The 56,107-nt window shown below is 68.2% G+C and carries 50 protein-coding genes, 1 tRNA gene, 3 rRNA genes and 1 pseudogene (2 of these 55 running past the window's edge); 32 read left to right on the top strand and 23 right to left on the bottom strand.

Features of this window, described 5'->3' with window-relative positions; translation table 11 throughout:
• The 3 genes from MUN76_RS06295 to rrf form a co-directional block, all read left to right on the top strand.
• Positions 1-1,056, top strand: a 16S ribosomal RNA gene (locus MUN76_RS06295); it begins 467 nt to the left of the window's first position.
• A 476-nt stretch (positions 1,057-1,532) separates the two neighbouring features.
• Positions 1,533-4,635: ribosomal RNA gene (locus MUN76_RS06290) — 23S ribosomal RNA — on the top strand.
• Positions 4,636-4,781: 146 nt separating this feature from the next.
• Positions 4,782-4,898, top strand: a 5S ribosomal RNA gene (rrf, locus tag MUN76_RS06285).
• The 16S, 23S and 5S rRNA genes sit together here, the layout of an rRNA operon.
• A 140-nt stretch (positions 4,899-5,038) precedes the next feature.
• On the opposite strand, the gene MUN76_RS06280 is transcribed toward rrf, so the two are convergent.
• Positions 5,039-6,226: a hypothetical protein gene (locus MUN76_RS06280; RefSeq protein WP_244688128.1), complete on the bottom strand. Its 1,188-nt coding sequence runs from the start codon at positions 6,224-6,226 to the stop codon at positions 5,039-5,041.
• Here MUN76_RS06280 and MUN76_RS06275 point away from each other — a divergent pair.
• The 11 genes from MUN76_RS06275 to MUN76_RS06225 all read left to right on the top strand — a co-directional run bounded on the left by MUN76_RS06275 (position 6,215) and on the right by MUN76_RS06225 (position 17,298).
• Positions 6,215-7,126, top strand: coding sequence for a hypothetical protein (locus MUN76_RS06275; protein ID WP_244688126.1), 912 nt, complete (start codon positions 6,215-6,217; stop codon positions 7,124-7,126). The two genes, MUN76_RS06280 and MUN76_RS06275, sit on opposite strands and share 12 nt — an antisense overlap.
• Complete coding sequence (locus MUN76_RS06270; protein ID WP_244688124.1) at positions 7,126-8,157, top strand: HAD-IIA family hydrolase; 1,032 nt, start codon at positions 7,126-7,128, stop codon at positions 8,155-8,157. Before MUN76_RS06275 ends, MUN76_RS06270 begins: the two co-directional genes overlap by 1 nt.
• Before the next feature lie 59 nt (positions 8,158-8,216).
• On the top strand, positions 8,217-8,396 hold the full coding sequence (locus MUN76_RS06265) for a hypothetical protein (RefSeq protein WP_244688122.1): 180 nt from the start codon (positions 8,217-8,219) through the stop codon (positions 8,394-8,396).
• Complete coding sequence (locus MUN76_RS06260; protein ID WP_283248140.1) at positions 8,386-9,321, top strand: TlyA family RNA methyltransferase; 936 nt, start codon at positions 8,386-8,388, stop codon at positions 9,319-9,321. Before MUN76_RS06265 ends, MUN76_RS06260 begins: the two co-directional genes overlap by 11 nt.
• Entirely contained in the window at positions 9,318-10,250 is a 933-nt protein-coding gene (locus MUN76_RS06255) for an NAD kinase (RefSeq protein WP_244688120.1), read from the top strand. The genes MUN76_RS06260 and MUN76_RS06255 overlap by 4 nt, the downstream gene beginning before the upstream one ends.
• Positions 10,247-11,932, top strand: a complete 1,686-nt coding sequence (gene recN, locus MUN76_RS06250; protein ID WP_244688118.1) for a DNA repair protein RecN — start codon at positions 10,247-10,249, stop codon at positions 11,930-11,932. Before MUN76_RS06255 ends, recN begins: the two co-directional genes overlap by 4 nt.
• 75 nt (positions 11,933-12,007) lie before the next feature.
• A complete protein-coding gene (locus MUN76_RS06245) occupies positions 12,008-13,264 on the top strand; it encodes an AI-2E family transporter (protein WP_244688116.1) in 1,257 nt (418 codons plus the stop codon).
• A 51-nt stretch (positions 13,265-13,315) separates the two neighbouring features.
• Positions 13,316-15,025, top strand: coding sequence for a CTP synthase (gene pyrG / locus MUN76_RS06240; RefSeq protein ID WP_283248139.1), 1,710 nt, complete (start codon positions 13,316-13,318; stop codon positions 15,023-15,025).
• The gene (locus tag MUN76_RS06235; protein ID WP_244688115.1) at positions 14,991-15,698 is read left to right on the top strand and encodes an NUDIX domain-containing protein; all 708 of its coding nucleotides are present in this window, start codon (positions 14,991-14,993) and stop codon (positions 15,696-15,698) included. Before pyrG ends, MUN76_RS06235 begins: the two co-directional genes overlap by 35 nt.
• Positions 15,698-16,651 carry a site-specific tyrosine recombinase XerD gene (locus tag MUN76_RS06230; RefSeq protein WP_244688113.1) on the top strand — a complete coding sequence of 318 codons (954 nt, stop codon included), beginning with the start codon at positions 15,698-15,700 and terminating at the stop codon, positions 16,649-16,651. Before MUN76_RS06235 ends, MUN76_RS06230 begins: the two co-directional genes overlap by 1 nt.
• Positions 16,652-16,782: 131 nt before the next feature.
• Positions 16,783-17,298: a septum formation family protein gene (locus MUN76_RS06225; RefSeq protein ID WP_244688111.1), complete on the top strand. Its 516-nt coding sequence runs from the start codon at positions 16,783-16,785 to the stop codon at positions 17,296-17,298.
• Here the strand turns inward: MUN76_RS06225 and MUN76_RS06220 are convergent.
• A complete protein-coding gene (locus MUN76_RS06220; RefSeq protein WP_244688109.1) occupies positions 17,181-18,383 on the bottom strand; it encodes a DMT family transporter in 1,203 nt (400 codons plus the stop codon). The two genes, MUN76_RS06225 and MUN76_RS06220, sit on opposite strands and share 118 nt — an antisense overlap.
• Positions 18,384-18,455: 72 nt before the next feature.
• On the opposite strand from MUN76_RS06220, the gene MUN76_RS06215 reads away from it, so the two are divergent.
• From MUN76_RS06215 to der, 8 genes and pseudogenes are all read left to right on the top strand, one after another.
• Positions 18,456-19,376, top strand: coding sequence for a LysR family transcriptional regulator (locus MUN76_RS06215; protein WP_244688107.1), 921 nt, complete (start codon positions 18,456-18,458; stop codon positions 19,374-19,376).
• Positions 19,377-19,413: 37 nt separating this feature from the next.
• Entirely contained in the window at positions 19,414-20,265 is an 852-nt protein-coding gene (locus MUN76_RS06210) for a ParA family protein (protein WP_244688105.1), read from the top strand.
• A gap of 8 nt (positions 20,266-20,273) precedes the next feature.
• Positions 20,274-21,134 carry a segregation and condensation protein A gene (locus MUN76_RS06205; protein WP_244688103.1) on the top strand — a complete coding sequence of 287 codons (861 nt, stop codon included), beginning with the start codon at positions 20,274-20,276 and terminating at the stop codon, positions 21,132-21,134.
• Positions 21,127-21,885 (top strand): SMC-Scp complex subunit ScpB, encoded by a 759-nt coding sequence (gene scpB, locus MUN76_RS06200; protein ID WP_244688101.1) that lies wholly within the window; start codon positions 21,127-21,129, stop codon positions 21,883-21,885. Before MUN76_RS06205 ends, scpB begins: the two co-directional genes overlap by 8 nt.
• Before the next feature lie 46 nt (positions 21,886-21,931).
• A pseudogene (locus MUN76_RS06195) lies at positions 21,932-22,735 on the top strand (pseudouridine synthase); the annotation flags it as partial.
• A gap of 347 nt (positions 22,736-23,082) precedes the next feature.
• Complete coding sequence (locus MUN76_RS06190) at positions 23,083-24,213, top strand: prephenate dehydrogenase (protein ID WP_244688099.1); 1,131 nt, start codon at positions 23,083-23,085, stop codon at positions 24,211-24,213.
• Positions 24,210-24,995: a (d)CMP kinase gene (cmk, locus tag MUN76_RS06185; protein ID WP_244688097.1), complete on the top strand. Its 786-nt coding sequence runs from the start codon at positions 24,210-24,212 to the stop codon at positions 24,993-24,995. The genes MUN76_RS06190 and cmk overlap by 4 nt, the downstream gene beginning before the upstream one ends.
• Positions 24,995-26,584: a ribosome biogenesis GTPase Der gene (gene der / locus MUN76_RS06180; protein WP_429953248.1), complete on the top strand. Its 1,590-nt coding sequence runs from the start codon at positions 24,995-24,997 to the stop codon at positions 26,582-26,584. Before cmk ends, der begins: the two co-directional genes overlap by 1 nt.
• A 502-nt stretch (positions 26,585-27,086) precedes the next feature.
• Here der and MUN76_RS06175 read toward each other — a convergent pair.
• Positions 27,087-27,503 (bottom strand): MmcQ/YjbR family DNA-binding protein, encoded by a 417-nt coding sequence (locus MUN76_RS06175; protein WP_244688095.1) that lies wholly within the window; start codon positions 27,501-27,503, stop codon positions 27,087-27,089.
• A 91-nt stretch (positions 27,504-27,594) separates the two neighbouring features.
• On the opposite strand from MUN76_RS06175, the gene MUN76_RS06170 reads away from it, so the two are divergent.
• Positions 27,595-28,530 (top strand): DUF817 domain-containing protein, encoded by a 936-nt coding sequence (locus MUN76_RS06170; RefSeq protein ID WP_244688093.1) that lies wholly within the window; start codon positions 27,595-27,597, stop codon positions 28,528-28,530.
• A gap of 160 nt (positions 28,531-28,690) precedes the next feature.
• Here MUN76_RS06170 and MUN76_RS06165 read toward each other — a convergent pair whose 3' ends face one another.
• The 3 genes from MUN76_RS06165 to MUN76_RS06155 all read right to left on the bottom strand — a co-directional run bounded on the left by MUN76_RS06165 (position 28,691) and on the right by MUN76_RS06155 (position 31,629).
• Positions 28,691-29,167 carry a DUF4190 domain-containing protein gene (locus tag MUN76_RS06165; RefSeq protein ID WP_244688091.1) on the bottom strand — a complete coding sequence of 159 codons (477 nt, stop codon included), beginning with the start codon at positions 29,165-29,167 and terminating at the stop codon, positions 28,691-28,693.
• A gap of 149 nt (positions 29,168-29,316) precedes the next feature.
• Positions 29,317-30,936, bottom strand: a complete 1,620-nt coding sequence (locus MUN76_RS06160) for an MFS transporter (RefSeq protein WP_244688089.1) — start codon at positions 30,934-30,936, stop codon at positions 29,317-29,319.
• A gap of 120 nt (positions 30,937-31,056) precedes the next feature.
• A complete protein-coding gene (locus MUN76_RS06155) occupies positions 31,057-31,629 on the bottom strand; it encodes a TetR/AcrR family transcriptional regulator (protein WP_244688087.1) in 573 nt (190 codons plus the stop codon).
• A 252-nt stretch (positions 31,630-31,881) separates the two neighbouring features.
• Between MUN76_RS06155 and rraA the strand changes: the two genes are divergently transcribed.
• On the top strand, positions 31,882-32,355 hold the full coding sequence (gene rraA, locus MUN76_RS06150) for a ribonuclease E activity regulator RraA (protein ID WP_244688085.1): 474 nt from the start codon (positions 31,882-31,884) through the stop codon (positions 32,353-32,355).
• A 33-nt stretch (positions 32,356-32,388) separates the two neighbouring features.
• The gene (locus MUN76_RS06145) at positions 32,389-33,105 is read left to right on the top strand and encodes a lysoplasmalogenase family protein (RefSeq protein WP_244688083.1); all 717 of its coding nucleotides are present in this window, start codon (positions 32,389-32,391) and stop codon (positions 33,103-33,105) included.
• On the opposite strand, the gene MUN76_RS06140 is transcribed toward MUN76_RS06145, so the two are convergent.
• Together MUN76_RS06140 and MUN76_RS06135 are read right to left on the bottom strand one after the other, a co-directional pair.
• Entirely contained in the window at positions 33,035-33,967 is a 933-nt protein-coding gene (locus MUN76_RS06140) for an NUDIX domain-containing protein (RefSeq protein ID WP_244688081.1), read from the bottom strand. The genes MUN76_RS06145 and MUN76_RS06140 overlap by 71 nt on opposite strands.
• A 149-nt stretch (positions 33,968-34,116) precedes the next feature.
• Entirely contained in the window at positions 34,117-34,476 is a 360-nt protein-coding gene (locus tag MUN76_RS06135) for a zinc ribbon domain-containing protein YjdM (protein WP_244688079.1), read from the bottom strand.
• A 239-nt stretch (positions 34,477-34,715) separates the two neighbouring features.
• Between MUN76_RS06135 and MUN76_RS06130 the strand changes: the two genes are divergently transcribed.
• A tRNA-Pro gene (locus tag MUN76_RS06130) sits at positions 34,716-34,789 on the top strand.
• Between the two features lie 231 nt (positions 34,790-35,020).
• Here the strand turns inward: MUN76_RS06130 and MUN76_RS06125 are convergent.
• The 8 genes from MUN76_RS06125 to MUN76_RS06090 form a co-directional block, all read right to left on the bottom strand.
• Positions 35,021-36,220 carry a tyrosine-type recombinase/integrase gene (locus MUN76_RS06125; protein ID WP_244688078.1) on the bottom strand — a complete coding sequence of 400 codons (1,200 nt, stop codon included), beginning with the start codon at positions 36,218-36,220 and terminating at the stop codon, positions 35,021-35,023.
• Positions 36,213-36,413, bottom strand: a complete 201-nt coding sequence (locus tag MUN76_RS06120) for a helix-turn-helix transcriptional regulator (RefSeq protein ID WP_244688076.1) — start codon at positions 36,411-36,413, stop codon at positions 36,213-36,215. The genes MUN76_RS06125 and MUN76_RS06120 overlap by 8 nt, the downstream gene beginning before the upstream one ends.
• The gene (locus MUN76_RS06115) at positions 36,388-37,002 is read right to left on the bottom strand and encodes a DUF4913 domain-containing protein (RefSeq protein ID WP_244688684.1); all 615 of its coding nucleotides are present in this window, start codon (positions 37,000-37,002) and stop codon (positions 36,388-36,390) included. The genes MUN76_RS06120 and MUN76_RS06115 overlap by 26 nt, the downstream gene beginning before the upstream one ends.
• Before the next feature lie 5 nt (positions 37,003-37,007).
• On the bottom strand, positions 37,008-37,463 hold the full coding sequence (locus MUN76_RS06110) for a hypothetical protein (protein WP_244688074.1): 456 nt from the start codon (positions 37,461-37,463) through the stop codon (positions 37,008-37,010).
• 41 nt (positions 37,464-37,504) lie between these two features.
• On the bottom strand, positions 37,505-39,337 hold the full coding sequence (locus tag MUN76_RS06105) for a type IV secretory system conjugative DNA transfer family protein (RefSeq protein ID WP_244688072.1): 1,833 nt from the start codon (positions 39,335-39,337) through the stop codon (positions 37,505-37,507).
• Complete coding sequence (locus tag MUN76_RS06100; RefSeq protein WP_244688070.1) at positions 39,334-39,867, bottom strand: hypothetical protein; 534 nt, start codon at positions 39,865-39,867, stop codon at positions 39,334-39,336. Before MUN76_RS06100 ends, MUN76_RS06105 begins: the two co-directional genes overlap by 4 nt.
• A gap of 120 nt (positions 39,868-39,987) precedes the next feature.
• On the bottom strand, positions 39,988-40,995 hold the full coding sequence (dprA, locus tag MUN76_RS06095) for a DNA-processing protein DprA (RefSeq protein ID WP_244688068.1): 1,008 nt from the start codon (positions 40,993-40,995) through the stop codon (positions 39,988-39,990).
• 118 nt (positions 40,996-41,113) lie between these two features.
• On the bottom strand, positions 41,114-43,753 hold the full coding sequence (locus tag MUN76_RS06090; RefSeq protein ID WP_244688066.1) for a hypothetical protein: 2,640 nt from the start codon (positions 43,751-43,753) through the stop codon (positions 41,114-41,116).
• A gap of 242 nt (positions 43,754-43,995) precedes the next feature.
• Here MUN76_RS06090 and MUN76_RS06085 point away from each other — a divergent pair, with 242 nt between their 5' ends.
• The 4 genes from MUN76_RS06085 to MUN76_RS06070 all read left to right on the top strand — a co-directional run bounded on the left by MUN76_RS06085 (position 43,996) and on the right by MUN76_RS06070 (position 47,092).
• Positions 43,996-44,184 carry a KOW motif-containing protein gene (locus tag MUN76_RS06085; protein WP_244688065.1) on the top strand — a complete coding sequence of 63 codons (189 nt, stop codon included), beginning with the start codon at positions 43,996-43,998 and terminating at the stop codon, positions 44,182-44,184.
• Positions 44,185-44,575: 391 nt separating this feature from the next.
• On the top strand, positions 44,576-45,667 hold the full coding sequence (gene arsB, locus MUN76_RS06080) for an ACR3 family arsenite efflux transporter (protein ID WP_283248134.1): 1,092 nt from the start codon (positions 44,576-44,578) through the stop codon (positions 45,665-45,667).
• Positions 45,664-46,662, top strand: coding sequence for a metalloregulator ArsR/SmtB family transcription factor (locus MUN76_RS06075; RefSeq protein WP_244688063.1), 999 nt, complete (start codon positions 45,664-45,666; stop codon positions 46,660-46,662). The genes arsB and MUN76_RS06075 overlap by 4 nt, the downstream gene beginning before the upstream one ends.
• A gap of 25 nt (positions 46,663-46,687) precedes the next feature.
• A complete protein-coding gene (locus MUN76_RS06070) occupies positions 46,688-47,092 on the top strand; it encodes an arsenate reductase ArsC (protein WP_244688061.1) in 405 nt (134 codons plus the stop codon).
• Positions 47,093-47,156: 64 nt separating this feature from the next.
• Here the strand turns inward: MUN76_RS06070 and MUN76_RS06065 are convergent, their stop codons facing one another.
• Complete coding sequence (locus MUN76_RS06065) at positions 47,157-48,479, bottom strand: NAD(P)-binding domain-containing protein (protein ID WP_244688059.1); 1,323 nt, start codon at positions 48,477-48,479, stop codon at positions 47,157-47,159.
• A gap of 87 nt (positions 48,480-48,566) precedes the next feature.
• Here MUN76_RS06065 and MUN76_RS06060 point away from each other — a divergent pair, with 87 nt between their 5' ends.
• A complete protein-coding gene (locus tag MUN76_RS06060; protein WP_244688057.1) occupies positions 48,567-48,914 on the top strand; it encodes an ArsR/SmtB family transcription factor in 348 nt (115 codons plus the stop codon).
• 138 nt (positions 48,915-49,052) lie between these two features.
• On the opposite strand, the gene MUN76_RS06055 is transcribed toward MUN76_RS06060, so the two are convergent.
• The 5 genes from MUN76_RS06055 to MUN76_RS06035 are packed head-to-tail and all read right to left on the bottom strand — an operon-like array spanning position 49,053 to position 54,539.
• Positions 49,053-50,537 (bottom strand): ATP-binding protein, encoded by a 1,485-nt coding sequence (locus tag MUN76_RS06055; protein WP_244688055.1) that lies wholly within the window; start codon positions 50,535-50,537, stop codon positions 49,053-49,055.
• Positions 50,534-51,388 carry a hypothetical protein gene (locus MUN76_RS06050; protein WP_244688054.1) on the bottom strand — a complete coding sequence of 285 codons (855 nt, stop codon included), beginning with the start codon at positions 51,386-51,388 and terminating at the stop codon, positions 50,534-50,536. The genes MUN76_RS06055 and MUN76_RS06050 overlap by 4 nt, the downstream gene beginning before the upstream one ends.
• A 59-nt stretch (positions 51,389-51,447) precedes the next feature.
• Entirely contained in the window at positions 51,448-52,908 is a 1,461-nt protein-coding gene (locus tag MUN76_RS06045) for an SCO6880 family protein (protein ID WP_244688052.1), read from the bottom strand.
• A 3-nt stretch (positions 52,909-52,911) separates the two neighbouring features.
• Complete coding sequence (locus MUN76_RS06040) at positions 52,912-54,249, bottom strand: TrbL/VirB6 family protein (protein WP_244688050.1); 1,338 nt, start codon at positions 54,247-54,249, stop codon at positions 52,912-52,914.
• Between the two features lie 17 nt (positions 54,250-54,266).
• Positions 54,267-54,539 carry a DUF6112 family protein gene (locus tag MUN76_RS06035; RefSeq protein ID WP_053385960.1) on the bottom strand — a complete coding sequence of 91 codons (273 nt, stop codon included), beginning with the start codon at positions 54,537-54,539 and terminating at the stop codon, positions 54,267-54,269.
• A gap of 99 nt (positions 54,540-54,638) precedes the next feature.
• On the opposite strand from MUN76_RS06035, the gene MUN76_RS06030 reads away from it, so the two are divergent.
• Positions 54,639-55,988, top strand: a complete 1,350-nt coding sequence (locus tag MUN76_RS06030) for a hypothetical protein (protein ID WP_244688048.1) — start codon at positions 54,639-54,641, stop codon at positions 55,986-55,988.
• 29 nt (positions 55,989-56,017) lie between these two features.
• Here MUN76_RS06030 and MUN76_RS06025 read toward each other — a convergent pair whose 3' ends face one another.
• Positions 56,018-56,107 carry the final stretch of a DUF6112 family protein gene (locus MUN76_RS06025; protein WP_244688046.1) on the bottom strand. The gene runs 177 nt beyond the window's last position, so the window shows 90 of its 267 coding nt (coding positions 178-267); the start codon falls outside the window, past its right edge; it ends in the stop codon at positions 56,018-56,020.

The following is a 56,107-nucleotide window of genomic DNA, read 5'->3' as shown; positions in this document are numbered from 1 at the left end:
GCAGAAAAAGCACCGGCTAACTACGTGCCAGCAGCCGCGGTAATACGTAGGGTGCAAGCGTTGTCCGGAATTATTGGGCGTAAAGAGCTCGTAGGCGGCTTGTCGCGTCTGCTGTGAAAACTGGAGGCTCAACCTCCAGCCTGCAGTGGGTACGGGCAAGCTAGAGTGCGGTAGGGGAGATTGGAATTCCTGGTGTAGCGGTGGAATGCGCAGATATCAGGAGGAACACCGATGGCGAAGGCAGATCTCTGGGCCGTTACTGACGCTGAGGAGCGAAAGCATGGGGAGCGAACAGGATTAGATACCCTGGTAGTCCATGCCGTAAACGTTGGGAACTAGATGTAGGGCCTGTTCCACGGGTTCTGTGTCGTAGCTAACGCATTAAGTTCCCCGCCTGGGGAGTACGGCCGCAAGGCTAAAACTCAAAGGAATTGACGGGGGCCCGCACAAGCGGCGGAGCATGCGGATTAATTCGATGCAACGCGAAGAACCTTACCAAGGCTTGACATATAGAAGAACGGGCGAGAGATCGTCAACTCTTTGGACACTTCTATACAGGTGGTGCATGGTTGTCGTCAGCTCGTGTCGTGAGATGTTCGGTTAAGTCCGGCAACGAGCGCAACCCTCGTCCTATGTTGCCAGCACGTTATGGTGGGAACTCATGGGATACTGCCGTGGTCAACACGGAGGAAGGTGGGGATGACGTCAAATCATCATGCCCCTTATGTCTTGGGCTTCACGCATGCTACAATGGCCGATACAAAGGGCTGCGATACCGCGAGGTGGAGCGAATCCCAAAAAGTCGGTCTCAGTTCGGATTGGGGTCTGCAACTCGACCCCATGAAGTCGGAGTCGCTAGTAATCGCAGATCAGCAACGCTGCGGTGAATACGTTCCCGGGCCTTGTACACACCGCCCGTCAAGTCATGAAAGTCGGTAACACCCGAAGCCGGTGGCCTAACCCTTGTGGAGGGAGCCGTCGAAGGTGGGACTGGTAATTAGGACTAAGTCGTAACAAGGTAGCCGTACCGGAAGGTGCGGCTGGATCACCTCCTTTCTAAGGAGCACTCGCCCCCTTGTGGGGTGCAGATTGTTCAGATCATCACCGAATGTGTGGTGCTGGACGCTCATGGGTGGAACATTTGGCAAGCAAACTACAGTTTGATCGTGTGGGTTTCAGTACGCTGCTTCTTTCGGGGAGTGGTTGGAACGAGCCGGCGTGATTGGGGTGTGGTGAACCTAGTGCATACTATTGGGTCCTGAAGGCCCAGCCACCATGGTGGTGACGGTGTCCCGGTTTTCTGGGGTGTTGTTGCTGTTGTGGGGACTGTTTCTTCTGACCCTCGGCCAGGAAACGTGTTGTTTCTGGTGGGGGGATCGACCGTACGTTGAGAACTACACAGTGGACGCGAGCATCTTTCAAGACAAGATGATCTGCTTTCTTTCGGGAGGGCAGTGTTTGTCTTGTCTTGAGATACTTAATAATTTCATTGGTCACACACTTTCGGGTGTGTGTTTCTGATACTTATGTGATTTCAAGTTTATAAGAGCAAACGGTGGATGCCTTGGCATCTGGAGCCGAAGAAGGACGTAGTAATCTGCGATAAGCCTCGGGGAGCCGATAAACGGGCTGTGATTCGAGGATTTCCGAATGGGGAAACCCCGCCAGGGCGCGTGCGTACCTGGTGACTCCCGCCTGAATATATAGGGCGGGTAGAGGGAACGGGGGGAAGTGAAACATCTCAGTACCCCCAGGAAGAGAAAACAACATGTGATTCCGGTAGTAGTGGCGAGCGAACCCGGATGAGGCTAAACCAGTCATGTGTGATACCCGGCAGGGGTTGCATGGTTGGGGTTGTGGGACATGCCTGGAAGATCTGCCGGTCTTTCGACGTGAATGTGTAGCTATAGGAGAACCGCTTGGAACGGCGGACCGGAGTGGGTGAGAGTCCCGTATCCGAAATGGTGGCACTGCGTGGTGTGGATCCCAAGTAGCACGGGGCCCGAGAAATCCCGTGTGAATCTGTCAGGACCACCTGATAAGCCTAAATACTCCCAGATGACCGATAGCGGACTAGTACCGTGAGGGAAAGGTGAAAAGTACCCCGGGAGGGGAGTGAAATAGTACCTGAAACCGTTTGCTTACAATCCGTCGGAGCCAGCTTGTACTGGTGACGGCGTGCCTTTTGAAGAATGAGCCTGCGAGTTAGCGATATGTGGCGAGGTTAACCCGTGTGGGGTAGCCGTAGCGAAAGCGAGTCTGAATAGGGCGATTCAGTCGCATGTCCTAGACCCGAAGCGAAGTGATCTATCCATGGCCAGGTTGAAGCGCGTGTAAGAGCGCGTGGAGGACCGAACCCACTTAGGTTGAAAACTGAGGGGATGAGCTGTGGATAGGGGTGAAAGGCCAATCAAACTTCGTGATAGCTGGTTCTCTCCGAAATGCATTTAGGTGCAGCGTTGCGTGTTTCTTGCCGGAGGTAGAGCTACTGGATGGCCGATGGGCCCTACAAGGTTACTGACGTCAGCTAAACTCCGAATGCCGGTAAGTGAGAGCGCAGCAGTGAGACAGTGGGGGATAAGCTTCATTGTCGAGAGGGAAACAACCCAGATCACCAACTAAGGTCCCAAAGCGCGTGCTAAGTGGAAAAGGATGTGGAGTTGCTGTGACAACCAGGAGGTTGGCTTAGAAGCAGCCACCCTTGAAAGAGTGCGTAATAGCTCACTGGTCAAGTGATTCCGCGCCGACAATGTAACGGGGCTCAAGCACGCCACCGAAGTTGTGGCATTCATATAACAGGTAGGCCTTCGTGGTCCAGCCGTATGGATGGGTAGGAGAGCGTCGTGTGGCGAGTGAAGCGGCGGTGTGAACCAGTCGTGGATGCCACACGAGTGAGAATGCAGGCATGAGTAGCGAAAGACGGGTGAGAAACCCGTCCTCCGGAAGACCAAGGGTTCCAGGGTCAAGCTAATCTTCCCTGGGTAAGTCGGGACCTAAGGCGAGGCCGACAGGCGTAGTCGATGGACAACGGGTTGATATTCCCGTACCGGCGGTAAACCGTCAAAGACCTAACCAGTAGTGCTAAGCAATCCAATACTCCGCGGATCCTTCGGGTGATGTGGGGTGGCGGCTGCGAACCCGAACTGGGGTGGTGAGCGTGAGGTGTGACGCAGGAAGGTAGCCTGTGCCGGGCGATGGTTGTCCCGGTGTAAGTGCGTAGCCCGTCTCTTAATAATAGTTTGAGGCTTTGGGTGAGACACGATGCGGACCCGTATGGGGAAGCAGGTGATCCTATGCTGCCAAGAAAAGCATCGACGTGAGGTTTGCTGTTGCCCGTACCCCAAACCGACTCAGGTGGTCAGGTAGAGAATACTCAGGAGATCGAGATAATCATGGTGAAGGAACTCGGCAAAATGCCCCGTAACTTCGGGAGAAGGGGGGCCATCCACTTATACGGATTTACTCCGGAAAGGGTGTGGTGGCCGCAGAGACCAGTGGGAAGCGACTGTTTACTAAAAACACAGGTCCGTGCTAACACGCAAGTGGACGTATACGGACTGACGCCTGCCCGGTGCTGGAAGGTTAAGAGGAGAGGTTAGACCTTTGGGTCGAAGCTTTGAATTTAAGCCCCAGTAAACGGCGGTGGTAACTATAACCATCCTAAGGTAGCGAAATTCCTTGTCGGGTAAGTTCCGACCTGCACGAATGGCGTAACGACTTCCCAGCTGTCTCCACCGTGAACTCGGCGAAATTGCAGTACGAGTAAAGATGCTCGTTACGCGCAGAAGGACGGAAAGACCCCGTGACCTTTACTACAGCTTGGTATTGGTGTTCGGTGTGGCTTGTGTAGGATAGGTGGGAGACTGTGAAGCTTGGACGCTAGTTCAGGTGGAGTCATTGTTGAAATACCACTCTGGTCATATTGGATATCTAACTACGGACCCTGATCGGGTTCTGGGACAGTGCCTGGTGGGTAGTTTAACTGGGGCGGTTGCCTCCCAAAAAGTAACGGAGGCGCCCAAAGGTTCCCTCAACCTGGTTGGCAATCAGGTGGCGAGTGTAAGTGCACAAGGGAGCTTGACTGTGAGACTGACAGGTCGAGCAGGGACGAAAGTCGGGACTAGTGATCCGGCAGTGGCTTGTGGAAGCGCTGTCGCTCAACGGATAAAAGGTACCTCGGGGATAACAGGCTGATCTTGCCCAAGAGTCCATATCGACGGCATGGTTTGGCACCTCGATGTCGGCTCGTCGCATCCTGGGGCTGGAGTTGGTCCCAAGGGTTGGGCTGTTCGCCCATTAAAGCGGTACGCGAGCTGGGTTTAGAACGTCGTGAGACAGTTCGGTCCCTATCCTCTGCGCGCGTTGGAAATTTGAGAGGATCTGACCCTAGTACGAGAGGACCGGGTTGGACGAACCTCTGGTGTGCCAGTTGTTCTGCCAAGGGCATGGCTGGTTGGCTACGTTCGGGATGGATAACCGCTGAAAGCATCTAAGCGGGAAGCCGGCCTCGAGATGAGATTTCCTTACGACTTGATCGTGTGAGGCTCCCAGTAGATTACTGGGTTGATAGGCCAGATGTGGAAGCACAGCAATGTGTGGAGCTGACTGGTACTAATAAGCCAAAGACTTGACTTCACCACACCCCCCTCGGGTGGTGTGGAACATAAGACAAATTGTTGTGTAACGATGAAACGCGTCCACTTTGTGGTTCTTGACGTACGGCTGACCGCCGCACGGACGGAACATTCGGTTCCCCGTGTGCGGGCACATGTCAATAGAGTTACGGTGGTTATAGCGTCAGGGAAACGCCCGGTCACATTCCGAACCCGGAAGCTAAGACTGACAGCGCCGATGGTACTGCAAGGGGGACCTTGTGGGAGAGTAGGACACCGCCGGACAACTTTTCAGAGAGGGGTTGTGTAGTGAATGCCAAAGCTGGCGCTCACTGCACGGCCCCTTTCGCATTTGTAGGACCTTTTTTGCAGAACGAAGCCCCGGGAGGGACCCCATGAACGACCGTCCACAGCGGAACGACCGATCAGACCGGGACCCCCGAGATCGTAACCAGCGCGGCGATCGCACGCCCTCCTCGGGGAATCGCGCAGACAATCGGGATGGTCGGCCGCAGCGGTCGAACGACGGTGCTCAGCGCCGTGACGGTGGTCGCGCAGGTCGCGATGAGCGCGGCGGGTACAGCCGCAGCGATCGCAATGGGCGTGGTGATCGCAACGACCGGGGTGACCGTTCGCAGCGTTCCGACGACCGGAACGAGTGGACGAGCCGCCCGCAGCGGGATGACCGTGGCGGTGCCCAGCGCGGTGGGTACGATCGGAATGATCGCCCGCAGCGTTCCTACGATCGCAATGACCGGAACGATCGTCCGCAGCGGTCGTTCGACCGCGGTGACCGGAATGACCGCCCGCAGCGTTCTTTCGATCGGAATGATCGGAGTGGCCGCTCGCAGCGCTCGTTCGACCGGAATGATCGCAATGATCGACCGCAGCGGTCCTTCGACCGCAATGATCGGAACGACCGCAACGATCGTTCCCAGCGTCCCAACGATCGAAACGATCGGAGTGGCCGCCCGCAGCGCTCGTTCGACCGGAATGATCGCAATGAACGTCCACAGCGGTCCTTCGACCGGAATGATCGCAATGAACGTCCACAGCGGTCCTTCGACCGGAATGATCGCAATGATCGTCCCCAGCGCTCCTTCGACCGCAATGATCGGAATGACCGCCCGCAGCGGTCGTTCGACCGCGGTGACAGGAATGACCGCCCGCAGCGTTCCAACGATCGAAACGATCGGAATGACCGACCGCAGCGGTCGTTCGACCGCGGCGACAGGAATGACCGCCCGCAGCGCTCGTTCGATCGGAATGATCGGAATGATCGTCCGCAGCGCTCGTTCGATCGCAACGATCGTTACGACCGCAACGACCGCAACGACCGCAGCGATCGTCCCCGGCGCGACTCCGATCGCGGAGGCCGTGGCGACTCCAACTACGGGCGCGGCGGCACGCGTGGGGGTGGACGGAGCGACCGCGGTGGCAGCGGTCGCGAGTACACCGAGGCCGAGCGCCTGCAGCACCAGCTCCGTCCGGTCCGCGCCGAGCACGACGATCCCGTGCTGCCCGAGGAGATCCAGCCGAGGGACCTGCACCCCTCCGCTCGCAATGAGCTGAAGACCCTGCAGGCCGACGTGCAGGAGCGAGTGGCCCGCCATCTCGCGATGGTCGCCTTCTTGATCGAGGACGATCCCGAGCTGGCGCACCAGCACGCGCTCTCCGCGAGCCGCCGAGCCGGTCGCATCCCGGTGACCCGTGAGACACTCGCGGTCACCGCGTATCGCACCGGAGACTTCGCGCTGGCACTGCGCGAGCTGCGCACCTACCGTCGTTTGAGCGGGCTCGACAATCACGTCGCGCTCATGGTCGATTGCGAGCGCGGTCTCGGCCGGCCGGAGAAGGCGATCGAGACCGGCCTCGAGGCCGACACCTCTGCGCTCGACACCGAGCAGCGCGTGCACCTCGCGATCGCGATGTCGGGCGCCCGTCTCGATCTCGGCCAGACGCAGCAGGCGCTGTTCGAGCTCGAGATCCCCGAGCTCAACCCCACCAAGGCGTTCTCGTGGAGCCCGCACCTGTTCGGGGCCTACGCGGCCGTGCTCGAGGATCTCGGTCGCACCAGCGAGGCGGCCGAGTGGCAGGCACGTTCGGAGCAGGCTGCCCGTGCGCTGCAGGATCACCTCGGCGCTCAGGATGAGCTTGAGGTCTTCGAGATCATTGAGACGGCCATCATCGAAGAGCCAGAGCTGGGCGAAAAGCCTGAGATGGGTGAAGAGCCAGTGTCGGGTACAGCGTCAGCGCCGGGAGAAGAAACGGAGACGGCCGCAGCATCCGACACCGATGCCGTCGACACCGACACCGACACCGACACCGACACCGACGCCGCCGACACCGAGCCGGCACCGGAGCTCGGCTTCCAGGCGTCCATCGAGGCGGAGGTCGACGAACTGCTCGCCGACGCGGGCGTCGTGACCGCTGACGCCGACACAACCGACGCAGACGCAGACGCCGACGCCGCGCCCGATGAACAGGGCGGGTCGCAGCAGGAGGGCCGCTAGTGGCGTTCTGGAAGAAGGACGCGCCGCTCGATCCCGCACCGATCGCCGGCCGTGATCTGCTGCTGACCGACCTCGACGGGGTCGTGTATCGGGGCCCGGGGGCGATCCCGGGCGCCGTGGAGCAGCTGAACCGCGCTGAGGCCCGGATCGGGTACGTCACCAACAACGCCTCCCGCACGGATCGGGTCGTCGCCGAGCACCTACGCGGCCTCGGGCTCCGGGCCGAGGCGTCCGACGTCGTGACCTCCCCGCAGGCGGCCGTCGCGCTGCTGGCGCAGACCGTTCCGGCGGGATCCCGCGTGCTCGTCATCGGCGGCGAAGGTCTCACCGATGAGCTCGGCAAGGCCGGCTTCGAGATCACGCGCAGCGCCGACGACCAGCCGGACGCCGTAGTGCAGGGCTTCGACCCCTCCGTGGGCTGGGAGCAGCTCGCCGAGGCCTCCTTCGCCCTGGCCGAGGTGCCGGGCCGCCCGCAGCTGCCGTGGATCGCGACGAACACCGACTGGACGATCCCGGTCGCCCGAGGACTCGCACCCGGCAACGGCACCCTCGTCTCGGCGGTGCACACGGCGGTGCAGCGGCTTCCGGTTTTCGCCGGCAAACCCGAGACCGCGATCTTCGAGGCGGCGTTCGACCGCTTCGGGTCGCGCAACGCGCTGATGATCGGCGACAGGCTCGACACCGACATCAAGGGCGCTCGCGCCGCCGGGATCCCGTCGCTGCACGTGCTCACGGGGGTGGATCGGCCCAAGCAGCTCGTCGCGGCCTCGCGCGACATGCAGCCCGACTTCGTCGTCGCCTCGCTCGCCGAGCTGCACGAGCCCTACCCCTCAACTGAACACCTGAAGGACGGTTCCATGCGCGTCGGGAGCGCCCGCGTGCGGATGGACGGGCACGTCGCGTCGGTCGTGGCCGAGGGGGATACCCCGCTGAACCTGCTCCGCGCGGGCTGCGCGGCCATCTGGGCCTCGGGGCTCGCGATCTACGGGCTGCAGGTGCCCGAGATCATCTTCGAGGATCACTGGAGCTGACCCGCGCCGACATGTGCAGAATCCGCGGCGGTGTCGGCCCGGGTGAGTAGGCTGGGGGCATGAGCGACATCGAGGATCCGACGCCGGAGCGTCCGAGCGCCCCCGCTGTCGGCGACGGGCTGCTCGAACGCGTCGAGGTCATCGAGGCACAGCCGCTGGACCAGCGTGCGGCGCAGTTCGAACAGGTCCACGACGAACTGCTCGCGGAGCTGCAGCGAGGCGACCACGGTGCCGCCTGAGGCGGTGCGCACCGGGGAGTGGCGTGGGGAGCCGGATCGGCTCGACCGGGTGCTCCCGGCGCTCGGCCTGGCCCGATCCCGCAGCCAGGCCACCGAGTTGATCCTCGGCGGTCAGGTGACGATCGACGGCGCCCCGGCCGCGAAGTCGGGTGTGCGCGTGCAACCGGGCACCCGCCTGGAGGTGCACGGCGGCGATCACTACGTCAGCCGCGCCGCGCACAAGCTGCTCGCCGGGCTCGAAGCGTTTGCCGTCGACCCCGCGATCCGGCTGTGCCTCGACCTCGGCGCATCGACGGGCGGGTTCACCCAGGTGCTGCTCGAGCGTGGAGCGGCGGCGGTGCAGGCCGTCGACGTGGGGCATGGACAGCTCGTACCGGAATTGCGCGCCGACCCCCGCGTGCGTGTGGTGGAGGGGTGCAACGCCCGCGATCTCACCGCGGCGGCGCTCTCCGAGGCCACCGGGATCGACGATGCCCCTGACCTGGTCGTCGCAGACCTGTCGTTCATCTCGCTCGGGCTGATCCTGCCCGCCATCGCGCGGGTCGCGGCTCCGGCGGCCGACATCATCCTGCTCATCAAGCCGCAGTTCGAAGTCGGACGGGTGCGCGACGGGGTGGTCACGGATTCCGCGCTGCGCGCCGAGGCCCTACGGATCGTCCTGCGGGCCGCGGTCGCGGAGGGGTTCGGCGCCCGGGGCCTCGCGCGCTCGCCGATCGCAGGTGGCCACGGCAATCGTGAGTTCCTCGTGCACCTCACACGCGGCGCCGCGCCGGATCCGACAGAATGGGAGGGGCGGATCGAGGCGCTCGCGGCCGAGCAGGTCGGGCAGACCGAGCAGGTCGCTCACCCCCTGCAGGCCGAGCAGTCCGAGACCCGCGAGCAGCCGGAGCACCCCGGCGACCCCCGAGCGAACGGAGCGGCATGACCCAAGCGGAGCGCGATTCGGCCCGGCGCATCCTCGTCGTGTCCCACACCCACCGCGAGGAGGCCGTTGCGGCCACTATCGACGTCGTCTCGGCCCTGCAGCGCGCCGGTGTCACCCCCGTCTTCGAGGCTCAGGATCGCGACGAGTTCGGCCCGCATCTCGACACCGCGGAGGTGGCGGAGCTCGGACGTGAGGTGCGCGTCGACGAGCTCGAGATCGCGATCGTGCTCGGCGGTGACGGCACGATTCTGCGCGCCGCGGAGCTGTTGCGCGGGTCCGAGTGCCCGATCGTCGGCGTCAACCTCGGCCACGTCGGCTTCCTCGCCGAGATGGAGAGCTACGATCTCACCTCGACGATCGATCGGGTGCTGCGCCGCGACTACACGGTCGAGGAGCGCCTCACGATCGACGTGCAGGCGACGTTCGACGGCCAGCTGATCGCCGACACCTGGGCGCTCAACGAGGCGAGCGTCGAGAAGCAGCGGCGCATGCTCGAGGTGGCCGTCGGCGTCGACGGCCGGCCGCTGTCGTCGTTCGCCTGCGACGGCGTCGTGCTCGCGACACCCACCGGTTCGACGGCCTACGCCTTCTCGGCGGGCGGTCCCGTCGTCTGGCCGGGGGTGCAGGCCATGCTGCTCGTGCCCATCGCCGCCCACGCGCTGTTCAACCGACCGCTCGTGACGGGCACGGACTCGGAGCTCACCGTGCGGATCCTGCCGGAGAACATCGGGCCGGGGGTGCTCTGGTGCGACGGCCGCCGGCGTACCGAACTGCCCGCGGGCTCGGAGGTGCGCGTCCGCCGATCCGCGCATTCAGTGCGGCTCGCTCGTCTCAACGAGGGCGTGTTCTCCGACCGACTCGTGCGGAAGTTCCACCTGCCCGTCTCCGGCTGGCGGGGCAACCGTCGCGAGGGGGAGGGAATCGCATGATCGAGGAACTGCGGATCCGGGATCTCGGCGTCATCGTCGACACGACGCTCGCCCTCGGCCCGGGGTTCACCGCGATCACCGGTGAGACGGGTGCCGGCAAGACGATGGTCGTGAGCGCACTCGGGCTGCTGATGGGCGCCCGTGCCGACGCGGGTGCGGTGCGCAGCGGCGCCGGTCAGGCGCGCGTGAGCGGGATCGTCCGGGCCTCGGATCCCGAGGTCGCGGAGATCGTCGACGAGCTCGGCGGCGATATCGAAGACGGCGAGCTCGTGATGAGTCGCACGGTCAGTGCCGAGGGGCGGAGCCGCGCGAGCGTCGGGGGTGCGAGCGCCCCGGTCGGGAGTCTGTCGCGCCTCGCGGATCGGCTCTTCGCCGTGCACGGCCAGTCCGAGCAGCTGCGGCTCCGCTCGCTCTCGGCACAGCGGGACACCCTGGACCGCTTCGGCGGGGAGGCGATCGGCGCGATCCTCAGCGAGTACCGGACCACGCACCGCCGGCGCCAGGAGCTCACCGCCGAGGTGGATGAGCTCCGCGGCGCGCTCGAGTCGCGGGTCGCCGAGGCGGCGCAGCTGCGCACCGAACTCGACGAGATCGCCGCGGTGGATCCGCAGGCGGGCGAAGAGGTCGAGCTCGCGGAGCGGATCGAGCTGCTCAGCAACGTCGAGGCGCTGCGGGCGGCCAGCTCGGCCGCGCACGAGGCGCTCGCCACGGAGTCGGACGATCCGCTGAGCCGCGACGCCGGGAGCCTGGTCGACGCGGCGGTGCGCGAGATCGAGCGTGTGACCGGCTTCGACAAGCGGCTCGACGCCGTGCTCGAGACCCTCCGCGGGGTGAGCTTCCAGATCGCCGACGCGGCGACCGAACTCGCGGCGTACGCCGGTGACCTCGACCAGGAGGGGCCTGGTGAGCTCGCGCGCGCGAACGACCGGCTCGCGGCCCTGACCACGCTCTTCCGGCTGTACGGCGCCGACTCCGCCGCGGTGATCGCGCACGCCGCCGAGAGCGCCCAGCGCCTCGCGGATCTCGACGGCGACGACGATCGGATCGAGGAGCTGTCGGAGGCGCTCGAGGTCGCCACCGCGCGAGAGACCGAGCTCGCCGAGCAGCTCTCCCGGGCACGGGCGCAGGCCGCTGAGCAGCTCTCGGAGCTGGTCTCGGTCGAGCTTCGGCAGCTCGCGCTGCCCGATGCGCGATTTGTGGTCGAGGTCACCCGCTTGGAGACGCTCGGCGGCTCAGGCGGCGACGAGATCCAGTTCCTGCTCGCACCCCACCCCGGGGCGGACCCCCGCCCGCTCGCGAAGAGCGCGTCGGGCGGCGAGCTCTCGCGGGTCATGCTCGCACTCGAGGTGGTGGTCGCCGGAGTGGATCCGGTGCCGACGTTCGTCTTCGACGAGGTCGACGCCGGCGTGGGCGGCGCGGCCGCGATCGAGATCGGGCGTCGCCTCGCACGGCTCGCGCGCACGTCGCAGGTGATCGTGGTGACGCACCTCGCGCAGGTCGCGGCGTTCGCGAACAACCACGTGCAGGTGGTGAAGGATTCCGCCGGCGGATTCACCGAGAGCAGCAGTCGGCGGCTCGAGGGCGACGAGCGGCTCGGTGAGATGGCGAGGCTGCTCTCGGGGCTCAGCGACTCGTCGAGCGCGCTCGAGCACGCGGCCGAACTGCTCGCACTGCGGGACTGAGCCGCGCGCTGCGGGGCTGACCCGCGCGCTGCGGGCCTGGCCTCGTTTGTCCGAGGCGGCTGATACGCTCCATCCATGATGAAGTTCTGGGGACGCCGGGTGACGAACGTGCAGCCCGACAAAGAGGGCGACGCGGTCGCGCAGGCGGCGTACCTCGACACGCACCCCGACGTGGTGCACGTCGACCTCGAGACCCTCGACGCGGAGACGCGGGCGATGTATCGCGACGCCCGCGAGGCCGCCGCGGACGCGCAGGAGGAGCGCGCGAAGTCGACCACCCGCGAGTTCGTCGTGCGGAGCCCCTTCCAGCTCGGCTTCACCGTCACCCTGGGGGTGCTCGTCGCACTGCTGTTCGGCGGCATGGTCGGTGAGCTCAGCACGATCATCATGTACGTGGTCGCGGCGCTCTTCGTCGCGCTCGGCCTCGACCCCGTCGTGCGGTGGCTCGAGCGCAAGGGCCTGAAGCGCTCCCTCGGTATCGGGGTGGTCTTCGGCGGCTTCGTGCTCGTGATCGGCGGCCTGCTCGGGATCATCATCCCGATGATCGCGAACCAGGTCTCGCTGCTGATCCGCAGCGCGCCCACGCTGTTCCGCGACATCACGCACCAGCAGTGGTTCGTCGACGTGAACCAGCAGTTCGGTCAGTTCATCGACTTCGACGGCCTCCTCAAGATGGGGCAGGATCTCGTGAGCCGCCCCGAGAACTGGGCGCAGGTCGCCGGCGGGGTGTGGCAGGCGGGCATCGGGATCGCCAACGGCCTGACCGCCGCCCTGATCGTGCTGATCCTGACGCTCTACTTCCTCGCCTCGCTCCGCGTGATCAAGCGCGCCTTCTACTCGCTCGTGCCGCGCTCGGGCCGCTCCAAGGTGATCGACATCACGGAGCAGGTGACGAAGTCCGTCGGTGGATACATCAGCGGCATGGTCGTGCTCGCGTTCATCAATTCGGTGCTCGGGTTCGTCATGATGACGATCGTCGGCGTGCCGTTCGCCGGACTGGTCGCGGTGGGCGTGTTCTTGCTCGCCCTGATCCCGCTCATCGGCTCGGTGCTGGCCACCGTGCTCGTTTCGATCGTCGCGCTCTTCGACTCGCCGACCACCGCGCTCATCGCTGCCGCCTACTACCTGATCTACATGCAGATCGAGTCGTACCTGCTCACGCCGCGCGTCATGAACCGCGTGGTGTCCGTGCCCGGCTCGCTCGTGGTGATCGGCGCGCTCGCGGGCGGCACGCTCCTCGGCCTCCTCGGAGCGCTGATCTCGATCCCGGTGACCGCCATGGTGCTGATGATCATCAAGCAGGTGTGGGTGCCGCGCCAGGAATTGCGCTAGTTCGCGACCGACACCCCTGCCCAACAACTTCAAGTGATAGGATCGAAGCCCGTGGGAACAGTGCAGAACGCGGACCAGGCCGGTATCACCAAACACATCTTCGTGACCGGGGGTGTCGTCTCCTCTCTCGGTAAGGGACTCACCGCTGCGAGCCTGGGCAACCTGCTCACGGCGCGCGGGCTGCGGGTGGTGATGCAGAAGCTGGATCCGTATCTCAACGTCGATCCCGGAACGATGAACCCGTTCCAGCACGGCGAGGTCTTCGTCACGGACGACGGCGCCGAGACCGACCTCGACATCGGCCACTACGAGCGGTTCCTCGGCATCAACCTGTCGCAGGCGGCCAACGTCACGACCGGGCAGATCTACTCCACGGTCATCGCGAAGGAGCGCCGCGGCGAGTACCTCGGCGACACGGTGCAGGTCATCCCGCACATCACCAACGAGATCCGCCGCCGCATGCGTCTGCAGGCCTCCGAGTCGCCGCAGCCCGACGTCATCATCACCGAGGTCGGTGGCACCGTCGGCGACATCGAGTCCCAGCCGTTCCTCGAGTCGGCCCGCCAGGTCCGCCACGAGCTCGGCCGCAACAATGTCTTCTTCGTCCATGTCTCCCTCGTGCCGTTCATGGGCGCCTCGGGCGAGCAGAAGACGAAGCCGACCCAGCACTCCGTCGCCGCGCTCCGCTCGATCGGCATCCAGCCCGACGCGCTCGTGCTGCGCAGCGACCGCCCGGTGACGAGCGACAACCTGCGCAAGATCGCGCTGATGTGCGACGTCGACGAAGACGCCGTGGTGAACGCGATCGACGTGCCGAGCATCTACGACCTGCCGCAGCTCCTCAACGAGCAGGGGCTCGATCGCACGATCATCGACCACCTCGGCCTCGCCGACCGCGCCGGCGACGTCGACTGGACCGGCTGGCAGCCCGTGCTCGACGCGGTGCACCACCCGAAGGGCGAGGTCACGCTCGCGCTCGTCGGCAAGTACATCGACCTGCCCGACGCCTATCTCTCGGTGACCGAGGCGCTCCGCGCCGGCGGGTTCGCGCACTCGACCAAGGTGAACCTCAAGTGGGTCGCCTCCGATGACTGCGAGACCCCCGAGGGGGCACTCGAAGCCCTCGGCAACGTCGACGGGATCTGCGTGCCCGGCGGCTTCGGTATCCGCGGTATCGAGGGCAAGCTCGGTGCGCTCCGCTTCGCTCGGGAGAACGCGATCCCGACGCTCGGCCTGTGCCTCGGCCTGCAGTGCATGGTCATCGAGTACGCGCGCAACGTCGCGGGGCTCGAGGGAGCCTCCTCGACCGAGTTCGATCCCGACACGGCCGTGCCCGTCATCGCGACGATGGCCGAGCAGGTCGAGATCATCGACGGGGGCGACCTCGGCGGCACGATGCGTCTGGGGCTGTACGAGGCCGCACTCGCGGAGGGCTCGCTCGCCGCGTCGCTCTACGGCGCCCCGACCTCGAGCGAGCGCCACCGTCACCGCTACGAGGTGAACAACCGCTACCGCGACGCCATCGGCGAGGCCGGGCTGTCGTTCTCGGGCACCAGCCCGGACGGCTCGCTGGTCGAGTACGTCGAGCTGCCGACCACGGTGCACCCGTTCTACATCGCAACCCAGGCCCACCCCGAGCTCCGCTCGCGCCCGGGCCACCCGCACCCGCTGTTCGCAGGCCTCGTGGGCGCCGCGATCGACCGTCGCGAGGCGACTCGACTGTTCGATGTGGACGACAGTGGCGACGAGCTCCGCGACTAGCGAGCCCACTGGGGGTCAGCCCCCAGTCGAGCCCCGGCCGGCGCTCGCGGACGCGTACGCCGGCGACGTCCGGGTGCTCGAAAGCGAGCTCCTGGTCCGTGGGCACGTGTGGGACGTGCGGCGGGACCGCTTCGCGTTCGGCGACACTGAGCTCGAACGCGACTACCTGGACCACCCGGGCGCCGTCGCGGTGCTCGCGATCGACGCCGAGGAGCGGGTGCTGCTGATCCAGCAGTACCGCCACCCGATCGCGCACCGCGACTGGGAGATCCCCGCGGGGCTCATGGACGTGCCGGGGGAGTCCGGGTTGCGCTCGGCGCAGCGCGAGCTCGCCGAGGAGGCCGACCTGCGCGCCGAGCGGTGGGAGCTGCTGCTCGACCTGTTCCTGTCGCCGGGCGGCACGAGCGAGGCGATCCGGATCTTTCTGGCGCGCGACGTCCACCCCGTCGAGCACGACTACGTGCGCGACGGTGAAGAAGCCGAACTGGTGCCGCGCTGGGTGCCGCTCGACGAGGTCGTCGCCGCGGTGTTCGCGGGGCGGGTGCAGAACGCCGTCACCGTGAGCGCCGTGCTGGCCGCCCACGCCGCGCGAGCGGACGGATGGCCCGCGCTGCGCGATCCCGAGCTGCCCTGGACCGCCCGCGAGGCGTCGCGGGGAGAGCGTTCGAGCTGATGGCGGTAACCGCCGCCCAGGGAACGGAGCGCTACCTGCGCCACGTCGCGCTGGAGCTCGGGCTCTCCGCGAACAGCCAGGCCGCCTATCGCCGCGACCTCGCGGCCTACTCGGCGTGGCTCGAGACCCGCGGGGTCGCCGAGCTCGACGCGGTCGGCCCCGACACGCTCGCCGCGTACGTGGCCGACCTCGCCACCGAGGGGCTCGCGCCCGCGTCGATCACGCGGCGGCTGTCGTCGGTGCGGGGCATGCACCGCTTCCTCTTCGACGAGGGGGTGCTCGCGACCCATGCGGGCAGCAACGTCCGCACCCCGAAGCGGGCCCAGCGGCTGCCGAAGGCCCTGCCGATCGAGGACGTCGAGGCGCTGCTCGCGGCAGCGGGCGGCGACGATCCCGTCGCGCTGCGCGACCGGGCGCTGCTCGAGCTGCTCTACGCGAGCGGCGCCCGGATCAGCGAGGTCACGGCGCTCGACATCGACGACCTGCTCACCGCGCCGGATCGTGGTGACGCCTGGGGCGACCCGGAGCGCGCGCTCGCCGACGGCGGCTTCCTCCGCGTCATCGGCAAGGGATCGAAGCAGCGCATCGTGCCCTACGGCAGCTACGCGGGGCGAGCGCTCGCCGCCTATCTCGTGCGCGCGCGGCCGGTCATGGTGGCGCGGGGCCGAGGAACGCCCGCCCTGTTCGTGGGGCCGCGCGGCGCCCGGCTCTCGCGGCAGAGCGCGTGGCTCGTGATCCGGGCGGCGGCCGATCGCGCCGGGATCACGGCGGAGGTGTCGCCGCACACCCTGCGTCACTCCTTCGCGACCCACCTGCTCGCGGGCGGTGCCGACGTGCGTACGGTGCAGGAGATGCTCGGGCACGCCTCCGTCACCACCACCCAGATCTACACGCAGGTCAGCGCCGAGACGCTCCGCGAGCACTACCTCGACGCGCACCCGCGCGCGACGTAGACCCGACTCCAGGACCGCCGCCCGTCGGCATCGTTGCCTCTTGCGACGGCCGGACCGAGGCGAAGCGAGTTCTTGGTATGCTCGACTCGGGGAGAGTCCGAACTGCTCGAAATACGATTGAAAAGAGACTCATGAGTCCCCAACGGTCCTTCGTCTTCATCGTGCCGATCCTCGCCGCGGGTCTCTTCGCCCTCACCGGCTGCTCGGCGCTCGTTCCATTCCTGGGGGACACCGCGAGTCCGGCGCGCAACGCGGAGTCCGGCGGCACCGTCGAACGGAACGACAGCACCGACGTCTTCGCGATCCGCGTGGGTGACTGCCTGAATACCGATGATTCGCTCGACGAAGATATCGGGAGCGTCCCCACGGTCCCGTGCTCCGATCCCCACGCCGATGAGGTCTTCTCCTCGTTTGTGATCGATGAGCCCGCCTACCCGGGAACCGACGAGATCATCAGCATGGCGGACGAAGGCTGCCGTGCCGAGTTCGAGGGCTTCATCGGAACGCCCTGGGCGGACTCCGAGATCGACTACTGGCCGATGTACCCGTCCGAGGGCTCGTGGAAGGACGGAGACCGCGAGGTGCTCTGCATGGTCTGGGACCCAGAGGGAGACACTGTGGGATCGCTGGAGGATTCGCGACGCTGATCCTTCCCGCTCTCGGGGCGGGGCCCGCAGTTCGACCCGCAGGGCGCCACCTCCGCGGAGTTCGTCGTGCCCGCCCGCGACGTGCGCCATCGTTCTTCGGCCCGGCGGCCCCAGAGCATCGCCGCGAGCAGCACCGCGGCCCCGATCCCGGCGCCGATGGTGAGCTGCTCGCCGCCGATCACGATGCCGATGAGAAGCGCCCACCCCGGCTCGGAGCCGAGCAGCATGCCCGCGCGCGAGGCGGACGTGCGCTTCGTCGCCCAGAGCTGACCGAGAAACGCCGCGACGGTGCAGCCGAGACCGAGATAGAGGATCACGCCCCAGTCGGCGGCGGTGAGCTCGGGGAGCCGGTGCAGGAGCGCCCCGCCGCCCCACGCGGTGAAAAGGATGGCGCCGAGCGTGATCTCCACCGTGGTGAGCCCGAGCACGTCGGAGGCGTGCGAGCGGGTCGCGCGTGCCTCGGCGACCCCGAGGAGCGCCCGGGTGATCGCGGCGAGCAGGATGAGACCGTCGCCGATCGTCACCTCGGCGAGACCGCTGCCGCCGATGAGCAGCGCGATGCCGACAAGTGCGAGGACTACGCTGCCGAGGAGCGAGCGGGTGAGCCGGCGGCGGGTGACGAGCGACTCGAGGAGCGGGGTGAGCAGGATCGAGAGACCGATGATGAGGCCGGCGTTGGTCGCGGTAGTCAGTGTGACCCCGATCGTTTCGAGCACGATCGTCGCGGCGCGGAGGAGCCCGAGGAGGGATCCCGCGCGGAGCACATTGCGGAGAGAACGAGAGGGGCGGAGGGAGCCGGGCTTCTGATGTGCGCCGGGCGGCAGGGAGTGCCGGAGCGGGCCCGGCGACCGACCGCGTCGGGCCACCGCGACGCCCACGAGCATGATCACCGCGGGCGGCAGGAAGCGCGCGCAGAGCACCGCCGCGGCGCCGATCGAGGCGGCGAGCTCCTGCGTGGCGAGGTAACTGCCGCCCCAGATCGCGGCGATCCCGAGCAGCACGAGGTCCGGCACGAATGACGAGCGCGGGCGGGTCGCGTTCCGGGCGCCGCTCGGGGCGCCGGAGGGAGTGTGCAGCAGGGCCATGGAGACCACGATCCTCGATCCATCCCTGAAGAACAACGGGCATATTCTTCACTAACCTGTAAGAATTGCCGCATGGATGTTCACCACCTCCGCACGCTTCGCGAGCTGCGCGACCGCGGCTCGGTCACGGCCGTCGCCGACGCGCTTCGCCTAAGCCCCTCCGCCGTGTCCCAGCAGCTCGCCGTGCTGCAGCGCTCCTTCGACGCCCCGCTCACCGAGCAGCGCGGGCGCGTGCTCGTGCTGACCGCCGCCGGGGAGCGGCTCGCCGACGCCGGCGGCGAGGTGATCGAGGCGATGGCGCGAGCCGAGCAGTCGGTGTCGCAGTTCTTGGGGGCACCGGCGGAGACGGTCACTGTCACCGCCTTCCACAGCGCCGCCCTCGCCTGGTTTCCGGAGCTCATCGCCCGATCGCTGGCGGATCCCGACGGCGCGCAGATCCGATGCCGCGATGAGGATGTGTCGATCCCGGACTTCCTTGACCTCACCGCCGACCACGACATCGTGATCGCGCACCGGTCGCCGACCGCGCCCGAGTGGCCGACGCGGCGGGTGCGGGTGATCCCGGTGCTCGAGGAGCCCATCGACCTCGCCGTGCGCCGGGGGCACCCGCTCGCCGCGCACGACAGCGTCCGCCTCTCCGACCTGGACGGCGCGACGTGGCTCGCCGCCCACGAGGGGTTCGCGCTCGAGCCCCTGATCGTGCAGACGCTCGCCGCCGGGGCGGGCTCGCCGATCGAGATCACCCACCGGGTCAACGAGTTCAACGTGGCCGCCGCCATCATCGCCCGTACCGACACCATCGGGTTCCTGCCGCGGTACACCGGGCTGCCCGCGGCGCTGCACGACGAGATCGTGCTTCGGCCGATCCGGGGCGTCTCGATCAGCCGCGACATCGACCTCCTCGTGCGGCCCGAGCGTCTGGCGCGCGCGAGCGTGCGCGAGGTGATCGAGCGGATCCTCGACGTCGCACGTCGGCATTCGGGCGCGCGATAGGATGGAGCGTTAGTGCACGCAGCGAAAGGGGGCCGGGATGGCGAAGACAGTCGCACTCGGACCGACGGGCCGACCCGACCGCGTGATTCCCGCGCCGCAGAAGCTCGGACAGCACGGTCCGGCGCGGATCATCGCCATGTGCAACCAGAAGGGCGGGGTGGGCAAGACCACCACCACCATCAACCTCGGCGCCGCGCTCGCCCGATACGGCCGCCGCGTGCTCATCGTCGACTTCGACCCGCAGGGCGCCGCCTCCGCGGGGCTCGGGGTGCAGGCGCACGACGTGCCCACGATCTACGACCTCATGCTCAGCAAGGTCAAGGATCCCCGTGAGGTGATCCAGCGCACGGACACGAAGCACCTCGACGTGATCCCCGCGAACATCGACCTCTCGGCCGCAGAGGTGCACCTCGTCACCGAGGTCGCGCGCGAGCAGATCCTCGCCGGCGTGCTGCGCAAGGTGTCGGCCGACTACGACGTGATCCTCATCGACTGCCAGCCCTCGCTCGGGCTGCTCACCGTCAACGCGCTGACCGCGAGCCACGGGGTGCTGATCCCGCTCGCCTGCGAGTTCTTCGCGCTCCGCGGCGTCGCCCTGCTGATCGAGACGATCGAGAAGGTCAAGGATCGCCTGAACCCGCAGATCGAGCTCGACGGGATCATCGCCACGATGTACGACGCCCGCACGCTGCACGCGCGCGAGGTGCTCGAGCGGGTCGTCGACACGTTCGGCGACAAGGTGTTCGACACCGTCATCGGGCGCACCGTCAAGCTGCCCGACGCCTCGGTCGCGGCGAAGCCCATCCTCGACTACGCGCCGAGCAACCCGGCGTCGGAGGCCTACCTGAAGCTCGCGCGCGAAGTGGTGCAGCGCGGCGTCGTCGCGTAGTCACGCTCATGGAGGCGCGTGCAGAGGAGAGCGGCGCGCGATCGGACGCGGCCGGCGAGATCGGCGCGCCCGCGGCAGATGACGACAGCGCCTTCCGAGTCAGCCTCGAGGTCTTCGACGGCCCCTTCGACCTACTGCTGAACCTCATCGGCAAGCACGAGCTCGACATCACCGAGATCTCGCTCAGCCTCGTCACCGACGAGTTCATCGCGTACCTCGCCTCGCTCGAGGGGCAGGGGCTCGTGGAGCTCGACCGGGCCTCGGAGTTCCTCGTGGTGGCGGCCACGCTGCTCGACCTGAAGATCGCGAGCCTGCTGCCCCAGGGCGAGGTGGTCGACGCGGAGGACATCGCGCTGCTCGAGGCACGCGATCTGCTCTTCGCCCGGCTGCTGCAGTACCGCGCCTTCAAGCAGGCGGCGGCGTGGTTCCGGCAGCAGCTGGAGACGGAGGAGGCCCGGCACCCGCGACTGGTGCCGCTCGACGCCCAGTACCGAGAGCAGACGCCGGAGCTGGTCTGGAACCTCTCCGCCGACGACTTCGCCGCGATCGCGCTCATCGCCTTCGCGCCGCGCGAGATCCCTACCGTCGGCCTCGACCACCTGCACGCGCCGCTCGTGTCGATCCGCGAGCAGGCGGCGATCGTCGTGTCTGCCCTGCGGAGCGGGGGTGTGCACCGCTTCCGCGAGCTCATCGCGGGGGTGTCGGAGCGCGGCGTGATCGTGGCGCGGTTCCTCGCGATCCTCGAGTTGTACCGACGCGCCGCGGTGAGCTTCGAGCAGGCGGAACCGCTGGGAGAATTGAGTGTGCAATGGGTCGGCGAGAGCTGGTCCGACGACGAACTCGCGACACTAGGGAGCGACTATGACTGAGGCTGAGGTGCGTGAGACCACCGGCATCGATGTTGCGGGGTCAGTTGGGCGCAGTGTTGAGGCTCAGGACCCCGCACAAGTGACCCCGGAGCACTCGGGGGTGGTCGAGGCGACCGAGCTGAGCCGCGCCCGCGAGGCGCACTCGCTCGCGCAGCAGCTCGAGGCCCTGCTCATCGTCGCCGACGAGCCGCTCAGCGCGGTGACGCTCGCCACCGCCACCGACCGACCCGTGCGCGAGGTGCGCGCGGCGCTGATGGCGCTGATCGCCGAGTTCGACGGTGCCGTTGGCGGTGCTGGCGGTGCTGACGGTGCTGGCGCTGGCGCGGCCGGTGCCGGGGCTGCCGGTGCCGGATCCCCGCGCGGCTTCGAACTCCGCGAGGTCGCGGGTGGCTACCGCTTCTATGTGCGGGCGAGCCTCGATCCGATCGTCGCCGACTTCGTGCAGCAGCAGACCCCCTCCAAACTCTCGCAGGCCGCCCTCGAGACGCTCGCGGTGATCGCGTACCGGCAGCCCATCTCGCGCGGGGCGATCGCCTCGATCCGCGCGGTGAACGTCGACTCGGTGGTGCGCACGCTGCTCGGTCGCGGGCTCATCACGGAGGTCGGGCAGGATCCCGAGACCACCGCCACGCTCTACGGCACCTCGGAGGCGCTGCTCGGACACCTCGGCATCGGCGATGTGTCGGAGCTGCCGCCCATCGCGCCGCTGCTCGAAGACGGATCGGAAGGATTCGATCATGAACAGTTCTAAGGATGATTTCGGCGGGTCGTTCTCCGTCGACGGCGAGAACGTCGAGGTGGATCTCGCCGAGTTCGGATGGGACCGCGAGCCGGCCCAGGCAGCCGCACCCCGGTTCGAGGACGAGGGCCGCGTCCGCCTCCAGAAGGCGCTCGCCACCGCGGGGGTCGCCTCGCGGCGCGCCTGCGAGACGCTCATCACGAGCGGCCGGGTCACGGTGAACGGGGAGATCCAGCGCGAGCTGGGATCCCGCATCGACCCGCTCACCGACGACGTGCGCGTCGACGGGGTCGTCGTGCAGCTCGACGTCTCGAAGCGCTACTTCGTGCTCAACAAGCCGCGCGGCGTGGTCTCCACCATGCACGACGAGGACGGCCGGCCCGACCTCCGCGAGTTCACCGACCAGGTCGAGGATCGCCTCTACAACGTCGGTCGCCTCGACACCGACACGAGCGGCCTGCTGATCCTCACGAACGACGGCGAACTCGCCCACAAGCTCGCGCACCCGAGCTTCGGCGTGCAGAAGACCTACGTCGCGAAGGTGCGCGGCCGCCTGCTGCCCGCGACGCTCCAGCAGCTGCGCGACGGCGTCGAGCTGAAGGACGGCCCGATCCGCGCCGACCGCGCGAAGCTGCTGCCCGGCGGCAGCGGCAAGACCCACTCGCTCGTCGAGATCACCCTGCACTCGGGGCGCAACCGCATCGTGCGGCGCATGCTCGCGGAGGTCGGGCACCCGGTCGAGGAGCTCGTGCGCCGCCAGTTCGGACCGCTGCACCTCGGCACGCTGCGCGTCGGGGAGATGCGCGAGCTCTCGTCCGGCGAGCGGGGCGCGCTGCTCTCGGCCGCCGACGACGGGGGCACGGTGTCGCCGCACGATGCGGAGTCCCGGGACCGGGATCGTGATCGAGGCAGCGATCGCGATCGCGGCCAGAAGCAGGGTCGCACCCAGCAGGGCCAGAAGCCGGGTCGGGATCGCGGCCCGGTGACCGGCGGACGCCCGGGGGATGGCAAGGGCGCGCGGGGCATGCGCGGGATCGCGGCCCAGGGCAACCCCCACGGCCGCGGCGGGCAGCGAGACGGGCGCGGTCAACGCGATGGCGGGCAGGGCGACGGCGGCCAGCGCGGCAACCCGCGCGGGCCGCAGGGCCCCCGCGGCCAGCGCAACCCGCGCGGCGGCTCCGGCAACGACTTCCGACAGGGCGGAGCGCGATGAACGCGGCAGACAGCAGATTCCCGGTGTCCGAGCGCAGCAACGGAGCGCTCGCCGCCCGCGTGCGCGGCTCGGTGCACGTGATCGGTGCCGGCCTCCTCGGCGCGAGCGTCGGCCTCGGCCTGCGCGAGCGCGGGGTCGACGTCACGCTCGAAGACCTGTCGCCGACGACGGTCGCGCTTGCCGCCGACTACGGTGCGGGACGGGTGCGCACGAGCGAGGACCCCGAACCCACACTCGTTGTCGTCGCGACCCCGCCCGACGTGACCGCCGACGTCGTCGAGCGCGCGCTCGCGCAGTACCCGGCGGCCGTCGTCACCGACGTGGCCAGCGTCAAGCTCGCGCCCTACCTCGAGCTCGTGCGCCGCGGCGTCGATCTCACGAACTACGTGGGCTCCCACCCGATGGCCGGGCGCGAGCGCGGCGGCGCGATCATGGCCCGCGCCGACCTCTTCGTCGCGCGGCCGTGGGTCGTGTGCCGCGACCACGAGACCCCGGCGGAGGCGCTCGCGATCGTGGAGGCCGTGGCCCTCGACCTCGGGGCGACGCTCATCGAGATGACCCCGGAGGAGCACGACCGCTCGGTCGGCCTCGTGTCGCACCTGCCCCAGGTCGTGTCGAGCCTGCTCGCCGCACGACTCATCCCCGCGACCGAGCAGGCGATCGGACTGGCGGGCGCCGGCCTGCGCGACACCACCCGGGTGGCCTCGAGCGATCCGGAGCTCTGGGTGCAGATCCTCGGCGCGAACCGGGGCCCGGTCGTCGAGCTGCTCGACGCCTTCGCGCGGGATCTCAGCGGCTTCGCCGATGCCCTCCGCGATCCCGCGCAGGCGGGCGCCCGGCGCACGATCGCCGACCTGCTCTCGGCCGGCAACAACGGCGTCGCCCGGATCCCGGGCAAACACGGCTCGTCGGAGCGGTTCACATCGATCACCGTGCTGATCGACGATACGCCGGGTCAGCTCGGCCGACTGCTCACGGAACTCGGAGAACTGGGCATTAACATGGAAGACTTGCGTCTGGAGCACTCTCCGGGTGCGCAGATCGGGTTCGCGGAGATCGCCATGCTGCCCGAGGTGGCCGAACGCGCGGTGACCGATCTCGTCGAACGTGGATGGAGGACGCTATGAGTGGAGCCGAGTCGACCGCACCAGCGGCGGCCTCTGCGCCCGCCGCTGGCTCCGCTGCCGCGCCCGCTGCCGGTTCTGCCACGGCCCCGATCCTCGTCGCCATCGACGGCCCCGCGGGCAGCGGCAAGTCGAGCGTCTCGCGCGCGGCCGCGACCCGGCTCGGGTTCGGGATCCTCGACACCGGCGCCGCCTACCGCGCACTCGCGTGGGCGGCGCTCGAGACGGGGGCCGACCTCGACGCCGAGCCCGCCGTCCTGGAGCTTCTGGGCGCCTGGCGCTTCGACATCACCCTGCGCGGCGAGCAGCGGGTGACCGTGGTGCTCCCGGGTGCTTCGGCGCCGAGCGACGTGACGGCCGCGATCCGCGAGCACGCCGTGAGCGGGCAGGTGTCGCGCGTCTCCCAGCACCCGGCGGTGCGGGATCGGCTGAACGACATGTTCCGCGCCATCGTGGCGGGCTCCGGCCTGCCCGGCGTGGTGATCGAGGGCCGCGACATCACGACGGTGGTCGCGCCCGATGCCCCGGTGCGGATCCTCATGACCGCATCACCCGAGGTGCGCGCCGAGCGTCGCGCCGGAGAGCTCAGCGGGGTGAGTCGCGAGCAGGTGCTCGCCGACATCATCGCGCGCGACGCGAAGGACACGTTGGTCGTGGACTTCATGAACCCCGCACCCGGGGTCACGCTCGTCGACACGAGCGACTTGGATTTCGAACAGTCGATTCAGGCTGTCATCGATGTAGTGCAGGCGGCGCCTTCAGCCGCCGTGGAAGAGAGCATGTGATGAGCACAGAGAACACCACCCCCGAGGGGGCCGGCGGCGCGAGCGAGGCGTTCGACGAGGTCGAGGTGATCGATGCCGCGGCCGGGTACCCCGAGCCCGAGATCGAGGACGGCGACATCATCGTCGGCGAGGGCTATGACGACGCGGTGACCGACGAGGAGCGCCTGCGCGCGATGCGGTCGAACCTGGACGGCTTCGATCTGGAGGACGAGGATCTCGTGATCCTCGGCGACGACGGGGAGTTCCTCGGGTTCGCCGAGCCCTCGTCGGAGGCGCTGCCGGTCGTGGCGATCGTGGGCCGCCCGAACGTCGGCAAGTCTGCCCTCGTGAACCGGATCCTCGGGCGGCGCGAAGCCGTGGTCGAGGACGTGCCCGGCGTGACGCGCGACCGCGTGAGCTATCCGGCCGAGTGGGGCGGCACCCGCTTCACGCTCGTTGACACCGGCGGGTGGGAGCCCGACGCCAAGGGCATCGACGCGTCCGTCGCCCTGCAGGCCGAGGTCGCGATCGAGCTCTGCGACGTCGTGATGTTCGTCGTCGACTCGCGCGTCGGGCCGACCGCGACCGATGAGCGCGTGGTGCAGATGCTGCGCCGCACCAACAAGCCCGTGTTCCTCGTCGCGAACAAGGTCGACGACGCAGTGCTCGAGCCCGAGGTCGCCCAGCTGTGGTCGCTCGGCCTCGGTACGCCGCACGCGGTCTCCGCGCTGCACGGCCGCGGCGTCGCGGATCTGCTGGACCTCGTGATCGAGGCGCTGCCCGAGGAGTCGGCGGTCGCGCAGCCGAAGCTCATGGGCCCGCGCCGCGTGGCGATCCTGGGCCGCCCGAACGTGGGCAAGTCGAGCCTGCTGAACAAGGCGGCGGGGGAGGAGCGGGTCGTGGTGAACGACCTCGCCGGCACCACCCGCGACCCCGTGGACGAGCAGGTCGAGATCGCCGGGCGCGTGTGGACCTTCGTCGACACCGCCGGTATTCGCCGGCGCGTGCACATGCAGAAGGGCGCCGACTTCTACGCGTCGCTGCGCACCACGGCCGCGCTGGAGAAGGCGGAGGTCGCGGTGGTCATCATCGACGTGACCGAGTCGATCAGCGACCAGGATCTGCGCATCATCGACCTCGTGCTCGAGTCGGGTCGCGCGCTCGTACTTGCGTTCAACAAGTGGGATCTGCTCGACGACGATCGCCGCCGCTACCTGGAGCGCGAGATCGAGCAGGATCTGGCGCACGTCGCCTGGGCGCCGCGCGTGAACATCTCGGCGCGCACCGGCCGCCACCTCGAGAAGCTGGTGCCGGCGCTCGAGACCGCGCTCGACTCCTGGGACTCGCGGATCCCGACCGGCAAGTTCAACGGTTTCGTCGCCGAGCTCGTGCAGGAGTACCCGCACCCGCTGCGCGGCGGCAAGCAGCCGCGGATCCTGTTCGGCACGCAGGTGCAGAACCGGCCGCCGACGTTCGTGCTGTTCACCTCGGGGTTCCTCGATCCCGGGTACCGCCGCTTCATCACGCGCCGCCTGCGCGAGAACTACGGCTTCGAGGGCACCCCCATCCAGATCAATATGCGCATCCGTGAGAAGCGTCAGCGCCGCTAGGCGCTGGTCTTCTCCGCAACAGCCATTTCTGGCTGTTGCGAGGATGCGGCGCGCGGCTCTGTCCGCGCGCTGAGCACGGCGGAGCCGTTCTGTTTTCAGATCCGTGAGAAGCGTCAGCGCCGCTAGGCGCTGGTCTTCTCCGCAACAGCCATTTCTGGCTGTTGCGAGGGTGCGGCGCGCGGCTCTGTCCGCGCGCTGAGCACGGCGCAGCCGTTCTGTTGGTCTTCACGAGAGACGCGCCAGCGAAGCGAGGCGCGTCGGACTGTGGGTTGCCCGCGCCGCACGACCACCGGCCCCTGTCTGACCGAAGGCCCCGCGTTCTGCAGGTGAAGCGCGGGACCTTCGGTGAAACGAGGGGCCTGTAGTCGTGCTGGCGCGAGGCCGAGTGTGGTGATCGCGCCGAGTGCACATGAACGCCCCGAACGGACACGCTCGGCGCGGTGATGATCGTGTCCGCTCGCGCGGATCGTGTCCGTTCGGCGGGGCGCGCCTGCACCCCCCGCTACCCCTCCGCCAGCCCCTGCTCCGCGAGCCAGGCGCGGGCCGTGCGCTTGCGCGCCTTGAGCAGCCACGAGTCGATCACGAACTCGCGCAGCAAGTCCGGCGCAACGAGAGGCAGCCGGAGCAGCACCGCCGGGTAGCCGTCGAAGTGCGGGATCGTGAAGGCCTCAACCGGAAACGCCTCGAGCAGCTCGCGTGTACCCTCCTCGCCCGCCACGCGAATCCCGAGGACGGGATCGCCGGGATCCCGACCCTGCTCGCGCATCCAGGCCAGATCCTTGCCCGTCACGGGACGCGACCAGGCGAACATCGCGCCGCCCACCACCCGCCAGCTCGGGCCCATGTGCCAGCCGCCGTCGCGCTCCTCGGTCTCGGGCAGGTCGAGCGCGATCGCGCGGACGTCATCGAATGTGGCCACGGTGCCCTCCTCGGCAGCATCCTACGCCGGTCGATGGTTCGGTCGCACACACCCAGCATCGGCCAGTACCCCACCGGCTACGCTCGAACGCATGCCCAGTCCGACCCCGCCGAGCGGCTCGCCCCGCGAGCTCACGCGCCTCGAAGCGGTGGTCGACCGCGCCGCGCACCGCCTGCTGCAGGGCAAACCGCAGCACGGGCCGCGCGCGGTGCTGATCGAGTGCGCGGTGTTCCTGCTCAAGCAGGCCTGGGCGTGCATCTTCGGGGCGCTGCTCCTCGTCGCGATCGTCGCGGCGCGGCTCTGGTACCCCGACGACGCCCCGCTCGCCCGAAACGACGCGCTCACGATCGCGGCGATCCTGATCCAGATCGGCATGCTCGCGTTCCGCCTCGAGAGCGGCCGGGAGCTCTGGGTGATCATCCTGTTCCACGTCACCGGCACCGTGATGGAGCTCTTCAAGACCGACGTCGGCTCCTGGAGCTACGGCGGCGACGGGCTGCTCCGGATCGGTGCCGTGCCCCTCTTCAGCGGGTTCATGTACGCGGCGGTCGGGTCGTACATGGTGCGCGTCTATCGCCTGCACGATCTGCGCTTCACCCGTTATCCGCGCGTCTGGATGACCACGGTCGTCGCCGCGCTGATCTACGTCAACTTCTTCAGTCACCACTACATCTGGGATCTGCGGTGGATCCTCCTCGCCGCCGTCGCCCTGCTCTGGGGGCGCACGATGATGTTCTTCCGCGTCTGGCGGGCGACGCTCCGGGTGCCGCTGCTGCTCGTCTTCGCGGGGGTGGCGCTCTTCATCTGGATCGCGGAGAACATCGCGACGTGGGGCGGGGCCTGGCTGTACCCGAATCAGGAGGCCGGCTGGGAGCTGGTCTCGCCGCAGAAGCTCGTAGCGTGGTTCCTGCTCATGATCATCTCGGTGGTGATGGTGACCTGGGTGTATCCGCCGACGGGGCCTCGGGATCGGGATCCCGCGCGGGATCCGGTGCCAGATCGGTCACCGGACGCGGTGCGGCCGTAACAGACGCAGGAGATGTCACCCCTGCAGGAGCGGTTCCGGGGGAACCATCCTGAACGAGTGACATCTCCTGGATGATTGGCGAGCGAGCCGGTAGTTGGCGCGGGCCGGTGTTTGGAGCGGAGGCCGGGCGTGGCAGGTGCCGGAGCCCAGCCCCCGCAGCTTATGCGAGGAACGGAAGCGCGAGGATCCCGGCCCCGAGCAGCGCCCCGAAGACGACGATCCCGATGAGCGACAGCGCGAGCATCGCACCGTTCAGCCAGACGCCCCACAGGGCGAGGGCGCGCTCGGGGGTGCCGCGGCGGAGTGCCAGGATGCCGAGGATCAGGCCGACGATGGGAGCGAAGAACGTCCACCCGCTCACGATGGAGGCCAGGCCGAGCACGAAGCTGGTGATGGCGAAGGCCGGGCCCTGTGGGGCGGGCTGGAGCGCGGGCTGCGGCGCGGCGGAGGGGGTCGGACCGGCGGGTGCGAATCCGGATCCCGAACCCGCATCCGGGGCCTGGATCGCGGTGACCTCGCGGGTGTCCGAAGCGAGGATCGCGGTGTCGCGCTGGTCCGAGGTCGGCGCCTCCACCTCGAACTCGGTGGTGGCCGCGCCGTCGGTGCGGGTGTCGTTGTGAGTGGTGATGGTGGTCATGGGGCTCTCCTTCCGAGCGATCCGGCGGGCCGCCCGATGCGGCTCGTTCCTGATACTCCCAAGCTACGCACACCGCCGCGCCCGGGCATCGGGCTGCGGTATCGCGCGGCTCGTACCGCGGTACCGAGCCCGAACCCCGGCGCGACCCCCTAGTGCGACGCCGCCGACACGTCGGTGCCCTTCGGAGTGGTGAAGAACACCGCCGCCGCGACGGCGAGCATGATGATCCCGCCCGCGATCCCGGTCGCCTGCAGCGAGTGCGTGAACGCCACACCCGCCTCGGCCGCCAGCTCCGGCCGCCCGAGTTCCCCGGCGATCGAGATCGCCGCGCCCAGCGACTCCTGCGCCTCGCCCGCGAGCTTCGGGTCGACGCCGGTGAGGATCCCGGACGCCATGAACTCCGCCCGGTACAGCAGGGCCGAGATGCTGCCCAGGATCGCGACGCCCAGCACCGCTCCGAGCTCGTACGAGGTCTCCTCGAGCGCCCCCGCGTTGCCCGCCTTCTCCTCGGGGGAGCCGTGCATGATCATCGCCGAGGCGATGGCGAGCGATCCCGTGCCCGCACCCACGAGCGCGAGTGCGATGAGCACCGTGAGGTTCGAGAGCGTGCCGGGCTGCACGCCGATGATCAGCATGCCGATCCCCGCGAAGCCGAGGCCGCCGGCGAGCACCGCCCGCGCCCCGATGATCCGGGCCAGCGGCGGCGCGGCGAGCGAGGCGATGGCGCCCGCGATCGCGATCGGGAACAGGCGGATGCCCGCCTCGACGGGCGAGGCGCCGTCGACGAGCTGCATCCACTGCGCGATCAGCAGCAGCGCTGCGACCATCGCGAAGGTCGACCCGAGTGCCGCGATGATGCCCGCGGAGAACGTGCGGTTGCGGAAGAGACGGAGCTCGAGCAGCGGCGCGGGGCTGCGGAGGCAGCGCACGATGAACCACGCGAGCAGGGCGGCGCCGGCCGCGAAGGCGATGAGCGCGGCGGGGGAGGCGAACGTCGCCTCCTTGCCGAAGGTCTTGATGGCCCAGACGACGAGCGTCATGCCCACGAGCGAGAGCACGGCCGCGAGCGCATCCCAGCGCCCGGGGTGCGCGACCTTCGACTCGGGCAGGATCACAATGCCCGCGACCACCGCGACCAGCATGAGCGGCACGTTGATGAGGAACGCCGCGTGCCACGAGAAGTGCTCGAGCAGCAGCCCGCCGACGAGGGGACCGACGGCCGCGCCGAGACCCGAGACGGCCGCCCAGATGCTCAGCGCGGTGGCGCGCTCGCGCGGGTCGGTGAAGATCACGCGGATCAGCGACAGGGTGATCGGCATGATCATGGCGCCGCCGATCCCGAGCACGGCACGAATCGCGATGACCCCCTCCGCGCTCGTCGCGAAGAGCACGAGCAGCGAGGACGCCCCGAAGATCGTGTAGCCGAGCAGGAGCATCTTCTTGCGGCCCCAGCGGTCGGCGATCGCGGCGAACGACACGAGCAGGCCCGCGAGCACGAGGGAGTAGATGTCGATGATCCAGAGCTGCTGGTCGGAGGTCGGGTGCAGCTCGGCGGCCATCTCGGGCAGCGCGATGTTGAGGATCGTCATGTCCATCGTGATCACCAGCAGGCTGGACGTCAGCACGGCGACCGCGGCCCACCGTCGCGCTCGGCTGAGCGGTGAGGGGTTCGGGGTGGCCGGGCGGCGGGGGGTGCCCGCGGCGTCGGAGGATCCGGTGACTGCGCCGGCGCCGGTGTGGGGTGCGTTGCTGGCTGACTGGGAGGACATGAGGTGCTTTCTGGGGTCGGGCTCATCTGAGCGAGCCACGGGCGGTGCGGACATGTGGCGGCACCGAGCGAGGTGCGGCACCGAACGCGGTGCGGAGGGGGAGAGGTCGGAGACCGGGAACTACGCGTCGGCCACTGGCATCATGGCCAGTGCGCGGATCGCGGCGGTCATCTCGGCAGCCTGCAGCGGTCTCTCGTGCAGCCCCGCGTGGATCGTCGCGCCGTCGAGATAGACGCTGATGGCGACGGCACGGGTGCGTCCGATCTTCTCTGTGAGCATCTCGGTGAAGCGATCGCTCCAGCGCAGGGCGAGCTCGCGCAGGCGGTCGTCAGTGGTGCCGGCCGTCATGAGTGCGATCTCGGCGTGCACCGCGCGCGGGTCGGCGAGGAACTCGGAGAGGCTCGCGACCGCACGCTCGGGGGCGGTGACGAAGTCGCCGATGACCTCGTGGATCTTATCGAGCTCGCGGTCGATTTCACTCGCAAGCTGCTGCAGTGCGGTCTCGCGCAGCTCATCGATGGAGGCGAAGTACTGAGTCGTGGAGCCGAGTGGCACCCCGGCGCGCGAGGCGATCGCCCGGTGGGTCAGGGTCGCGGCGCCATTCTCGACGATCAGCTCGGTGGCGGCGATGAGGATCTCGCGGCGGCGCGCCTCGGGGTCGCGGCGACGGCGCGCGGGGGCGGTGGTCGTCATGGCGATCCTTTCGGGAGCGTGCTGCAGCAGAGGGTGCGTGCGGCGTTGTGCGGCGGCGAGGGGTGCTTCGGGGTCGACGCGGTGGCCGATCCCGAAGCCTGTACATCTGTACATGTACATTTGTACATTAAGCGCGAATGTGACGCAAGTGTGTCGCGCGGCGCGATCCAGCCCCGTTTGTCGGTGGTTGGGGGTAGCGTGGAGCGTGCCGCGCGGTCGCCCGACCCCGGCGCATTTTGGGGGGACAGCACTATGGCTCAGATCAGCACCGCAGACCTGTACGACGAACGTGGCCACGAGCTGCACTCCGTCTCGCTGCAGTTCCTGAACCTCGGCGGCATGAGCGGATTCTCGGGGCCGATCCGCACGGTGCGCTGCTTCCAGGACAATGCGCTGCTGAAAAGCCTGCTCTCCTCGCCCGGCGACGGCGCCGTGCTCGTGATCGACGGCGGCGGCTCGCTCGAGACCGCGCTCGTGGGTGACATCATCGCGGCCCTCGCGGTCGACAACGGCTGGGCCGGGCTGCTCGTGCACGGTGCGGTGCGGGATCGCATCGCCCTCGGCACCCTGCCCATCGGCGTGAAGGCGCTCGGCTCGAACCCCGCGAAGTCCACGAAGACCGGTGCGGGCGAGGTCGACGTGCCCGTCGAGATCGGCGGCGTGACCTTCGCCCCCGGCGCGACCGTGTGGTGCGACGACGACGGCATCCTGGTCGAGGGCGCGTAGGGCGCGCTCTTCTGCGTCCACGGGACTCCCGCCATGCCCTCCGCACGACCCGCGCTGATCCCGTTTCTGCCGTACGCGGTCGTGTCCGTCGTGCACGTCGCGGCGCTGTTCGTGGATCACCCGATCGCGGGGCCCACCAAGCTGCTGCTGATGCCGGCGCTCGTGCTCGCCGCGGTGTGGGCGTCGGCGTCGATCCGGCCCTGGCCGCGCGGGGCGATGGCGCTGCTGCTCGCCGCCGTGCTGATGTCGTGGCTGGGCGACGGGGCGGCCGTCTTCTTCCCGATGTTCGAGGACGAGCTGCCCATGATGCTGCTCTGCTTCGGGCTCGCGCACGTCGGATACATGGTGCTGCTGTGGCGGGCGCGCGGGGTGGCGGTGCGCCCGTTCCCGCGGTGGGCGCTCGGCTATGCGGCGGCCTACGTGATGCTCATGGCGCTGCTGCTGCCGCGCACGGGGTCGCTCACGATCCCGGTCGCGATCTACGGGGTGCTGCTCGTCGCGACCGCGGCGATGACCTCGCGGTGCGGGCCGGTGATCGCGTGGGGCGGGCTCTGGTTTTTGGTGTCCGACGGGATCCTGGCGTTCCGCATCTTCGCCGCCGAGGTGATGCCCGACTGGACGAGCGGCGCGGTGATGCTCACCTACACGCTCGGGCAGGGGCTCATCGTGTGCGGCGTGGTTACGGCGTTGGCTCGGCGAAGTCGGCGATCGGCGCCGGCAGATCGGGCAGCTGCCGCAGCAGCTTCTTGACGCCGCGCGTCGCCACGGCCCCCGCCGCGATGACGCGCGTCTTGAGTTCCACGTCGCTCGTGATCACGGTCGTGTTCGCGCCCTCGGCCGCGCGCGCCGCGACCTGCGCGACGATGGCGTCGTCGCCGAGCTCGGGGGCGTCGATCACGCGTACGTGCGTGCCGTCGCCGATCCCGCGCGCCACACCCTCGACCACCAGCACCCACTGCGGGTGGGCGCGATCGATGCCGGGCACCGCCGACTCCTGCACCTCGACGAAGCCGGGGCGGATCCCGCGCTCGCTCGCGACCAGAGCGTCGATGCGGTCGCGGAGGCCGACGGCCGCGGCGCGACGATCCTTCCACCAGCCGTTCGGCACGCTGCCGATGACGTTCGCGGCGTCGACCACCACGGTCGGGGTGCCGGCGAGCAGAGGGCGCAGCAGCTGCCAGCTCGTGGCGAAGGCGGGGTGGAGCGTGTGGTTGGTGACCTCGTCGAGGGGGACCCAGGCGAGCGCGTGGCTCTCGGGGTCGGTGATCTCGGGCTCGAAGGGGGCCGTGACCTCGGCGATGAGCGTGGTGTAGGTCCAGCCGCCCCGGTCGAGCACGTGGGTGTAGCGGGGGGTGACGGCGTGGTCGGGCACCCCGGCCTCTTCCTGCGACTCGCGGATGGCGGCGTCGATCGCGGATTCGCCCTCGTGGCGGGCGCCGCCCGGGATGCCCCAGGTGTCGCCGTGGTCGCTCCAGGTGACGCGGTGCTGCAGCAGGATCGCGTCGCGAGCGCGGTCGTAGGCGAGCAATCCGGCGGCGCCGAAGCGGCCCCAGTAGCGGCCGCCGTCGTGTGCGGTGACCCAGGCGTCGCCCGGGTTTCTCAGGTCGCTCATGATTTCAGCGTATCTGTCGCGGACGCTCGGGTGGCTGGGCATTTCACCCGGTGACGGCAGGACGGTGGGGGATCGAGGCCGTTTTTGTGCTCTCGCGGTTCGGGATCGTGGCCCGTCAGGCTCGGTGCGCCGCGCGGGATCCCGGCCCGTCAGGCCTTCTTGACGACGCTGGATTTCAGCTGCATCGGCCCGAAGCCGTCGATCTTGCAGTCGATGTCGTGGTCGCCCACACCGTCGACGAGGCGGATGCTCTTGACCTTCGTGCCCGACTTGAGCGTGCCGCCGCCCTTCACCTTCAGGTCCTTGACGATGGTGACCGCGTCGCCGTCGTGCAGGATGTTGCCGACGGCGTCGCGAGTGACGGTTTCGGTGTCTGCTGCGTTGGTGTCGTCGGTGTCAGCGTCTGCCGGGGCCCACTCGTGCGCGCACTCGGGGCAGACCAGCAGCGCGCCCAGCTCGTAGCTGTAGACGCTGCCGCACTCGGGGCAGGGGGGAAGTTCGTCACTCATACCTGTCAGCCTAGGGCGGTCGTGCGCGGGTTCGTGCTCGTTCGCGCCGGTTTGGGCTCGTTTCTGCGATGGTCATTCTGGTGTCCGGAATGTGGGTAAGATGGAGGGGTTGCTTCGGCGGCGGAGATCACCTCGGTGGGATTCGTTCGAAGAGACAACGGGCTGTGGCGCAGCTTGGTAGCGCACTTGACTGGGGGTTACAGGCATTAGCCTCTCCAGCAGCCCATATAACTAAACAACGGGTTGTGGCGCAGCTTGGTAGCGCACCTGACTGGGGGTCAGGGGGTCGCAGGTTCAAATCCTGTCAACCCGACGAAAAAGCCCTGATGAGAAGCTATTTCTCGTCAGGGCTTCTCTCGTTTCTGATGGTCTTCGCCGGAGCTCGGAGCGGGTCCCGGAGCAGGTCCGTGAGTCGCTTCGAGGTTCGGTCGAGCGTCGGTCAGGTTCGGGTCTAGTGGGCCAAAAAGTGGAAATCTAGTGGGCCAAAATCCGGGCAGGTTGAGGCCTCGGCCCCCTTCTCGGAGCCGAGTGCGGCGGTTGTTCGTTAGAGCTGGGGTCCGTTGCGGCGGGGCGGCTCCTTCCTGTTCTGCCGGGCCTTCGGTCGCGCGAGGAACTGGTTGGCGAGTTGGGCTGCTTCGTTCAGCTGCCGGTGATCGGGATGCAGGTAGCCCTTGGTCGTCTCGATCGACGCGTGCCCGAGGATGCGCTGCAGCACATGGAGCGGTACCCCCGCATCGGCGAGCCAGGTCGCGCCGGTGTGCCGGAGCCCGTGCCGGGTGAGGTTCGGCAGGCCGAGATCGACGACGATCTGATCCCAGTTCGTCGCGTCTCGGACGGTCGCGGTCGTGAGCACACCGCCCCGAGGCCCGCGCAGGAGAGGGTCTTCGGGCTTCTTGCCCGCAGACAGGCGCACGAGCACTGGTTCGAGCTCATCGAGGATCGGCACGTACCGAGACTTGCGGCCCTTGGTTTGCTTGCGAACGAGCCCTCCCTTGCCGGGGTAGATCTGCCGCTCGATCTTGACGATGCGGTTCTTCCAGTCGATGTCTCCCGCCTCGAGCCCTGAGACCTCGGAGCCACGCGCAGAGAGCAGTGCGCAGAGCATGACGTGATCCGAATAGCTCTGGTGCACCTCCGCACATTTCGCTGCGAGAGCGTTCAGCGTCTCCACGTCCTGGATCGCGAACGCGCGCATGGAACCGGGTTCGAGCGCCGGGACGTGGTTGAACGCGCGTCGAGCCCGGTTCTTCGCCGGGTTCGACGGGATCACCTCGTCTCGCACGGCAACGTCCAGCACTCGCACCAGCACGCCGATGGAGGTCTTGATGGTGGAAGGCCGGTGTTCGGTCTCCCACTGGTCGATGGTGCGATCGATCAGCCCGGTGGTGATCTTGCTGACCTTGATGTGGCCGAGCGCTGGCACGACCCGGAGCCTGAGGCTGGCGTCGTAGCCAGCGACGGTGGAAGTCGTGTCGAGGCCGCGCTGCCAGCGATCGCCGATCGATTCGACGTAGTCCGCGAACGTGACCAGCAGATCGGCTCCCGTTTCGGTCGCTTGCTGCATGGTCGCGAAGAACGCTTCCGCGTCTTCGGGAGTCGGGACGAATGCGGAGCGGCTGGGGCGCTTCTTCGTGTGCGGGTCGGTCCAGCGCACGCGCGCGAGATACCCGCTGCCGCGGCTCTCGATACTGGTGGAGAGCTTCACCCCGATGGGCGGCATCTTGTGCTGGCGCGGGTCAGCCATGCTCGCGCTCGCGTTCCAGCACCCAGGCGCGCACGGTCGGCGGGTTGTAGCGGGCGATCCCGCCGACGCTGACAAACGGCGGCCCCTCGTGCTGCCTGCGCCACCTCGACAAAGTCGCCTGCGAGACGTTCAGGAACTCGGCTACTTCTCGCGAGTTCCACAGCGGCTCAACCTGGCTCGTCGTCGCGGGCACGATCAGCCGCTCGCTTCAGACGAATGAACTCATCCTCGATGTCCTGGCGCGCCTGCACATCGGCGGCCACGAAGCCGACGAAATCGATAGCCTGATTCGGGATCAGCTCGTCTTCGATGGGCGCTTGGGACTCCTCTCCCGGCCAGGTGGTCTGCCGGGTAGGGCGGTCGCGGTCAAGGCGGGTGCCGCAGGTCGACACCCACTCGCGGAGCCGTTCCCGCGCGAGCGCGAAATCGGTGTGCCAGGCGATCGGCCCCGAAGCGTCCTGCTCCGGGTCGTAGCTCGCGATCCAGTGCAGATGCAAGGCGGAGAGCTCCCACACGATTTCGGGGTGCCGGTACCAGAACGGCGGAATCACCGATGCGGGCAGCCCGTAGGTGCGGCGAAGCTGATCGACCCACTCATTCAATGCCAGCCATTCCGCTTCAGCGTCACCGGAGGCGAGGAGATACCAGTTGATCGGCCGCGGTGGCTCCGGCAGCACAGTGCGCGCCATCACCAGGTCGTACAGGTCGTCGTCTTCGATCTCGGGATCGAGGTGCTCGCTGGCTTCGTCCTCGGCGCCGGAAACGGCGGGAGTTTCGTGCATGCCGCTCACCGCCCCAACGTCAGCGCACCGCCGGGCTGAGCCGCGCGGAACTCAACGGCGCCCGCTGCCCGCGGAGTCTCCCGTGCCGCCTCCGCGCGGGGCCGCGGCCTGCGTTCGACCCGGTATCGTTCGCGCGTGGTGTCGAAGACAAGCTTGGTCGCCTGGAACTGGCGCTCCTCGACCTTCTGCCCGCGATGCTCGTAGCTTCGCATCTTGAAACTGCCGATGGCGACCACGTCGTCGCCCTCTGCGAAGTCGGCGAACGCTTCCTCCGCATGCTCGCCGAGCAGCACGAGCTTCGTGTACGTGGCGCCCAAGAGCGTCAGGCTTCCATCGGCTTCTTCTCGGTACTGTTTCTGCCCGATCTGGCCGATGAACAGCGCGAGCCCGTCGGAGAGTCGTTTGAGCTGCGGGGTGCGGGAGAGGTATCCGGGGAGAGCGGTCTTGGTGCGCGGGTCCATCGATTCGTCCTTGCTCGTTCACGGCCGCGCCCATCACGGCTCTACGAAGCAGGTGCACCGTTCCCGCCTGACGGATCGTCCGCGCCTGGCTGGGTGTCCGTCTGCCGGTAGTGGAGTTGTGCTTCGACAGCGCGGCGGTCGGCTGCGAGGTGTTTCCCGTCGGCGCGTTGGGTCCACCGGCGCAGCCGGGTCACGATCGGCGGTGCCGCGCGCAGCAGGACGAGGCCGGTGCCGAACGGAAGGCGTCGGATCGCGTCGGGCGGCATGATCGGTACCCGGCGGATCGAGCGTTGCGCGGAGCGGGAGCCGTGGTCGCCGACGGTGGTGGAGTCGGTTATCTCATCGCGTTCCCCGATGAGCGTGGACAGGTCCTGGAGGTCTTTCGAGTTGGAGGCTCCGCCGAGGATGATCTTCACGATCGCGGCGTCCCAGATCGCGGAGGCCGCGTTCTCCGACCACTGCTCCCGCGCCTGCGCGAGCGACTGCAACACGGGCATGGTCGTGATCCCGGTGCCGCCGCCTTCGGCCATGAGCGTCGGCAACGACGGCAACGGGCTGAGGTTCGCGACCTCGTCCAGGCAGAGCAGCAGGGGCGGATCGAGTCTCGCCCCTGGGGAGCGTGCGGCGAGGCGGCGGGCGGCCTCGACCACGTCTTCGATGAGCGCCGCGACCAGCGGGGCGCTGTTGTTCGCACCGGCCGCGGTCGCGAGCAGGTACAGGGTGCCCTTCTTCGCGAGAAAGTCTTCGGGGTCGAACACCTCGTCCGGGCCCGGGGTGACGGCATCGAGCACGCGGGGGTCGGCGAGGGCGGCGAGGGCGAGCGAGACACCCTGCCAGATCGAATCCCTCGTGCGCGGGTCCGCGTCGATCATCGCCTGCAACGCCTCCGCCCATCCGCCCGCCGCTTGCGGGTGGGTGGCGAGGATTGACACGGCGTCGCCTGCGGCAGCGGGGTCGAGCGTCCACCGGAATAGCTCGGCGGGCTGGCGCTGGTCGAGGGCGGCGGCGTGGAGCAGGCATTGGAGCGCGACCCTTGTTTTCGCTTCCCAGAAGTCGCCGCCCTCGACGCCGCCTTTCCCGAGCCCGGTGGCGGAAGCGAGCCCTGAGGCGCGGATCATCGCGGTGAGGGGGTCGGTGCAGCCGCGAACGGGCGACCAGCGGAGCCCGGCGGGGATGCCATCGGCGAGGTGCTGCGGATCGAACACCGCCACCGGCCCCACCTGCTCCCTCGCGCGGATCGTGGCGGTCACGTTATCCGGGCGCGTGCTGGTGGTGACGACCGCGCCAGGGGCGGTGAGGATCGAGTTGATGACGATGTGCACGCCCTTCCCGGAGCGGGGCGGCCCGATCAGCAGGATCGAGTCTTCGACCGCCGCCCACACCTCGACCCCGCGCGACACCCCGAGCCGGTACCCGACCTCCGAAGGCTCAGGGTTCTCGAGCGACGGGCGCAGGTTCCCCGCCCGAGCAAGGAGCGCGCGCGGGGAACCGGCTTTCACGACCTCGGCGCGCGTGGCGATCCCGACGATCCGGTACGGGTCCATCGCCTGCCGGCGGCCGTGCTGCCGGATCGCCGTCCACCCCCACCACGCGGCGGTCCCGACAGCGAGGATCATGGTGCCAGCGACCACCCAGTACACGACCGGGTTCAGGCCCGGCACGCCGAGCGCGGCCCCAGGGTCGGCGGGGTGCAGGAGCACCCCGACCCCCGCTCCAAGGCCGGATTCGGGTTGCGGGGTGCCGGTGAGAAACGCGGTGACGCTGCCCGCCGCCCGGAGGATGACCGCGGCGATGGCGAGGGTGGCGAGCCCTACGAGGGCGGCGTTAGTGAGTTCGTCGCCGAGGCTCCCGGTCGGGCGGATCGGGGAGGTCACTGCGGTGTACCGATGCAGACGGTGGCGGAGATGCGGCCGAGGAGGATCACTTCGCCGGTGGGTGCGTGGTCGAGGTAGCGGGAATCGATCAGGGCGCTGGCGATCCCGTCGGGCCCGGTCTCGGTGTGCACGATGACGATCGCGACCGCGACATCCTCGCCCGGCACCATCCCCGACCCCGCGAACTGCACCAGACGCGGCACCACCGGCACCGACACCGCCGACTGCGGTGCCTGCTGCACCGGCCGCGCCTCTGGCGGCGGGGTGCGGCGCGGCCGCGGGGTGTAGAAGTCGGTCATCGTCCGGCCGTCGGTTTCGATGACATCGACGCGGATCGTGCAGCTGGTCTGCTCGCGGATCGAGTCCACGATCGCCGGGAACGATCCCCGCCGCCACGGCGGGGAGAACTCCGGCGGCAGAAACGGCGCCCCATCGACTGTGACGGCGAGGGTGCCGTCTTCGGCGACGACGATCCGCACCATCACCACCACAGGCGGGCTGGCGGGCTTCGAGCGATCACGCTTCGACATACAGGGTCTCCTTCACAAGACGGGCAGGTAGAGAACGACCCGAGGCAAGGAATGCCGGCGGGCCGGAAGAAACACGCCAGGAACGGCGCAACGTGGGAGGCAAGGATGCGAGCCAGAGATTCAGAGCGCGGGCCGGCCCGCGCCGCGGCCTGGGTCGGGGTCGGCGCGGCGGCCGGCCTGCTGATATGCCGGCGGGAGCCGGTACGCCGCTGGCGTCGGGTCGAGCATCCCTTCGACATCTCCGACGCTCGTGGTGACTTCTGCGATGCCCTCGGCGAGGAGCCGGTGGCAGCCGGCCGAGTTCGCGGAGGTGATCGGGCCGGGGATCGCGCCGAGCTGCCGGCCGAGCTCGTAGGCGGCGACCGCGACCCGGAGGCTTCCCGACCGTGCCCCGGCCTCCGGGATCACCGTCGCAGCGGACAGAGCGGCGAGCACGCGCGCACGCGCCTCGAACCGGCCCTTCGTCGGCGCGTATCCCGGCGCGGCCTCGGAGAGGAGGAGGCCGCCGTGCTCGGTGATGCGGCGGAACAGGTCATGATGCGCTCGCGGGTACGGCCGGTCCAGGCCGCCCGCAAGCACCGCGATCGTCGAGGCCGAACGCGCGGCGAGGGCGGCGCGGTGGGCTTCGGCGTCGATGCCGTAGGCGCCGCCCGAGACGAGGATGCGCGGCGACGCGGTGAGCTGCGACGCGAACTCACGAGTCACCTGCACCCCGTAGCCGGTGGCGGCGCGGGCGCCGGTGATCGTCACCCGTGACGAGAGCGAGGCGGTGAGTAGTTCCGGGTTGCCTTTCGCCCACAGCGCCAGCGGTGCGGCGTGGCCGAGGTCTGCGAGGGCGGCGGGCCAGCCGGGGCGGTGCGGGGTGAGGATGCGCAGACCGTGGCGCTCGGTCAGGCCGATCAGCTCATCGGTGAGCGCGTCCTTCTGCTGGGCGGCGGCCTGCTGCCGCCACCGCACCCCGGCTACGGGGTCGACCTGTGACGGGATCGCTGCGCCTGGGTCGCGGATCAGCGCGAACGTCTCCGTGACGTCGATGGCCTGCACGAGCTGCCCGGTGACCGGATCGCCGGGCTCGGTGAGCACGGCGAGCGTGATCCGCGCGATCGTGTCTGCCGTGTACTCGCTCATCGCCGCCTCCTGCACTGCCGTCACTGTCAGAGGACAGGTGCACAAGGCGGACACGCGAAAAGGGCGGGGCGCAGACCCTGGGAATGGTCTGCGCCCCGCCCACCATGGGGTGTTGGGGTTACTGGTTCATGAGCTCTTCGATACCGGCGTCCTCCTCTCCGCTGTCTCCGCCTCGCTCCCGGTGGAGCGCGAGCCTGCGCCCGAACCACAGCGTCACCACGGCCGCGAGGAGCGCGACCAGGCCGCCTGCGGCGATCAGCCACGGGAACCCGCCCCCAGTCGTAGCCAGCTCGGACGGCTTCTCCGGAAGCTCCGGCTGCTCCGGCACCGGCGGCACCTCTGGCGGCGTCTCGGTCACTACCGTCGTCTCACCCGGTGCACCGCATTTCCCTTCCGCGATGACCTTGCCCGTGGCGTCGTAGAGCGTTTCGACCCAGTAGACGTGCCCGGCCCGGTCGACGCTCGTCTTCCCGGAACGGTAGATGCCGGCCTGGGTGACGGCGATCTTCTTGGAGGTGAAGAACGGCACCTCGCACACCGGCTCGGCGTCCGGGTCGTGGGGGCCGTAGGCGCGGAACACGAGGTACGCGCCGTCGGGGATCTTCGATCCCTGCACAAGTGCGGCATCGTCGAACTCCTCACCGACCCCCGCGACGGGGGTGGCCTGCGTGACGACCGACACCGGCTGCTCGTCGCCGGGAACGTAGAACCGCTCCCAGATATCCGCCGGCGAGCTCGTGAAGGGCTGCACCCGGTCGTCGCCCGCGAACCGCGTGACGATCACGTAGAACCCGGCCTCGGTCGGCTGAATACGATCCTCGTCGGTGTAGCCGATGTCGTAGACCCCGTTCTTCGCGGGCGTCGTGATCCGCGTGAGCACCGGCGCGTCCGACAGATCGAGATCGTCGGTCAGCTCCGCATCGGTCTGGAACGGGCCGTAAACGGTGTGCTCGATCTCCTGCTCGTCGGGCACCCAGTAGCCGTCGCCTGCGAAGTCGGGGTGATTGTCCGGGAACCCGGTGACGGTGATCCGGTCGAAGGCACGCCCGCCCTGGTGGACGTTGTACTCGCGGACCTCCGAGGTGATCGTGAGCGGCCACCTGACGGAGTGCGATTCGATGTTGATGCCGTACTCGTCCTGCCAATCCGCGGCGATGTACGGGCGCACCCACTCCGGTTGCGACGCCTGCTTCACCTGCCACACCCACGTCACGAACCCCGCATCCGGCAGCACCACCTCGGGCGACTCGTAGACGCCCGGCCCCGTCGCCGTCACGGAGACCGTGCCGATCGGCACCGCATCCGCCGGCACCTCCGCGCCCTGCACGGGCGGGAGGGTGCCGGGTACTTGGTAGGCGGTGCCCTCGAAGACCACTGGGATCGGCTCATCATTGTGCTTCAGCCAGGCGCCATTGGTCGAGGAGACCGTGATCGTATCCGTCACGCGGTCGCCGGGCTGGACCAGCCGCCCATTCGCCTTCGATACCGCTTCCGGCTGGAACGGGGTGATCGAGGTCTCCGCCACTCGCCCGAACTTGTCGGTGAAGGAGTCGGTGAGGTACTTCGCGTTCGCGCCTTGCTTGGTCGTGTCGATCTTCCACACCCAGGTGTAGAACCCCGACTCGGGAGCGGTGAGCGTGCCCGGCGACACGTAGCTGCCGGGGTGCGTGAGCGTCAGCGACTCCGTTCCGAGCACGGGCGCGCCCTCTGGGGGCGCGTTCGCTTCGGCCGGCTGCGCGTCGAACGGGCCGTAGAGGGTGCCTTCGGAGAGCACGGGCACCGGGGTGCCGTCCACTTTGATCCACGAATGCTTCGTCACTGACACCGCGAGCTTGTCGGCAAACGTGTCCCCGGCCTGCACGAACTTCGCATCCACCACCGTCTCGATCACCGGCTGGAAATCCAGCGCAATCACCGGCGACGAAGCTTGCGCCGACAGCGGCTCGAACGAAGCGGTGCCGAGGATGCGCTGCTCACCCGGCGTGTAGAACAAGTCGACGCCGGCCCCGTAGCCGACGGCGGGAGCCTTGATGCTCGCGGTGATCTGATAGTCCGGTGCGCCTTCGGGCGGGGTGCCGACGATCTCATGTGTTCCGGCGCCGAGCGTGGCCGAGGTGCTGCCGTCTGTGAAGGTGGCGCCCGCGAGCGTCACTGTGCCCGTTGCAGAAGCGGGGTTCGCGGTGATCGTGAGTTGCCCGTGGTACTGGTCGCTCATGCTGATCGACATGCTCACGGACGGGTTCGCCACTGCGTTCGCGGCAGCCGCATCGCGCATCGCATTGAGGTTCGCGACCACCGTGCCCTGCACGCTCGCGGGGACGCGGGTGAGGAAGTGCGCATCACCACCCCGGCCGGCATAGTTGCCGTGGTCGGCGACATCCCACACGTACATCTGCACCGCCGCGGTGATGTTCGGGTCGCTGCTCTCGCCCCAGCGGCCCATGACGTAGTTCAGGCGCGCCAGCTCGGTCTCAGAGAGCGAATCGAGGGTGGTCTTCAGCTCCGGATGCTGCGTCGAGCCATACGGGGGCAGTGCGTCGAGGTCCATGCAATACGCCTGCCGGCCATGCGATGAGAACGATCCGAGCCAGAGGTCTTCGTTGCCGTAGCCGACGCCGAGAGTCGCGGCCTGCGCCGGGGCCGGGGCGAAGAAGAGGCCACTGATGAGCATGAGCAGGATAGTGAGGATCGCGGCATACCGCGACGCGGCACGGCCGGGCGGTCTTCCCACTTGGACGGGTTCGAGCGCTGTGGACATGGGAACTCCTGACTGAACGATGAAACGCCGCCGCCAGGATTGACGGCAGCCAACAGCCAGGTGCGCCCCGCCTCCACAGGAGGCGACGGGCTCTCGCCGGGTTCCCGTCTCCGTTTCGAGTTCCTGCGCTCTTCGCCCCACGGGCGGAGCACCCTCGCGATTCACCGTTCCACTCAGGTGCGCATCGTCCCGAAGGGGGAAACCGCCTCGCCGGACGCTGGGCCACCCGGGATAATGGATGCATGAGCGAGGGCAGGGAACCCGTCGAGAACGGGCAGCACTGCGAGGTCATCGCGGGCACCCACTCCGGCAAATCCGGTGTCGTGCAAGATGCCAACACCAGCAAGACCGGCGCCGTCACGATCACCGTGCTGCAAACCGACGGCACCCGCTTTAAGACCCTCGCAAAGAACGTCCGCACAACCGGCTAAAGACCCGCCCGGACATACTTCTAGGTTTGTTTCTATGGGTTGAAGGTCTCGTAGGGGCGCGGTGTTCCACAGACCTATTTCCGCTAGAAGCTGCCCGCTATCAGTGCCTTCTGTGACCGAATGAAGCACCGTCACTCACAGGGAAGGCGCATCAACAAGGCCGATGCTTGGTCGCTCTCGATGAACGTCGACCCCATGCCGGTGCGGCGGCATGACTTCCAGCTCGATGTCGCCAGCGTCGAAGGGCAAGGAAGCCGCCAGCGAACGCGTCGCTTTCGACCTGCATCTTGCACGGGCTTCCGGCTCCGCCGAAGGCGAACATCAAGTGAACGCTCCCCAGGCACCCCGGAGCCGGCTTGCACGCTGTTTAGATAAACGTCAATATAGAAGCATGTCGAAGCAAGAGGTGAGAGAAGCAGAGCCCGCGATGCGGAGGCTCTCGACGCTGGATCGGTGGCTACCCGCCTGGATCGGGATCACGATGGTCGCAGGTCTGCTGCTCGGCCGGTTCATTCCGGGCGTCTCCGATCTGCTCGCCCGCATGGAAGTGGGCGGCATCTCGGTGCCGATCGCGCTGGGCCTGTTGGTGATGATGTATCCGGTGCTCGCGAAGGTGCGCTACGACAAAGTCGCCGCCGTCACCGGCGACAAGCGGCTGCTCGTGTCCTCACTGGTGCTGAACTGGCTGGTCGGCCCGGCTGTCATGTTCGCCCTCGCCTGGCTGTTCCTTCCTGACCTCCCCGAGTACCGCACGGGCCTCATCATCGTGGGCCTCGCCCGCTGCATCGCAATGGTCGTGATCTGGAACGACCTCGCATGCGGCGACCGCGAAGCGACCGCCGTGCTCGTGGCGATCAACTCGGTGTTCCAGGTCGTGATGTTCTCGGTGCTGGGCTGGTTCTACCTCACCGTGCTCCCTGGCTGGCTCGGCCTCGACACGCAGGGCCTTGAAGTGTCGATGGGGCAGATCGCCCTCAACGTGCTCATCTTCCTCGGCGTGCCCCTGGTCGCTGGGTTCGCATCCCGCTGGATCGGCGAGAAACGCAAGGGCCGCGACTGGTACGAGGAGCAGTTCATCCCCAAGGTTGGCCCGTGGGCGCTGTATGGGCTGCTGTTCACGATCGTGCTGCTGTTCGCCCTGCAAGGCGACCAGATCGCCAACCACCCGCTCGACGTCGCCCGGATCGCACTCCCGTTGCTGATCTACTTCGTGCTCATGTGGTTCGCGGGGCTCTTGCTCGGGAAGAGCCTCGGGCTCGGGTACGCCCGTTCGACGACGCTCGCGTTCACGGCGGCAGGGAACAACTTCGAGCTCGCGATCGCCGTCGCGATCGGCACGTTCGGCGCAACCTCCGGGCAGGCCCTCGCAGGCGTGGTCGGCCCGCTGATCGAAGTGCCCGTGCTCGTAGGTCTCGTTTACGTCTCGCTCTGGGCCGCCCGCGCCTGGTTCCACACCGACCCCTACCAAGGAGCCGCATCATGACCACCACACTCGACACCGACCCCTGCGCCCCGACCGCGACTCACGCCATCGGCAGCGAAGCGGCCACGACCGTCGCGGGCGCATTGAAGTCGCTGGCCGATCCGTTGCGGCTCAGGATGCTGTCCGCGATCGCGACCGACCCCCGCGGCGAATGCTGCGTCTGCGACCTCACGGACCTCGCCGAGGTTTCGCAGCCGACCATCTCGCACCACCTGAAAGTGCTCAAAGAGACCGGGATGCTCATCTCGGAGCGGCGCGGCACCTGGGTCTACTACCGCATCGCCCCCGCCCGCCGCGGCGCGGTGACTGCGCTACTGGACGCATTCGCCCCCGCCGCGACTCTCGATGCTGCTGAGGACGACACGGCCGCTCGTGCGGAGGCGCTGCGCACGATGGACGGCCGCGTGACCCGCCTCGCCGAAGAACTCGCCGACGAACTGACCGGCCTGAACCGTGATCTCGTGGTCGCGATCGTGCGCGAGTCCTATGCGGGGCTCGTGCGGTCGGCGAAACTCACCCAGCACATGATCCCGCTCACCGAGCGCTTCGCGAGGCAGCGCCTTGCCGACCTCACGCGCGACCGTCAGGACGGGGTGCCGCAGGTGCTGTTCGTGTGCGTGCAGAACGCCGGCCGCTCCCAACTCGCCGCCGCCCTCGTCAACCAGCACGCCGCAGGCAAGGTCATCGCCCGCTCCGGCGGCTCCACCCCCGCAGCCGACGTGCACCCGCACGTGCGATCGCTCATCACCGAGATCGAGGGCGAACAAGAAGCAGACGCGGCGTTCCCGAAGCCCCTCACCGACGACGCCGTGCGCGCCGCCGATGTGGTCGTGACGATGGGGTGCGGGGATGTCTGCCCGATCATCCCCGGCGTCCGCTACGAAGACTGGGCCGTCGGCGACCCCGCCCTCGCCTCAACCGAGGGCGTCGCAACCATCCGCGACGACATCGACACCCGCGTACGCGAACTCCTCAGCACCCTCCTCACCGACTGAACCACCGACAGAGAGCAAGCAGATCATGACCATGCAGAAACCGTCCGTGCTGTTCGTCTGCGTGCACAACGCGGGCCGCTCCCAGATGGCCGCCGGCTGGCTCCGCCACCTCGCCGGCGACCGGATCGAGGTGCGCTCGGCCGGGTCGATGCCCGCCGACCAGATCAACCCCGTCGCGGTCGAGGCCATGCGCGAGGTCGGCATCGACATTACCGCCGAGCAACCGAAAGTCCTCACAGCCGAAGCGGTGCAGGCGTCGGATGCGGTGGTGACTATGGGGTGCGGGGATGCCTGCCCGTTCTTCCCCGGCAAACGCTACGAGGACTGGAAACTCGCCGACCCCGCAGGCCAGGGCATCGAGGCGGTGCGCCCGATCCGCGACGAGATCAAGACCCGCGTCGAAGCCCTCATCACCGCACTCATCCGCTAGGACTCGCGCAGACCACGGGAGGGCGGGAACCGATCACAGGGTCCCGCCCTCCCGCTCGCTCGGCTCAGTTTTCCCGGCCGGGGGCGGTGCCGAGGGTGACCAGTTGCGGGCCGACGCAGCAGCCGCCCGCCGCGGGCTCCGGAGTATCGAAGAGGCCCGACCCGCCGCACACGCCCGTATCCGGCAAGGCGAGTTCCATGCGGGCGGCTGCCTCGTGGTCGCCTGCGAGCTCGGCTGCGATGGAGCGCACCTGTTCGTACCCGGTCATCGCGAGGAACGTCGGCGCACGCCCGTAGGACTTCGCGCCCACGATGAAGAACCCCGGCTCCGGGTGCGCGAGCTCCGCAGCCCCGGTTGCACGCACCGAGCCGCAGGAATGGATATTCGGGTCGACCTCGCCTGCAACCTGAACGGGTGCTTGGAGGCGGTAGTCCAGTTCGATTCGGATCTCCGACAGGAACGACAGATCGGGCCGGAACCCCGTCAGTACGAACACCCGATCCGCCGGATCGAGCACCCGCCCATCCTCCGCCGCAACGACCACGCGTTTGTCGGCGGTGAGGGTGAAGGCGTCGGTGCGGAACCCCGTCGTGAGCGTCACCAGGCCCTCATCGACGGCCTGCTTCGCTCGCTGCCCGAGCGCCCCGCGCTCCGCCAGCTCATCAGCCGCCCCACCACCGAATGTGTTCCCGACGCTGCCGCGCCGCAGCAGCCACGACACCCTGGTGCCCGGATGCTCCCGCACGGTCTCGGCGAGCTGGATGATCGCGGTCGCCGCCGAATGCCCGTTCCCGACCACCACGACATGCCGCCCGGCAAGCCCCTGCACCTCGGTCGCGTCGGGGATGCGATGCGTCACGAAACCGGCAGTAACAGCGGTCTGCTCGCCGAGCGCGGGGAGCCCGGACGCCCCAGCGGGCGAGGGGGTCGTCCAGGTGCCGGAAGCGTCGATCACCGCACACGCCTCCACTCGTGCCTCGTTCCCGTCGGTGTCGCGGGTGAGCACGACGAACGGCTGCTCCTCGCGCCCAGCGTCGACCGAGAGGTCACGACCCTTGCGCGCGACCCCGATCACGCGGGTGCCTCTGCGCACGCGGTTGCCGAGCGCCGCCGCGAGCGGGGCGAGGTAAGCGTCGATCCACTCACCGCCCGTCGGATACCCCGCAACCGGCGCGACCCACCCCGACGAGGCGAGCAGGCGCTCCGCTGCCGGGTCGATTAGCTCCGACCACGGAGAGAACAAGCGCACATGCCCCCACTCCGCCACCGCCGCCGCAGCAGTATCTCCGGCTTCGAGGATCACAGGCTCGATCCCGCGCTCCAACAGATGCGCACCAGCGGCGAGCCCCTGCGGGCCAGCCCCGATCACGACCACGGGCAGTTCCATCACAACCTCCACATATCGACAAACATCAATACGTCAAGACTCCCGCGACACATCGACAAATGTCAATACGTCAGGCAGGATAGAACTATGACCAGCAGCCAGACCATCGCCGACGCGCCCACCGTCGCCTGCTGCGCGCCCGGCGTCCAGCCCATCGGCGACGAGCACGCGGCCGACCTCGCCCGCGTCTTCAAAGCCCTCGGCGACCCGGCACGGGTCAAGCTGTTCTCCCTGATCATCGCCTCCGAGTCCGGCGAGATGTGCGTGTGCGACCTCACCGACCCCGTGGGCCTGTCACAGCCGACCGTCTCCCACCACATGAAGCTCCTCGTCGACGCCGGCCTCGTCACCCGCGAGCAACGCGGACGCTGGGCCTACTACGCGCCCACGCCAGGGCCGCTGCTCGCCGCCGTGCGCCACCTCGCGAAGCAGTAAGCGACAGCCCCGCCGAGGGCCGCGCGGCGCGGTGCCCAGCGAAGTTCCTCGAACATCAACCCTCACCAGCCCTTACGATGGGATGAGGGTTGAAGTTCCCATCAGAACCGTCAATATTCACGCGAACTTCTAGGTTTTCTAGAGCATCCGGGCGCGGGTGTCGAAGAGTTCCAACTCAGCCGGGTGGAGTTGCGCTTGCACGACGAAGCTGCGGTCTTTGATCTTCCAGAGTCCTTGTCCGATGCCGAGGCCTGGGAGGAGGGATCGTTCGGTGCCGGTGAGTCCGAGGGTCTGCGCGGTGACGCCGAGCTGATCGGATTCTTGCCGGTACACGATCCTGGTGTCGGCGTTCGCGAGCAGCGAGGACGCGAGTGCTCGCATTCGGGAGCCTTGGTCGCCGACGTTCTCCAAGTCGGTGAGCTTGTGGAAGATGAGCAGGTTGCTGATGCCGTAGTGGCGGGCGAGTCGCCACTGCGCGTCCATGCGTGCAAGAAGCGACGGGTAGGACATGAGGCGCCAGGCTTCGTCGTAGACGACGAAGCGCTGCCCGCCGGAGGGGTCTTGGAGGGCGGATTCCATCCACGCCGCAGAGCAGGTCATGAGCACGGCGAGCAGGGCGCTGTTCTCGGAGACGCGGGACAGGTCGAGGGAGAGCATCGGCAATGTAGGGTCGAACCTCTCCGTCGACGGGCCATCGAACAAGCCGCTGAGGTCGCCTGCGACCAGTCTTCGGAGCGCGTGCCCGAGCATCCGCCCGTCTTCTGCGAGCCGTCGGTCGGGATCGTCCGCCGGTGAGGGAGTGAGGATGCGGTCGACGACCATCGGGAGGATCGGCACCTCCGCCAATCTGACCGCGTCTGCGAGGGCGATATCGATCGCCGTGTGCTCGACCGGGGAGAGCCGACGGTCGAGCACGGTTTCCGCGAGCGCGCCGATGAGTTCGCGGCGACGCGCGGTGATCTGTGCCGCCCAGTCGGCGTCCGGGATACCCGCGGCCCGGTATCCCTCATCGAGCGGGTTCAAGCGGGTCGGGAGCGAGGGGCCAAGGACGATCGCGCGGCCCCCGACGGCGCGGGCGACAGGAGTGTGCTCGCCTTTGGGGTCGCCGGGGACGTAGACGCGCCGCCCGAACGGGAGCGCCCTCGTGTAGAGCGCTTTCGCGAGCGACGACTTCCCGGAGCCGACGATCCCAGCCAAAATCAAGTTCGGTGCGGTGATGACGCCCTGCCGGTATAACTCCCACGGGTCGTACACGAACGACCCTCCAGAGTAGAGGTCTTGACCAATGAAAGTGCCGGCGGAGCCGAGGCCGCCTTCGGCAAGGAACGGATAGTGCCCTGAGAGCGTGGCCGAGGTGTCCTGGTGGCGTGGGAGCCGGAACCCGCCCGGGGTGCGCAACGCCGACGCCCCGTCCTCCCCGGCACGCGGCAGATAGCGAGTGGCACGCCGAGCTTCGCGTGCTGCGGCCGCCTCCGCCCGCGCCTTCGCGACGGTTTCGGCGCGGGCTTCGGCGTGGATGCGGGCGGCGGCCTGGGCGCGGGCTTTCCGGTGCCGTCGGAGTTCTCCTTCGGGGCCGACCAGCACCGACGTGTGCAGGCGTCCCGGGTCGGTGTCGTCGCTCATCGGCCAAGCCTCAGCCCGGCCTGCGTGCCGGGCTGCTGACGGTGGATGTTCGGAGTGCCGAGGCGGTCTCGCCGCGACTGCTCCCGCGCGGCCTCGCGCGCGAGGATCGGTCCCGCCCGTACCCCAGACGGGGCGGCGGTCGCAGACGACGGCGATTCGGTAGTGGTGGCGGCGTGGCGGGGGTCTTCGAGGCCGAGGAGCACCGGGGACGGGAGGGCATCTGCGGGGCGGTAGAGGCCGAGGTGCCGGTGATCCTGGTTGTAGACCAGCGTGTAGGCGTCCAACTGCACGGTGCGATCGAGGGGCCCTTGCGGTGGCGTGTCGTAGACGTACCCGTTCTCGAGCGCGGCATCCACGGTCTCGTCGCCGGAGTCATAGCCCGCGAGTTCCTGGATCGCCGCGTCGGCGCCGCCCTGGTCGATGAGGTCGAGGAGCCGGTCGGCTTCGCCGCCTTGCAGGAAGACCACGTTGATGACCCGCCCCGCATCCGCCTGCAGCTCTGGGGCGGGGTGCCAGGCGATCCGGCCCGCTGCCGCGGATGCCGCGTCGAGGCGTCGTTCCGCCTCACCGATGAGTGCCGCCGCCTGTCGGAGTTCCCCGGCGGTCGCGAGCGCGTCGCGGACGCCCGCGGCCCGGTCGCCGGCGTCGTCGGCGGCGCGGTTGCGCGAGCTCTCGTGGGCGGTGGCGATCTGGGTGAGGACTTGTTCGAGGGAGCGGACGCTGCCGAGGAGGTCGCCGAGCACCCCGTACATGTCCTCCGGCTGCTCGAAGGTGCGGCTGGCGTGCGCGAGCGCCCGCATCGCCTCGTAGGTTTCCGTGGCGTCTGGGACGGGGTCGGTGAAGGTAGGCATGGCCGGGGCTCCAATCGTGAAGGGTTCATTGCCAGGTGTGCGATGGTTCGCCGCTGGTGTCAGATGGGGCGGCAGAGCGGGAGCGCGGCCGCGGTGAAGGCCTGCGCCTGCTGGCCGACCAGGCGCCGGGTTTCGCAGGACGCCTGGATCGCGGCCTGCTCGATCTGCGACACCGCCGCATCGAGTTCCCCATTGGTTGGGGCGGAGACGGAGACGAGGCCGACGACGCGGAGCACCCCGTGCCCGGCCGTCAGCTCGCTCTCTTGTTGCAGCACGTCGCCGTATTCGGCGGTGGCCTGGGTGTCTTCGACCTGGCCGATCTTCCGGCGCTGGGCGGCGTCGGCGACCATCTCCGTCTTCTTCCGCCGCAAATCCCTGGCCGCCTGATCCGCCCGCACCGGAAGGTAGTGCAGCGACAAAGAGCGCAGAACCCCTCCCGTCAGCACGAGCGGGGCGAGGAAGCCGGGGAAGGTCTGGGCCCTCGGCCATTCGCTGATCCACAGCACCGCGTGGTGCGCGCTGTCGGAGCGCAGCCGGTCCCAGGACTCGTTCACCGCGACCGGGCCCGCGGTCGCGAGCTCCCGGCCGAGGGCGCCGTGGCGTTCCAGTGCGGGGCCGGCGGCGGGGTCGTAGGCGGTGCGGAGGATCAGGGCGACATCCCCCGGGGTGAGCCATCCCGTCATCTGCAATTCGGCGGAGCGCAGCGCGGTCTCGAACGACTGCATCTCCTGCCCGAGCACCACAGCCGCCCCTTTCATGCCGCCGCCCGCGGAACGGATCTGCCGGGCAGCTTGGCGCATGTCGAGTGAGAGCGACACGGTGGTGGCGTGGCGTTCCCCGGCGGGGCCTGCCCGTTCGATGAGCTCCCGATAGGTGTTCGCCGCCCAGGAGCCGTCGTCGCTTCCGTGTTCGCGCCACCATTCGGTCAGCCCCGACCCGGAATCTGGCAGGGTGCGCTCTTGCACCTGGATACGGGCGATCCTCCCGGACCGGCACGCGGCGGCCAGGACGCGCCCCCACCCGGTGACGCGGCGTTGCTGCTCGCCAGGGTCGAGGAGCACGAACGCGGGATGCGCCAACCCGCACACGACGGTGAGGGTCTGGGCGTGCGGGTCGTGGATCATCGCCGCCCCCGATTCGGGGTCTACCCATTCCCGGAGCGCGGCGAGGTCGCCGGGGAGCGCGAGCGTGCCCGCAGGGCGCGGTTTCACCACCCTGCGCCGATACTGGGTTTGCTTCGCGCGGGTGCGGAGGAGCCAGCGGGTGACGATCGGCGCCCACTCGATCAGCTTCCGCCCGCCGACGGGCACCCACGCAATCACAACCAGCGGCGCCCACGCCGGCGACGACCAGGCAAGACCCTGGCCGCCGCCGGTGTAGAGGCCCGTGACGACGATGCCGAGCGCGCAGGCGAGGACGATCAGCTGTGGCAGGGAGAGGCCGAGGAGCAGGCCGCGCTTGGTGAGGCGGGAGAACTGCACCGGCCGCAGCTCGAACGGCTCGGAGGTGTTCGCTCTCATGGGTTACTGCTTCCCGGTCGGGGCGGGCGGATCGGTCCTTGGCGGCGAGGGCGGCGGGAGCACCGCGGGCGGCTGCTGCACCGGCGGCCCAGGCGGCGGAGCAGCCGGCTCAGACGCACTACCCGCGTGCCCGTCGGCGGCGTCGCCGATCGCGCCGCCGAGCTTGGGGCCTGCGGTCGCGGTCTCTTTCACGACGATCGCTGCTCCGACAACGGCTGCCGCCGGCCCGGCCGCTGCGGCACCGCCGGCCGCAGCTCCGCCACCTCCGGCACCGGCTGCAGCTCCGCCGCCACCGGCACCTGCGGCGCCGCTGCCTGCCGCGGGCGCCGCAGGTGCCGGTGCCTGCGTGGGGGTGGTCTTCGGTGCGGTCGCGGGGGCGTCGCCATTGTCGAGGACTTGCTTCGGGGCGGGGCCGTTTGGCTTCGACGGGAGCGGGACGGGCCGGTTGAGGGCGTTCTTCGCCTCCTGCTCCATCGAGGACGCCTGATACATGTCGAAACCCACAAAGCTCAGGAACTTGTACGCCATGTACGGGGCGAACGCAGCGACGAACAGCAGCACGATCCCGGCGATGGGTTCGGACAGGGATTTCAGGTCGAGGCTGATGGGGGCGGCGACCTGGGTGGTGGCGATGAGTAAGATCACCACGATCACGAGCTTCGACGCGATCAAGGCGACTACGAAGGTCGCCCACTTCCCGAACCAGCCTCGGGACGCTTCCCAGGTGAGGCCGGCGAGCGCGACCGGGCCGAACACGATCGCGACCAGCAGCAAGGCCTTGCGGATGAGGAGACTGAACCAGAGGATGAAGATCGCGGCGATCATGAGCCCGGCGAGGAAGATCGTCAGCAGCGCCCCCGCACCGCCAGCAACCGAGGTGATGGTGACCGCGGTGATGAGGAGCGCGAGCCGGTCGCCCATGCTCTCGATCGTCTGCCCGGTGGCCTGGATGATGCCGACGCAGAGCTGATCGGTGATTTCGAGCAGCAGCGCGGTGCAGGTGATGAGCACAAACGAGCCGAGCACCGATTTCGCGACCCCGAGGGCGGCGCGGGTGAGCGCGGACGGGTCGCGGCGGGCGAGCCCGGTGATGAGCTGGAAGCAGAAGAACAGGAGGGTCACGAACACGGCGATGCCGAACAGGATGTTGTAGACCTTCACGTATCCGTCGCTGGTGACGTCGACCGAGGTGGTGGTGGAGAACACGTCCCACATGCCCTGGAACAGAGTGGATACGGCGAGTCCCATCGCGGAGGCGATCCACCCGAAGAAGAGGCCGGCGGGGCCCTCGCCGATCGCGGTGCAGACGGTGGAGACGCCGGGGATGTCGCAGATACTCACCCTGAACCACCACCCGGCTAGTTGACGGCCTGGCCGACGGTCCAGAAGAAGTTGATGAGCGTCACCGCCGCCCCGCACAGCACCGCCGCCCCGCACGACACCAGCACCCCGGTCTTCCCCCGGCTCGCGAGGTGCGGGTTGCTGCTGTTCGCGCCGAAGCCCCAGACGATCGCGGAAACGATGAGCGCCAGCACGCTGAGGATGAGGCCGACGGTCATCACCGCGCCGACGATGTCGCGCAGCTGCGCGATCCCCGGAAGCCCGTTGCTGTTCGGGTCGATATCGATCACTGGGAACTCCTTCTGCTGACAGGCCGGCGCTCGCCGGACTTGCCAGTGAGGTGCGCACACGTTCCCGCGGCGCACCGAGGGCTCGCATAACATGGAAAGATGGCGCGAAAAACCGGGACAAAGATGCCTCTGGCGACATACGTTGTGCATGCGAAGGGTGCGAACCGGGTTAGCTATCTGAGCGTCGAAAAGATCAGCGAAGCTTTTGACAAGGCGTCTGCTCCAGTTGTTGGCTCTCTCTGCCTCATCGTTCGTGAAGGCGATGAAGAGCTCGGCAGCGGCGAGTATTTGATCGGCCTTGCAATCACACGTGGTGTCGCTGGCATCGCGAGTGGAACACTGCGCGCGACCCTATCGCCAATCCTCCGCCTGGGCTCTCCTGTCGAACTTGGAGCACTGCGCGATCAGGGGGCCGTGGTGCCGCTGCCGCAGCACTTCTACGCCCGACGGATCGATAGCCCAACCGCCAGTGCTCTCCTGGATCTTCTCAGCGAGACTGATCCCTCCGTCGGTCCTTGGCTCGATTCCGTGTTCAGGGAGCCGCGCGTCTTCGATGATGAGGTTCAGCAGGCGAGAGTGGAGGCGCGAGATGCGGTCCAGCTTGCTGCGCAGGTAGCGGATATTCCATTGCCAGCAGACGCGTTCAGCGAACCTCCGAGCTCTGCGGACATGGAGACGCTTCTCGACACGGTACTGAATGCTGGCTACGAGAGGGACCTAGAGGAAGAACTGCTGCCGCTCGATCTTCAGCGCTTCGACGGCAAGCTCATCGCCAACCAACGAGCGGCAAGCCTCACAGTCTTTGAAGATCGAACGGGTCGGCGAAAGCTCTTGGTCATGTCAGTGAACAAGAAGCCCATCGAGGAAGAACTCGGCGTCGATCTCCTCTACTGGGATCAGGTTCACGACGCCTTCACCTTCGTCCAGTACAAGAGACTCGAAAGAGCCGAGAGCAGCGATGGCACCCACGAGTGGGTCTATCGCCGCAAGGGAGAGATCGAAAAACAACTCGACCTCATGCCCAAGGGGAGCGAAATCCCGAAGAAAGCGGCCGACTGGCGCGCGTTCGACACTCCGTTTTGGTTCAAGTTCGTGCGCGGGGATGCCGGTCGCAAGCTCGACGGACAGACACTCAAAGGCATGTATGTTCCGGCCGACTGGATGCGGCTTGCGATGACTGATTCGACGTTCAAGGTCGGACCACGCGGAGGGTTCCGGGTCACCTATCAAAACACGAAATATCTTGGGCGTGGTCCCTTCGCGCAACTCATCTCACGTGGATTCGTCGGAACGGCAGGCGCACGATCTGAGGCGTTCAGAGAAGTAATCGCGACGCACGGAGCTGACCGCGAACTCATCATCGCGATCAAGAGCGACTGGCAACACGATACGGAGCCTGAGCCCGAAGCAGACTCGCCCGACCCATCGGCGACCACGCTGCCGTTCTAGAAAACCGTTCCCTCATGCTTGCACGGGGGTCACAGCGAGTCGCCGATGGTGAGGAGGAAGTTGGCCCAGGCGATGCCGGCTCCGGCGAGGGCTGCGGTGCCGAGGGCGACGAGCACGCC

This window comes from Leucobacter rhizosphaerae (assembly GCF_022919175.1).
GTDB lineage: Bacteria > Actinomycetota > Actinomycetes > Actinomycetales > Microbacteriaceae > Leucobacter > Leucobacter rhizosphaerae.
This window is presented reverse-complemented; position numbering and strand designations above follow the sequence as displayed.

What these genes read in the sequence shown, in the direction of transcription:
- MUN76_RS06280 (WP_244688128.1), bottom strand. Translation starts at nt 6,226, where the DNA reads ATGGCGGGCCACTCGCTCCTGCACGTCGGCCTGCAGGGTCTTCAGCTC.
- MUN76_RS06265 (WP_244688122.1), top strand. Translation starts at nt 8,217, where the DNA reads ATGAGCGACATCGAGGATCCGACGCCGGAGCGTCCGAGCGCCCCCGCT.
- MUN76_RS06255 (WP_244688120.1), top strand. Translation starts at nt 9,318, where the DNA reads ATGACCCAAGCGGAGCGCGATTCGGCCCGGCGCATCCTCGTCGTGTCC.
- recN (WP_244688118.1), top strand. Translation starts at nt 10,247, where the DNA reads ATGATCGAGGAACTGCGGATCCGGGATCTCGGCGTCATCGTCGACACG.
- MUN76_RS06245 (WP_244688116.1), top strand. Translation starts at nt 12,008, where the DNA reads ATGATGAAGTTCTGGGGACGCCGGGTGACGAACGTGCAGCCCGACAAA.
- MUN76_RS06235 (WP_244688115.1), top strand. Translation starts at nt 14,991, where the DNA reads ATGTGGACGACAGTGGCGACGAGCTCCGCGACTAGCGAGCCCACTGGG.
- MUN76_RS06230 (WP_244688113.1), top strand. Translation starts at nt 15,698, where the DNA reads ATGGCGGTAACCGCCGCCCAGGGAACGGAGCGCTACCTGCGCCACGTC.
- MUN76_RS06225 (WP_244688111.1), top strand. Translation starts at nt 16,783, where the DNA reads ATGAGTCCCCAACGGTCCTTCGTCTTCATCGTGCCGATCCTCGCCGCG.
- MUN76_RS06220 (WP_244688109.1), bottom strand. Translation starts at nt 18,383, where the DNA reads ATGGCCCTGCTGCACACTCCCTCCGGCGCCCCGAGCGGCGCCCGGAAC.
- MUN76_RS06215 (WP_244688107.1), top strand. Translation starts at nt 18,456, where the DNA reads ATGGATGTTCACCACCTCCGCACGCTTCGCGAGCTGCGCGACCGCGGC.
- MUN76_RS06210 (WP_244688105.1), top strand. Translation starts at nt 19,414, where the DNA reads ATGGCGAAGACAGTCGCACTCGGACCGACGGGCCGACCCGACCGCGTG.
- MUN76_RS06205 (WP_244688103.1), top strand. Translation starts at nt 20,274, where the DNA reads ATGGAGGCGCGTGCAGAGGAGAGCGGCGCGCGATCGGACGCGGCCGGC.
- scpB (WP_244688101.1), top strand. Translation starts at nt 21,127, where the DNA reads ATGACTGAGGCTGAGGTGCGTGAGACCACCGGCATCGATGTTGCGGGG.
- MUN76_RS06190 (WP_244688099.1), top strand. Translation starts at nt 23,083, where the DNA reads ATGAACGCGGCAGACAGCAGATTCCCGGTGTCCGAGCGCAGCAACGGA.
- cmk (WP_244688097.1), top strand. Translation starts at nt 24,210, where the DNA reads ATGAGTGGAGCCGAGTCGACCGCACCAGCGGCGGCCTCTGCGCCCGCC.
- der (WP_429953248.1), top strand. Translation starts at nt 24,995, where the DNA reads ATGAGCACAGAGAACACCACCCCCGAGGGGGCCGGCGGCGCGAGCGAG.
- MUN76_RS06170 (WP_244688093.1), top strand. Translation starts at nt 27,595, where the DNA reads ATGCCCAGTCCGACCCCGCCGAGCGGCTCGCCCCGCGAGCTCACGCGC.
- MUN76_RS06165 (WP_244688091.1), bottom strand. Translation starts at nt 29,167, where the DNA reads ATGACCACCATCACCACTCACAACGACACCCGCACCGACGGCGCGGCC.
- MUN76_RS06160 (WP_244688089.1), bottom strand. Translation starts at nt 30,936, where the DNA reads ATGTCCTCCCAGTCAGCCAGCAACGCACCCCACACCGGCGCCGGCGCA.
- MUN76_RS06155 (WP_244688087.1), bottom strand. Translation starts at nt 31,629, where the DNA reads ATGACGACCACCGCCCCCGCGCGCCGTCGCCGCGACCCCGAGGCGCGC.
- rraA (WP_244688085.1), top strand. Translation starts at nt 31,882, where the DNA reads ATGGCTCAGATCAGCACCGCAGACCTGTACGACGAACGTGGCCACGAG.
- MUN76_RS06145 (WP_244688083.1), top strand. Translation starts at nt 32,389, where the DNA reads ATGCCCTCCGCACGACCCGCGCTGATCCCGTTTCTGCCGTACGCGGTC.
- MUN76_RS06140 (WP_244688081.1), bottom strand. Translation starts at nt 33,967, where the DNA reads ATGAGCGACCTGAGAAACCCGGGCGACGCCTGGGTCACCGCACACGAC.
- MUN76_RS06135 (WP_244688079.1), bottom strand. Translation starts at nt 34,476, where the DNA reads ATGAGTGACGAACTTCCCCCCTGCCCCGAGTGCGGCAGCGTCTACAGC.
- MUN76_RS06125 (WP_244688078.1), bottom strand. Translation starts at nt 36,220, where the DNA reads ATGGCTGACCCGCGCCAGCACAAGATGCCGCCCATCGGGGTGAAGCTC.
- MUN76_RS06115 (WP_244688684.1), bottom strand. Translation starts at nt 37,002, where the DNA reads ATGCACGAAACTCCCGCCGTTTCCGGCGCCGAGGACGAAGCCAGCGAG.
- MUN76_RS06110 (WP_244688074.1), bottom strand. Translation starts at nt 37,463, where the DNA reads ATGGACCCGCGCACCAAGACCGCTCTCCCCGGATACCTCTCCCGCACC.
- MUN76_RS06100 (WP_244688070.1), bottom strand. Translation starts at nt 39,867, where the DNA reads ATGTCGAAGCGTGATCGCTCGAAGCCCGCCAGCCCGCCTGTGGTGGTG.
- dprA (WP_244688068.1), bottom strand. Translation starts at nt 40,995, where the DNA reads ATGAGCGAGTACACGGCAGACACGATCGCGCGGATCACGCTCGCCGTG.
- MUN76_RS06090 (WP_244688066.1), bottom strand. Translation starts at nt 43,753, where the DNA reads ATGTCCACAGCGCTCGAACCCGTCCAAGTGGGAAGACCGCCCGGCCGT.
- MUN76_RS06085 (WP_244688065.1), top strand. Translation starts at nt 43,996, where the DNA reads ATGAGCGAGGGCAGGGAACCCGTCGAGAACGGGCAGCACTGCGAGGTC.
- arsB (WP_283248134.1), top strand. Translation starts at nt 44,576, where the DNA reads ATGTCGAAGCAAGAGGTGAGAGAAGCAGAGCCCGCGATGCGGAGGCTC.
- MUN76_RS06075 (WP_244688063.1), top strand. Translation starts at nt 45,664, where the DNA reads ATGACCACCACACTCGACACCGACCCCTGCGCCCCGACCGCGACTCAC.
- MUN76_RS06070 (WP_244688061.1), top strand. Translation starts at nt 46,688, where the DNA reads ATGACCATGCAGAAACCGTCCGTGCTGTTCGTCTGCGTGCACAACGCG.
- MUN76_RS06065 (WP_244688059.1), bottom strand. Translation starts at nt 48,479, where the DNA reads ATGGAACTGCCCGTGGTCGTGATCGGGGCTGGCCCGCAGGGGCTCGCC.
- MUN76_RS06060 (WP_244688057.1), top strand. Translation starts at nt 48,567, where the DNA reads ATGACCAGCAGCCAGACCATCGCCGACGCGCCCACCGTCGCCTGCTGC.
- MUN76_RS06055 (WP_244688055.1), bottom strand. Translation starts at nt 50,537, where the DNA reads ATGAGCGACGACACCGACCCGGGACGCCTGCACACGTCGGTGCTGGTC.
- MUN76_RS06050 (WP_244688054.1), bottom strand. Translation starts at nt 51,388, where the DNA reads ATGCCTACCTTCACCGACCCCGTCCCAGACGCCACGGAAACCTACGAG.
- MUN76_RS06045 (WP_244688052.1), bottom strand. Translation starts at nt 52,908, where the DNA reads ATGAGAGCGAACACCTCCGAGCCGTTCGAGCTGCGGCCGGTGCAGTTC.
- MUN76_RS06030 (WP_244688048.1), top strand. Translation starts at nt 54,639, where the DNA reads ATGGCGCGAAAAACCGGGACAAAGATGCCTCTGGCGACATACGTTGTG.